This is a genomic window from Brasilonema angustatum, from assembly GCF_059505445.1.
The window spans coordinates 1-52,165 of sequence record NZ_JCACKO010000034.1 but is presented as its reverse complement, the minus strand read 5'-3'; the positions used below and the strand labels follow the sequence as shown (position 1 = coordinate 52,165).

General features: G+C 43.0%; 70 protein-coding genes. 38 read left to right on the top strand and 32 right to left on the bottom strand.

The window, feature by feature from the left end:
• Window positions 1-721: GNAT family N-acetyltransferase (locus AC5JM2_RS08725; protein ID WP_495834502.1), on the top strand; the 721-nt coding region annotated here is incomplete at its 5' end.
• 361 nt (window positions 722-1,082) lie between these two features.
• Here the strand turns inward: AC5JM2_RS08725 and AC5JM2_RS08720 are convergent.
• From AC5JM2_RS08720 to AC5JM2_RS08700, 5 genes are all read right to left on the bottom strand, one after another.
• Window positions 1,083-2,183, bottom strand: a complete 1,101-nt coding sequence (locus tag AC5JM2_RS08720; RefSeq protein ID WP_495834501.1) for a hypothetical protein — start codon at window positions 2,181-2,183, stop codon at window positions 1,083-1,085.
• Complete coding sequence (locus AC5JM2_RS08715) at window positions 2,120-2,767, bottom strand: HNH endonuclease (RefSeq protein ID WP_495834500.1); 648 nt, start codon at window positions 2,765-2,767, stop codon at window positions 2,120-2,122. The genes AC5JM2_RS08720 and AC5JM2_RS08715 overlap by 64 nt, the downstream gene beginning before the upstream one ends.
• A gap of 226 nt (window positions 2,768-2,993) precedes the next feature.
• A complete protein-coding gene (locus AC5JM2_RS08710; protein ID WP_495834499.1) occupies window positions 2,994-3,893 on the bottom strand; it encodes a Hint domain-containing protein in 900 nt (299 codons plus the stop codon).
• Window positions 3,874-4,395 (bottom strand): hypothetical protein, encoded by a 522-nt coding sequence (locus AC5JM2_RS08705; protein WP_495834498.1) that lies wholly within the window; start codon window positions 4,393-4,395, stop codon window positions 3,874-3,876. Before AC5JM2_RS08705 ends, AC5JM2_RS08710 begins: the two co-directional genes overlap by 20 nt.
• On the bottom strand, window positions 4,388-5,668 hold the full coding sequence (locus AC5JM2_RS08700) for a DNA modification methylase (RefSeq protein ID WP_495834497.1): 1,281 nt from the start codon (window positions 5,666-5,668) through the stop codon (window positions 4,388-4,390). The genes AC5JM2_RS08705 and AC5JM2_RS08700 overlap by 8 nt, the downstream gene beginning before the upstream one ends.
• 115 nt (window positions 5,669-5,783) lie before the next feature.
• On the opposite strand from AC5JM2_RS08700, the gene AC5JM2_RS08695 reads away from it, so the two are divergent.
• Entirely contained in the window at window positions 5,784-6,938 is a 1,155-nt protein-coding gene (locus tag AC5JM2_RS08695; protein WP_495834496.1) for a DUF932 domain-containing protein, read from the top strand.
• 91 nt (window positions 6,939-7,029) lie between these two features.
• On the opposite strand, the gene AC5JM2_RS08690 is transcribed toward AC5JM2_RS08695, so the two are convergent.
• From AC5JM2_RS08690 to AC5JM2_RS08670, 5 genes are all read right to left on the bottom strand, one after another.
• The gene (locus tag AC5JM2_RS08690; protein ID WP_495834495.1) at window positions 7,030-7,320 is read right to left on the bottom strand and encodes a hypothetical protein; all 291 of its coding nucleotides are present in this window, start codon (window positions 7,318-7,320) and stop codon (window positions 7,030-7,032) included.
• A 50-nt stretch (window positions 7,321-7,370) separates the two neighbouring features.
• The gene (locus AC5JM2_RS08685) at window positions 7,371-9,626 is read right to left on the bottom strand and encodes a ParB N-terminal domain-containing protein (protein WP_495834494.1); all 2,256 of its coding nucleotides are present in this window, start codon (window positions 9,624-9,626) and stop codon (window positions 7,371-7,373) included.
• Window positions 9,627-10,022: 396 nt separating this feature from the next.
• Entirely contained in the window at window positions 10,023-10,610 is a 588-nt protein-coding gene (locus AC5JM2_RS08680; protein ID WP_495834493.1) for a hypothetical protein, read from the bottom strand.
• A 69-nt stretch (window positions 10,611-10,679) separates the two neighbouring features.
• On the bottom strand, window positions 10,680-11,063 hold the full coding sequence (locus AC5JM2_RS08675; protein ID WP_495834492.1) for a hypothetical protein: 384 nt from the start codon (window positions 11,061-11,063) through the stop codon (window positions 10,680-10,682).
• A 186-nt stretch (window positions 11,064-11,249) separates the two neighbouring features.
• Window positions 11,250-11,723: a hypothetical protein gene (locus tag AC5JM2_RS08670; RefSeq protein ID WP_495834491.1), complete on the bottom strand. Its 474-nt coding sequence runs from the start codon at window positions 11,721-11,723 to the stop codon at window positions 11,250-11,252.
• 124 nt (window positions 11,724-11,847) lie between these two features.
• Between AC5JM2_RS08670 and AC5JM2_RS08665 the strand changes: the two genes are divergently transcribed.
• Window positions 11,848-12,024, top strand: a complete 177-nt coding sequence (locus AC5JM2_RS08665; protein WP_495834490.1) for a hypothetical protein — start codon at window positions 11,848-11,850, stop codon at window positions 12,022-12,024.
• Window positions 12,025-12,358: 334 nt separating this feature from the next.
• Here the strand turns inward: AC5JM2_RS08665 and AC5JM2_RS08660 are convergent, their stop codons facing one another.
• Both AC5JM2_RS08660 and AC5JM2_RS08655 read right to left on the bottom strand, forming a co-directional pair.
• A complete protein-coding gene (locus AC5JM2_RS08660) occupies window positions 12,359-13,630 on the bottom strand; it encodes a hypothetical protein (RefSeq protein WP_495834489.1) in 1,272 nt (423 codons plus the stop codon).
• A 111-nt stretch (window positions 13,631-13,741) separates the two neighbouring features.
• A complete protein-coding gene (locus tag AC5JM2_RS08655) occupies window positions 13,742-15,031 on the bottom strand; it encodes an RNA-guided endonuclease InsQ/TnpB family protein (protein WP_495834488.1) in 1,290 nt (429 codons plus the stop codon).
• On the opposite strand from AC5JM2_RS08655, the gene AC5JM2_RS08650 reads away from it, so the two are divergent.
• A complete protein-coding gene (locus AC5JM2_RS08650) occupies window positions 15,021-15,152 on the top strand; it encodes a ribbon-helix-helix protein, CopG family (protein WP_495834487.1) in 132 nt (43 codons plus the stop codon). The genes AC5JM2_RS08655 and AC5JM2_RS08650 overlap by 11 nt on opposite strands.
• A 319-nt stretch (window positions 15,153-15,471) precedes the next feature.
• Here the strand turns inward: AC5JM2_RS08650 and AC5JM2_RS08645 are convergent, their stop codons facing one another.
• Together AC5JM2_RS08645 and AC5JM2_RS08640 are read right to left on the bottom strand one after the other, a co-directional pair.
• Complete coding sequence (locus AC5JM2_RS08645; protein ID WP_495834486.1) at window positions 15,472-15,771, bottom strand: hypothetical protein; 300 nt, start codon at window positions 15,769-15,771, stop codon at window positions 15,472-15,474.
• Window positions 15,772-15,800: 29 nt separating this feature from the next.
• Complete coding sequence (locus AC5JM2_RS08640) at window positions 15,801-16,031, bottom strand: hypothetical protein (RefSeq protein WP_495834485.1); 231 nt, start codon at window positions 16,029-16,031, stop codon at window positions 15,801-15,803.
• 129 nt (window positions 16,032-16,160) lie between these two features.
• Here AC5JM2_RS08640 and AC5JM2_RS08635 point away from each other — a divergent pair, with 129 nt between their 5' ends.
• The 4 genes from AC5JM2_RS08635 (at window position 16,161) to AC5JM2_RS08620 (ending at window position 20,948) form a co-directional block, all read left to right on the top strand.
• Window positions 16,161-17,042: a hypothetical protein gene (locus tag AC5JM2_RS08635; RefSeq protein ID WP_495834484.1), complete on the top strand. Its 882-nt coding sequence runs from the start codon at window positions 16,161-16,163 to the stop codon at window positions 17,040-17,042.
• A gap of 427 nt (window positions 17,043-17,469) precedes the next feature.
• The gene (locus AC5JM2_RS08630) at window positions 17,470-20,190 is read left to right on the top strand and encodes a UvrD-helicase domain-containing protein (RefSeq protein WP_495834483.1); all 2,721 of its coding nucleotides are present in this window, start codon (window positions 17,470-17,472) and stop codon (window positions 20,188-20,190) included.
• A complete protein-coding gene (locus AC5JM2_RS08625; protein ID WP_495834482.1) occupies window positions 20,191-20,415 on the top strand; it encodes a hypothetical protein in 225 nt (74 codons plus the stop codon).
• Between the two features lie 353 nt (window positions 20,416-20,768).
• Window positions 20,769-20,948: a ribbon-helix-helix domain-containing protein gene (locus tag AC5JM2_RS08620; RefSeq protein ID WP_210612060.1), complete on the top strand. Its 180-nt coding sequence runs from the start codon at window positions 20,769-20,771 to the stop codon at window positions 20,946-20,948.
• Window positions 20,949-21,101: 153 nt separating this feature from the next.
• Here the strand turns inward: AC5JM2_RS08620 and AC5JM2_RS08615 are convergent, their stop codons facing one another.
• Window positions 21,102-21,488: a hypothetical protein gene (locus AC5JM2_RS08615; RefSeq protein WP_495834481.1), complete on the bottom strand. Its 387-nt coding sequence runs from the start codon at window positions 21,486-21,488 to the stop codon at window positions 21,102-21,104.
• Between the two features lie 247 nt (window positions 21,489-21,735).
• Between AC5JM2_RS08615 and AC5JM2_RS08610 the strand changes: the two genes are divergently transcribed.
• The 22 genes from AC5JM2_RS08610 (at window position 21,736) to AC5JM2_RS08505 (ending at window position 34,719) form a co-directional block, all read left to right on the top strand.
• The gene (locus AC5JM2_RS08610; protein WP_495834480.1) at window positions 21,736-22,122 is read left to right on the top strand and encodes a hypothetical protein; all 387 of its coding nucleotides are present in this window, start codon (window positions 21,736-21,738) and stop codon (window positions 22,120-22,122) included.
• A complete protein-coding gene (locus tag AC5JM2_RS08605; RefSeq protein WP_495834479.1) occupies window positions 22,119-22,685 on the top strand; it encodes a hypothetical protein in 567 nt (188 codons plus the stop codon). The genes AC5JM2_RS08610 and AC5JM2_RS08605 overlap by 4 nt, the downstream gene beginning before the upstream one ends.
• A 44-nt stretch (window positions 22,686-22,729) precedes the next feature.
• Window positions 22,730-22,972, top strand: coding sequence for a hypothetical protein (locus tag AC5JM2_RS08600; protein ID WP_495834478.1), 243 nt, complete (start codon window positions 22,730-22,732; stop codon window positions 22,970-22,972).
• 2 nt (window positions 22,973-22,974) lie between these two features.
• Window positions 22,975-23,172 carry a hypothetical protein gene (locus AC5JM2_RS08595; RefSeq protein WP_210612055.1) on the top strand — a complete coding sequence of 66 codons (198 nt, stop codon included), beginning with the start codon at window positions 22,975-22,977 and terminating at the stop codon, window positions 23,170-23,172.
• Window positions 23,169-23,435 carry a hypothetical protein gene (locus AC5JM2_RS08590; RefSeq protein WP_495834477.1) on the top strand — a complete coding sequence of 89 codons (267 nt, stop codon included), beginning with the start codon at window positions 23,169-23,171 and terminating at the stop codon, window positions 23,433-23,435. Before AC5JM2_RS08595 ends, AC5JM2_RS08590 begins: the two co-directional genes overlap by 4 nt.
• A gap of 29 nt (window positions 23,436-23,464) precedes the next feature.
• Complete coding sequence (locus tag AC5JM2_RS08585; protein ID WP_495834476.1) at window positions 23,465-23,677, top strand: hypothetical protein; 213 nt, start codon at window positions 23,465-23,467, stop codon at window positions 23,675-23,677.
• 3 nt (window positions 23,678-23,680) lie between these two features.
• Window positions 23,681-23,944 carry a hypothetical protein gene (locus AC5JM2_RS08580; RefSeq protein ID WP_495834475.1) on the top strand — a complete coding sequence of 88 codons (264 nt, stop codon included), beginning with the start codon at window positions 23,681-23,683 and terminating at the stop codon, window positions 23,942-23,944.
• Window positions 23,944-24,423, top strand: a complete 480-nt coding sequence (locus AC5JM2_RS08575) for a hypothetical protein (RefSeq protein ID WP_495834474.1) — start codon at window positions 23,944-23,946, stop codon at window positions 24,421-24,423. Before AC5JM2_RS08580 ends, AC5JM2_RS08575 begins: the two co-directional genes overlap by 1 nt.
• 49 nt (window positions 24,424-24,472) lie before the next feature.
• Window positions 24,473-24,715: a hypothetical protein gene (locus tag AC5JM2_RS08570; protein ID WP_495834473.1), complete on the top strand. Its 243-nt coding sequence runs from the start codon at window positions 24,473-24,475 to the stop codon at window positions 24,713-24,715.
• An 8-nt stretch (window positions 24,716-24,723) separates the two neighbouring features.
• On the top strand, window positions 24,724-26,529 hold the full coding sequence (locus AC5JM2_RS08565; RefSeq protein WP_495834472.1) for a hypothetical protein: 1,806 nt from the start codon (window positions 24,724-24,726) through the stop codon (window positions 26,527-26,529).
• Between the two features lie 221 nt (window positions 26,530-26,750).
• Window positions 26,751-27,161 carry a hypothetical protein gene (locus AC5JM2_RS08560; protein WP_495834471.1) on the top strand — a complete coding sequence of 137 codons (411 nt, stop codon included), beginning with the start codon at window positions 26,751-26,753 and terminating at the stop codon, window positions 27,159-27,161.
• Between the two features lie 120 nt (window positions 27,162-27,281).
• On the top strand, window positions 27,282-27,935 hold the full coding sequence (locus AC5JM2_RS08555; RefSeq protein ID WP_495834470.1) for a GIY-YIG nuclease family protein: 654 nt from the start codon (window positions 27,282-27,284) through the stop codon (window positions 27,933-27,935).
• Complete coding sequence (locus AC5JM2_RS08550) at window positions 27,925-28,209, top strand: hypothetical protein (RefSeq protein WP_495834469.1); 285 nt, start codon at window positions 27,925-27,927, stop codon at window positions 28,207-28,209. The genes AC5JM2_RS08555 and AC5JM2_RS08550 overlap by 11 nt, the downstream gene beginning before the upstream one ends.
• Before the next feature lie 181 nt (window positions 28,210-28,390).
• The gene (locus AC5JM2_RS08545; RefSeq protein ID WP_495834468.1) at window positions 28,391-29,323 is read left to right on the top strand and encodes an amidoligase family protein; all 933 of its coding nucleotides are present in this window, start codon (window positions 28,391-28,393) and stop codon (window positions 29,321-29,323) included.
• Window positions 29,323-29,568 (top strand): hypothetical protein, encoded by a 246-nt coding sequence (locus AC5JM2_RS08540; RefSeq protein WP_495834467.1) that lies wholly within the window; start codon window positions 29,323-29,325, stop codon window positions 29,566-29,568. Before AC5JM2_RS08545 ends, AC5JM2_RS08540 begins: the two co-directional genes overlap by 1 nt.
• A gap of 142 nt (window positions 29,569-29,710) precedes the next feature.
• Window positions 29,711-30,013 (top strand): hypothetical protein, encoded by a 303-nt coding sequence (locus tag AC5JM2_RS08535; RefSeq protein WP_495834466.1) that lies wholly within the window; start codon window positions 29,711-29,713, stop codon window positions 30,011-30,013.
• A 174-nt stretch (window positions 30,014-30,187) separates the two neighbouring features.
• A complete protein-coding gene (locus AC5JM2_RS08530; RefSeq protein ID WP_210612039.1) occupies window positions 30,188-30,412 on the top strand; it encodes a hypothetical protein in 225 nt (74 codons plus the stop codon).
• Between the two features lie 84 nt (window positions 30,413-30,496).
• Window positions 30,497-31,207 carry a hypothetical protein gene (locus AC5JM2_RS08525; RefSeq protein ID WP_495834465.1) on the top strand — a complete coding sequence of 237 codons (711 nt, stop codon included), beginning with the start codon at window positions 30,497-30,499 and terminating at the stop codon, window positions 31,205-31,207.
• Window positions 31,208-31,506: 299 nt separating this feature from the next.
• Complete coding sequence (locus tag AC5JM2_RS08520; RefSeq protein WP_495834464.1) at window positions 31,507-31,914, top strand: HNH endonuclease; 408 nt, start codon at window positions 31,507-31,509, stop codon at window positions 31,912-31,914.
• 1 nt (window position 31,915) lies between these two features.
• Window positions 31,916-32,878: an AcrVA2 family anti-CRISPR protein gene (locus AC5JM2_RS08515; RefSeq protein WP_495834463.1), complete on the top strand. Its 963-nt coding sequence runs from the start codon at window positions 31,916-31,918 to the stop codon at window positions 32,876-32,878.
• 416 nt (window positions 32,879-33,294) lie between these two features.
• Complete coding sequence (locus tag AC5JM2_RS08510; RefSeq protein ID WP_495834462.1) at window positions 33,295-33,942, top strand: AAA family ATPase; 648 nt, start codon at window positions 33,295-33,297, stop codon at window positions 33,940-33,942.
• A gap of 495 nt (window positions 33,943-34,437) precedes the next feature.
• Complete coding sequence (locus tag AC5JM2_RS08505; RefSeq protein ID WP_495834461.1) at window positions 34,438-34,719, top strand: ribbon-helix-helix domain-containing protein; 282 nt, start codon at window positions 34,438-34,440, stop codon at window positions 34,717-34,719.
• A 114-nt stretch (window positions 34,720-34,833) separates the two neighbouring features.
• Here the strand turns inward: AC5JM2_RS08505 and AC5JM2_RS08500 are convergent, their stop codons facing one another.
• Window positions 34,834-35,721, bottom strand: a complete 888-nt coding sequence (locus AC5JM2_RS08500; protein WP_495834460.1) for a tyrosine-type recombinase/integrase — start codon at window positions 35,719-35,721, stop codon at window positions 34,834-34,836.
• A 640-nt stretch (window positions 35,722-36,361) separates the two neighbouring features.
• On the opposite strand from AC5JM2_RS08500, the gene AC5JM2_RS08495 reads away from it, so the two are divergent.
• The 3 genes from AC5JM2_RS08495 to AC5JM2_RS08485 are packed head-to-tail and all read left to right on the top strand — an operon-like array spanning window position 36,362 to window position 37,340.
• The gene (locus AC5JM2_RS08495) at window positions 36,362-36,595 is read left to right on the top strand and encodes a DUF2281 domain-containing protein (protein ID WP_495834459.1); all 234 of its coding nucleotides are present in this window, start codon (window positions 36,362-36,364) and stop codon (window positions 36,593-36,595) included.
• A complete protein-coding gene (locus AC5JM2_RS08490) occupies window positions 36,595-37,014 on the top strand; it encodes a type II toxin-antitoxin system VapC family toxin (RefSeq protein WP_495834458.1) in 420 nt (139 codons plus the stop codon). The genes AC5JM2_RS08495 and AC5JM2_RS08490 overlap by 1 nt, the downstream gene beginning before the upstream one ends.
• 5 nt (window positions 37,015-37,019) lie before the next feature.
• Complete coding sequence (locus tag AC5JM2_RS08485; RefSeq protein WP_495834457.1) at window positions 37,020-37,340, top strand: hypothetical protein; 321 nt, start codon at window positions 37,020-37,022, stop codon at window positions 37,338-37,340.
• Here the strand turns inward: AC5JM2_RS08485 and AC5JM2_RS08480 are convergent.
• From AC5JM2_RS08480 to AC5JM2_RS08455, 6 genes are all read right to left on the bottom strand, one after another.
• Complete coding sequence (locus AC5JM2_RS08480; protein ID WP_495834456.1) at window positions 37,294-37,686, bottom strand: hypothetical protein; 393 nt, start codon at window positions 37,684-37,686, stop codon at window positions 37,294-37,296. The two genes, AC5JM2_RS08485 and AC5JM2_RS08480, sit on opposite strands and share 47 nt — an antisense overlap.
• Window positions 37,687-37,732: 46 nt before the next feature.
• Window positions 37,733-38,764 carry a phage late control D family protein gene (locus AC5JM2_RS08475; RefSeq protein WP_495834455.1) on the bottom strand — a complete coding sequence of 344 codons (1,032 nt, stop codon included), beginning with the start codon at window positions 38,762-38,764 and terminating at the stop codon, window positions 37,733-37,735.
• 1 nt (window position 38,765) lies between these two features.
• Window positions 38,766-41,117, bottom strand: coding sequence for a phage tail tape measure protein (locus tag AC5JM2_RS08470; RefSeq protein ID WP_495834454.1), 2,352 nt, complete (start codon window positions 41,115-41,117; stop codon window positions 38,766-38,768).
• 574 nt (window positions 41,118-41,691) lie between these two features.
• On the bottom strand, window positions 41,692-42,264 hold the full coding sequence (locus AC5JM2_RS08465) for a hypothetical protein (RefSeq protein WP_495834453.1): 573 nt from the start codon (window positions 42,262-42,264) through the stop codon (window positions 41,692-41,694).
• A gap of 199 nt (window positions 42,265-42,463) precedes the next feature.
• Window positions 42,464-42,997: a hypothetical protein gene (locus tag AC5JM2_RS08460; protein ID WP_495834452.1), complete on the bottom strand. Its 534-nt coding sequence runs from the start codon at window positions 42,995-42,997 to the stop codon at window positions 42,464-42,466.
• Between the two features lie 139 nt (window positions 42,998-43,136).
• Entirely contained in the window at window positions 43,137-43,706 is a 570-nt protein-coding gene (locus AC5JM2_RS08455; RefSeq protein ID WP_495834451.1) for a hypothetical protein, read from the bottom strand.
• Between the two features lie 35 nt (window positions 43,707-43,741).
• Between AC5JM2_RS08455 and AC5JM2_RS08450 the strand changes: the two genes are divergently transcribed.
• Window positions 43,742-44,071 (top strand): hypothetical protein, encoded by a 330-nt coding sequence (locus AC5JM2_RS08450; protein ID WP_495834450.1) that lies wholly within the window; start codon window positions 43,742-43,744, stop codon window positions 44,069-44,071.
• Window positions 44,072-44,134: 63 nt separating this feature from the next.
• On the opposite strand, the gene AC5JM2_RS08445 is transcribed toward AC5JM2_RS08450, so the two are convergent.
• The 10 genes from AC5JM2_RS08445 to AC5JM2_RS08400 form a co-directional block, all read right to left on the bottom strand.
• A complete protein-coding gene (locus AC5JM2_RS08445) occupies window positions 44,135-44,269 on the bottom strand; it encodes a hypothetical protein (protein WP_495834449.1) in 135 nt (44 codons plus the stop codon).
• Window positions 44,259-44,801, bottom strand: a complete 543-nt coding sequence (locus tag AC5JM2_RS08440; RefSeq protein WP_495834448.1) for a hypothetical protein — start codon at window positions 44,799-44,801, stop codon at window positions 44,259-44,261. The genes AC5JM2_RS08445 and AC5JM2_RS08440 overlap by 11 nt, the downstream gene beginning before the upstream one ends.
• The gene (locus AC5JM2_RS08435) at window positions 44,798-45,226 is read right to left on the bottom strand and encodes a phage virion morphogenesis family protein (protein ID WP_495834447.1); all 429 of its coding nucleotides are present in this window, start codon (window positions 45,224-45,226) and stop codon (window positions 44,798-44,800) included. The genes AC5JM2_RS08440 and AC5JM2_RS08435 overlap by 4 nt, the downstream gene beginning before the upstream one ends.
• Before the next feature lie 29 nt (window positions 45,227-45,255).
• Entirely contained in the window at window positions 45,256-45,654 is a 399-nt protein-coding gene (locus AC5JM2_RS08430; protein ID WP_495834446.1) for a hypothetical protein, read from the bottom strand.
• A complete protein-coding gene (locus tag AC5JM2_RS08425; RefSeq protein ID WP_210612020.1) occupies window positions 45,651-46,010 on the bottom strand; it encodes a hypothetical protein in 360 nt (119 codons plus the stop codon). The genes AC5JM2_RS08430 and AC5JM2_RS08425 overlap by 4 nt, the downstream gene beginning before the upstream one ends.
• A complete protein-coding gene (locus tag AC5JM2_RS08420; protein ID WP_495834445.1) occupies window positions 46,010-46,177 on the bottom strand; it encodes a hypothetical protein in 168 nt (55 codons plus the stop codon). The genes AC5JM2_RS08425 and AC5JM2_RS08420 overlap by 1 nt, the downstream gene beginning before the upstream one ends.
• Window positions 46,167-46,397: a hypothetical protein gene (locus tag AC5JM2_RS08415; RefSeq protein WP_495834444.1), complete on the bottom strand. Its 231-nt coding sequence runs from the start codon at window positions 46,395-46,397 to the stop codon at window positions 46,167-46,169. Before AC5JM2_RS08415 ends, AC5JM2_RS08420 begins: the two co-directional genes overlap by 11 nt.
• Before the next feature lie 50 nt (window positions 46,398-46,447).
• Complete coding sequence (locus AC5JM2_RS08410) at window positions 46,448-47,686, bottom strand: hypothetical protein (protein WP_495834443.1); 1,239 nt, start codon at window positions 47,684-47,686, stop codon at window positions 46,448-46,450.
• A 10-nt stretch (window positions 47,687-47,696) separates the two neighbouring features.
• Window positions 47,697-48,323: a hypothetical protein gene (locus AC5JM2_RS08405; RefSeq protein ID WP_495834442.1), complete on the bottom strand. Its 627-nt coding sequence runs from the start codon at window positions 48,321-48,323 to the stop codon at window positions 47,697-47,699.
• 320 nt (window positions 48,324-48,643) lie between these two features.
• Window positions 48,644-49,282 carry a hypothetical protein gene (locus AC5JM2_RS08400; protein WP_495834441.1) on the bottom strand — a complete coding sequence of 213 codons (639 nt, stop codon included), beginning with the start codon at window positions 49,280-49,282 and terminating at the stop codon, window positions 48,644-48,646.
• Between the two features lie 119 nt (window positions 49,283-49,401).
• Here AC5JM2_RS08400 and AC5JM2_RS08395 point away from each other — a divergent pair, with 119 nt between their 5' ends.
• From AC5JM2_RS08395 to AC5JM2_RS08380, 4 genes are read left to right on the top strand one after another with little or no spacing between them, the layout of a single operon-like run.
• Window positions 49,402-49,587, top strand: coding sequence for a hypothetical protein (locus AC5JM2_RS08395; RefSeq protein ID WP_495834440.1), 186 nt, complete (start codon window positions 49,402-49,404; stop codon window positions 49,585-49,587).
• A gap of 1 nt (window position 49,588) precedes the next feature.
• Entirely contained in the window at window positions 49,589-49,861 is a 273-nt protein-coding gene (locus tag AC5JM2_RS08390; RefSeq protein ID WP_495834439.1) for a hypothetical protein, read from the top strand.
• Window positions 49,862-49,873: 12 nt separating this feature from the next.
• Window positions 49,874-50,854, top strand: a complete 981-nt coding sequence (locus AC5JM2_RS08385) for a DNA cytosine methyltransferase (protein ID WP_495834438.1) — start codon at window positions 49,874-49,876, stop codon at window positions 50,852-50,854.
• Between the two features lie 46 nt (window positions 50,855-50,900).
• Window positions 50,901-51,812, top strand: a complete 912-nt coding sequence (locus tag AC5JM2_RS08380; RefSeq protein WP_495834437.1) for a minor capsid protein — start codon at window positions 50,901-50,903, stop codon at window positions 51,810-51,812.
• The last annotated feature ends 353 nt before the right edge of the window (window positions 51,813-52,165 follow it).

Below are 52,165 nucleotides of genomic sequence, written 5' to 3'. Positions count from 1 at the left end.
AGTCGAGGTTTTGGGATTGAGATATTTATCCTCTTTTTTTGGCGAAGGTATTGTAATGATGGAGATAATTTTTGTGAAAAATGTTAATGAAAAACACACAATAAAATATCGAATTATTCAAGCAGGCGACTTTCAACAAACTGTTGATCTCTGTTCTCAAATTTTTACGAAATATGAACCAATAACTAAGAGTTTGAATATAAATTATCAAGAATTTAGACAAATAGCTGAACCTTATTGTATAAAAGCCATTGAAGATAGACTTTCAATTGTTGCTACCGACTCTAATGGACAGATTGTTGGTTTTACTATATCAGAACATTTGATGAGCCAACCTCCTTATTTGAAAGATATTAGCTATAAATTTGAACCAATTCAAGCTTTATCATATGATTTAAAATATAGTTATTCTAGATCACAATATTATTTGAAGTTATTTCAGACATTGCATATTCTCATGGTGGGAGTTAAAGAAGAATACAAAAATCAAAAAATTGCTAAGACTCTAATTAAAGAAAATTTAAAATTAGCTAAAATTAACAATTTTTCTGTTGCAATTGCTGAAGCAACTGGACTCATATCTCAAAATATATTTCGTAGCTTAGGCTTTAAAGAAGAAGTTATATTCTTATATAATTCCTATATTTTTAGAGGGGAAGAAAAATTTTCATCTATTAAAGAATCAGTAGGTTGTGCCTTGATGTCATATTCGATTTTTTGAGATTTCATTGGGGAGCACCCATTTTTGTAGAAATACTGATTCATTCGTGTACAGGGCAAACGCAAGCCAAATGAGATTACGGATGAAAAGTACTTTCAAGTCAGTCTCAAAGCATACACAAGATTTCAAAAATGTGTAGTACACATATATCAATCAATTTACAAGAATGATAATCATGAATTAGGGTGAGAGAAACGAGCATTTATCGTTTCTCTCACTAGCCCTCTGTTATATTCTCATTCTCATTCAGACGTAAAGTGACAGAAGAGGGGTAATTTCTTGACAGGCACACTTCGGAGCTTCCATGCTCCCGCGTGAATCAGCGTATAAATTTTTTCGTCTTTAGATTTGCTTTTGATAATTACATGCCTTGCACAAAAGAACCAATAGGAACATGGCGATTTCGCCTAAACCTTTGTTGAGCATATATGACAATTTGAGAGGTGCAATCTACAAAATCATCAGTGTTATACACTCCAAACTTTATAAATTCAACTTTAAAATCTTCTGCCCAACCAACGCCTTCGCGAATATAAAAGTTCCCAGATTCTAGAATAGGAGCAACAATCTCTGCTCGTTGAGTTTTGTTCCCATGCGAATCAGGATTGAAAGCAGCAACACCAGGCACTTCATTTTGCAGATCCTCAATTACTGCACTGCCTGATGCTTTTTTTTCTATTAATTTGACACCAACTGTGCCCAAAACAGGTTCCCATCTATCAATCAAATCTAAAATGCCTTTTTTAGCTGCTTTAAACCCGCAGCGTTGATGAAAGACATCTACCAGGTAGAAATCTGGGTAAGCGATCGCAAACAAACCCACTGCTACATATGATGCTGTACTAGAAGTACTGCCAAAGGACAAGTCACCTGATATAAATAGCTGGTATTTTTGCGGCAATTCCTTAAATGTCTTCCAAACAGCGTGGCTGAATACACCACCTTCTAATGGCGCAGGTTCCTGGTCATGACGAGCGTTATAAGCATAAGCACCTAGCTCACGTCTTGCTTCTGCATCTTCTTCCTCTCCAAAACGATGAGGATGCAATAGGTCACCAGGATGACGCACAGCTAGTTCCTTGCCCGTTATGGGTGAAAGTATCGTTTCAAAGGTTTTTGCCCGTGTCGGTAGCTTAATAACATGAAATGCGTACGACTCTGATGAGTCCTTGTTAATGACATTGTAAATGTACCCGCTAACATCAGATTCGTGAGTGCGTTGTTGAACGACTATGCACTTGGTTCGTTTTGGATCGTTGGCGCGGGTAGTCAAGTATGCTCTGAATTTTTTAACCTTGCCTTCGCGATCAGCATCGCTCTCGCTGCGTTCTGGATCATTTGGATCGTCACAATTATGCACCAACACCCCAGAGGCAAAGTAGTTATGGTTAGCGGTCGCTATGTTGTAACTTTTGTCTGGTACAGCTTTGCGCTTAACAGACTTGACAGTTTTTCTCTGCATTGTTTTCTTTGCTCAAGTGAACCGTGCAACCCACCATGACAAGTATGGCAAAGTGCCACAAGGTTGAATGGGTCATTGTTTCGCTTATCATAGTCGATATGGTGCACGTCCAGCTTTTTACCGTTTTCAGGTGTTGAGCACAGGAAACATTTATGATCCTCTCGGCTTCGGATTTGCTCGCGCAATGTGCGATTAAACTCTCTAGGATATGGTGTCTGCCAGCTTCCATGCACATAGCGTCCGTTCCCCTCTCCTTTAATGCGATCGCTATGCGCTACATTAGCGCAATCCTGAGAGCAGAAAAAACGCTTCCCATATTTTGTGGCATAGTTGAGCTTAGCGTTTGATACAAAAAAGAATTCATGACAAATAAAGCACTTTGACTTAGAGTGTTTTTCCTCAAAAGTTTTGCGGGGATCGCTTTTCTTTCTCCTTTTTGGCGCGTTATACCGCACTCGCCGACCATGCTTGTAATGCGGATTGCGATCACCGCGCTCATACAAGCCGTAACACTTTTTGGAACAGAATCCACCGTTCCTAGCTTCATGTGCCGGAGTCAGGGGCGGTAATACTTCTCTCCGCATTGCCTACAGGTTAGCGTGTTCTTTTCCCTACTACTAGTCCAATAACACGTCAAGGAGCAGTATTCGCTATCTCTTGAGGAGCGAAACGTTCCACCACAATAACTGCAAGTGCGATCAGCAAGCGTACGCCTCGCGATATCCCTGCATTCCCTTGAGCAAAACTTAGCAGTTGCAACCTTGGATGGTTTAACAGGAAAGTCCTTCTTGCAATGAGCGCAGTTAATTGTCACAGGCATAGAACAATATCTCCAGGTGCTATGTCACTTGCAGCGACGTAGCCCTTACCTTCCACCCACACAGGATGTTCGTCAGTACACTCCAAGATAGTTCCATCATCCAGTTCAATTTCGATGATTTCTTTGCCTGGGTTTTGCTCGTACCTTAATATTGGTTGCCATTCAACCTCGCCTGTGGCATGGTTGTAAGTTGCTACATCAGCTTCTATTTCTTTCTCGACTATCTCGCCTATGGGTAACTCGCCCAGCGATGTCGTTATATGCTGATGTGACGGAAGGCAGATGATATAAGTTCCCCCGACTCCGGTCACCGAACCATCCAATCCTCGCGCATACATGATGCCGCCTGAGACGTTAGAAAATTCAGTAATTCGGTTGCGGTCATCAGATAAAGCACATGCCCCATCCGTAAGTGATTGATACCATGCTGACTCTATAATCTGGCGGCGCTTGTAACTGTGGTCATTTGCCAGAGGCGTTGAGTAGCTGAGGCAGAGAAACGACTCCCAAGGCGATCGCATCCACACCCAGCACGGGAAAAAGACAGAAACAATAAGAGATTTGAGTGAGCGCGGTGCAACATTCATTAGCAACCGTCTATGCTTGCCCTGCGCTATAAGAATTAATTCTTCAACCATAAGGTCATGCGACCAGTTCCAGTCTAGAAACGTATTTGGTTCTAAAACTGCCCACGCACCTGGGCGCATCTCATCATAGCCCAATATAAATAACTTTAAATTATCAGCTATAGCACGGCGCTCTTTGTCATTGCTGGAGGCGATCGGGACGCGGGTTGTTTTGATGGCGTTAATCAAAGCTGACTCGGCAATCCAGTTATTGACACCGTAATTTAGTATTTCACGTCGTCGTTTATCGCTGGTTCTTCTCATCGGCAAGCGTGTCCACTAAAGTGTCTATACCCAAAGATTCAGCCTGAAGTTTTGACCCCACGTCCACCGCCATGACACTTGCTCGCATTAGCCCTGCTAGCTCATTGGACTTTAGGACTTCAGGGGTCTGTAGCCGCGTGGCGAGCTCACGTTGAATGATTGCGATCGCCCGTGCGCCCATTGATACCATCGCCTTGGCTGTGCGCTCAGTTTCATCTCGGTATGCTTCAACTTTGCGTGCGTACTCGTCTCGCTTGACTTGCTCACGCTGAACGCGAGTTATACGGTCTATGTACTGGTCGTAATCACGACATCGCGCCACCCAGTTATATCGGCTTGACCATTCCTCCAATGTCCGTCTATAACCTATTGGGCGCTGTAATACCTCTTGCGCGGCTGTTATAGTGCGTTTGCCGCCCAAGTCCCTAAAAACTTGGAACGCCGCCCACGCCTTATTGGATTCGCCCGTTTGCCTTTCCCAAGACTGTAAATCCTCATCCATTTATCTCGCCTATCTTGTGGGCAACGTCGCCCGTGTACGTTTCGTAACGCTCAATAATGGCGCTGGCGAAACGCGGGTCTAATTCGACCAGCCGCGCTCGCCTATTGGTGTTCTGACAAGCTATCAAAGTGCTACCCGAACCTCCAAACGGGTCTAGTACCAAATCGCCGCCCTTACTTGAGTTGGCAATGCAAAACTCTATGAGCGAGGTTGGCTTTTGGGTGGGGTGAATATAACCGTCAGTATCACAGTTTTTCTTATCATAATGCGGTGGCGAGTATTCTAGTATCGTTGTCTTGGTGCGATCGCCATACCACCGATGTGCCGCCCCCTCCTTCCACCCATAAAGTATTGGCTCATGCTGCCAGTGATAGTCGGAGCGGCTAAGAGCAAAGTGGTTCTTAAGCCATATTAAACAGCTTTGTAGCTTCCACGGCTGTGCCACAAAGGCATTGCGAAAGTGATGGCCCATAGTGTCGGCGTGAGTTATATAAATCGGACACCCAGGTTCTAACACCTCATTCATGCGACTGTAAGCTTTGTCAAGAAAGGCGCGGAATTCTTCATCGCTCATCTTGTCATTTTGAATCTTGCCCAGTGGGTTGGTTTTGCGCTCCTCACTAAAATTACAATTCCTTTCCTCTGGATCGTAGTCCACATTGTATGGCGGGTCAGTCCATATCAATTGGATTTTTTCATCTCCGAGCAAAGTCCGAGTTATGACCGAGTCAGTGCTGTCGCCTACTATCAGCTTATGTTCGCCCAGTTCCCAAATATCACCGAGCTTACATCTAAGCTCTTTTGCTCCCGGCACCGCATCTGGATCGCCTGTACCTCCCTTGCCGTTGGGTTCCTCCTCCTCAGTGAACAAGTCGCTTAGCTCGTCTGAAGTAAAGAACGCACTCAAGTCAACATCTTTACTAATTTCTTTAAGTATCTCGGCATCCCATGTAAGACTAACCTCGCTTACCCTGTTATCGCAAATTGCCAACTGCTTTGCCTTAACATCCGTCGCCAAATCCAAATCACTGCGACGAACAATCACTAACTTACTCCCATCGGTCTCTATCTCTATCCCATCCAAAAACCCAGATTCCACAGCAGTTTCTAAAGTCTTGTTCCCTGCAATAACCACACCATTCCTGTCAACAACTATTGACCTCCCAGCCCCTAGCTGCTGCAAAGATTCCTCTAACATCCCACGTCCACGCTCACTGCCCTTATTAGCGTTCTTGGGGTCAAAGCTTAAATCCGTTAATTTAACCTCTTTCATGTCACCTGGTTATCGTAACGTTACAATAACCATAATATAAAAAAATAGCCAGAAAATCATTGACAATACATGCCCATATGGGCATACTAAAGAAGTAGTGAATGAGATTTCAGCTATGAGTTTTGAAGAACATGGCATTTCAGACGCTTCTTTAGATGGCGGCTTTAACTTAGAGTTTGATTTTAAGCCAGAAGCGCTTAAAAATGAGCAATACGAGCAAGGCTTTCACTTTGACAAAGACAAGGTGAAATTAGCGGCATCTGAGATTAAAGAGCGCTTTAAGCAAAATGGTTACAAAGGCATGATCAACGATGCTTATTACAAGGGAGTGGGCGTCGCAGTTGAGTCAGAGTGGAGCTTAGACGAGAAGCTTAAGCACGCAGGGCTTAATTGGGAAACTGAAACATCTTTGATGAAATACGGGAAAAACATGGAATTTCTCAATACGCAGCAGCAAGCAGTGTATAGGGGAGATACAGGGCTACTCTTTGGCGTTACTAACGACACTTGGCAGCCTTATCAAAATCGTGAGGTAGTGAATGCTTTTGATGAGTTTTGTGCGATCGCAGGAATTGAAATGGAACGCCTAGGCAGTCTGCGCGACGGTCGCCTAGTGTTTGCCAGCGCGGTTGTTAATGAATCATGGGCAGTCATGGGAACAGATGATGTCATTTGCGGTCGCCTGATACTCACAAACTCACACGAGTATGGCGCAGGGCTTACCGCTAAATTAAGCGCAGTCCGGCTTGTTTGCTGCAACGGTATCACTCGCAAGGTTAACGTTGGTACGCGCTCTATAGGGCATAATCAATCCTTTTCAAAAGCATCAGTAAACGCAATTCTGGAAAGTTCAAAGAACAATTTCGCAAACTTGGGTCAGTTGATTGATGAGTTGGCACAAACTCCAATCAGCAATCGGGAGGCTAAAGACTTCTTGATTGAAACGCTAGGCGACAAGGAAGAAAACAGCGATCGCCTCAAGTCTTTTTATGACCAAAGTAAACTGGTTCGGCAAGCTTATTATAACTATGCTAACCACACCAGCATTGGATCTCACTTAGAGGCTAGCAACAATAATGCGTGGGAACTTTTGAACTGTGTCACTGAACAACTTAACCACCATAGCCGTAGCACTGGAGAATCTCACATTCACAGCATGTGGCATGGCGGGAAAGCCCAGGTTGAAAACAGAGTTCTTAATGCACTTGAGCACAACTTTCTTAAACGCCAAAACAAAAACACTCAAGCGGTTACAGTAAAAGGATTTTAGCAAAGGCTGCTCTTAACAGCCTTCATACATAAAAAGAAAAAAACAAGGGAGGTTTAAAACCTTCCTTTTTTATATTACTGCTTGTTGTTTATTACTGTTGTTTAATAAACTTCATTACCACGCTAAGATCTAATTGCAACCAAACATCCGCCTCGGCAAAAGTCGTTTCATACGCGCCACTATGCGCTTTAATAATCAAATCATAAAAACCAAGCTTGACTAAATCCAAAATCAAAGCCTGCTCAGGATCAGATAAAGGACTTTTGCAGGAATGATAATAACCTGTTCTTGCTTTGTTAAGAACTTCATGATACAAAGAGAAATCTGACTTGAAAGCTTTTGCTTCTAAATCAGAAATTAAAATATTTGTTGATTCTTTCATAGAGCACCTCTAAAACTGGTTACCGTAACGTTACGATAACCAGATATTTTTTAGGCAGCACTCAGTTGATCTGCTGCGGTTGCGGCAATGGTTTTAGCTTGCGCTTTGCTTTCTAGGTTTTCAGAGATTTTTTGCCCATTAACTTCGGCATACCAAGATCCATCCATCGTTTCGATAATTGAAAGCCTCATGCCCTTGTATTGAGCGCTGGAACCGTTGGTGCTTTCTTGCCAATGCAATTCACTATCGTCAAAAGCAAGTGGCGTAATATTTGGTTCAAATGCCCAGCGTCTAATTCGGACATCAGCAAATGGTTCAAAGATGTTGGCGAACTTTTGCCAACTACCACCCAGGTAATACACCGTCATTTCTGCTTTTGCATAAAACTGATTTGCAACGGTAAGTTCTACAGGGAACAAGATTTCACCAGAAACAGCAGCAATTCCTTTAAGAGCGTTGCGTACACTAAGAGCAGGGTTGGCGACAAAAATAACAGCTTCTGCAATATTGCCTTTAACCCATTGCGCAGATAATGCTTGAATCCATTCAAGCAAATTATCAACATAAAGGCAACCAAATACTTTACAAGCACCTCGCTTACCAGGAATTTGCCAATCAGCTTTTAAAGCGTTTAATTTGTCAGATGCGCCAGTAAAATGATGTGTTGCATTTGAGGAAGCATTTGCACTAAGAATATCAATGTCAATTCTTCCCAGAGTATTTGCAACCAAGCGCATAAGATTAGGAGGCAAAACAGGGGAAGATGACTGGGTAGACTCTGCTCTATTAGGTGGAATAGTTCCACTAGGAGGAATGTGGACACCTTCTGGCGTTTCTCTTTTGGCAAATGGGGAGAGTTTGTTGTTTTTTGCGATCGCTTTAGGAACACTAGATGCATCCCCGTTCAAGATCATATCCGCAGCAGTTCTGGCATCAGCAGGAGCATGCTGGCTATACTTAATTAAATCCTCGCAGGTCTTTGTTTTCTTGTCCCCAGAGTTAAAAACTTCTCGGATTTTTGTTGCCATCTCTCTATCAGGAGAATGATCAATAAACTGAAGGATTCGAGATTGCGCAGCGGCTGTCGATGGGCTAATATCTGGCTCATTAGCAACTGTTCGCTCCCAAGCAGATCCTAAAGCAAGTGGGTTCTTTGTACCAGAAGGATCACGCAAACGCGCTAACTGTGCCTGCTTGGCTTCTTCGGAACAATACTTGAATCTAATGTCACGCTCACGTGCTTTAATTTCTGGTGTTTTTTCACGAGTCTTGTTCGCATCAAATAAGGCTTCAATGAATTCCACTCTCGTTTCAAATTGACGCACATCAATTGGAATTGTTTCCAGACCAGCGTTTATGGCTGCAAGCGTTCGCCTATATCCTGAGAAGGTTTCTCCATTGGTACTAACTCCAACGGCTTGCAGAATTGGCTTACCACTCATTAAGTCCTCTTGAATATCGGATACGTCTTCCTCGTCATCTGTAGGATGGTAAGCTTCCTGATTTTCAGAAGGAAATGCCAGTAACCAAGGATCAAAATTCAGTTTATCGCCTGCCTGCAATGGTTTTTTGTCTTGGTGATATTTCAAAACCAAAACTGAGCGCACCCAATGAAACCTTTTGCTTGGTTCGGTTTGAATGACAAGTTGGGATTCTTGCTTAGACAAAACCTCAAACAACTGCCCAATGAAATCATCTTGTTCTGTTTTTCCAATAATAAAACGGTAACTCCCAACAATTTTTTCAATTGGAGTATCCAAAAAAACAACTTTGGGAACGCCTTCTGGAAGCTGTGTTTGATTTTCTTCTTGTTGTGGCAGCACAGCGAACTCTTCTGGCACCGCAACATTACTAAGTGTCCAATCAGAAGATGGGATTAAGCCAGACTTACCTTCTACTTCTATTTGCCCTGGGTAAATCAACCGCACTAGCTTGCACTCCTCTCCAGACCTAAGAATCACCACTGAATCTATGGCGGGAGATTCACTAGTTGCTTTTTCGTCATACATTAAGTCGCTAAGGTTAGCTTTAAACACTTCGTCTTGAAAAGTTTCAAGCTCTACTTCGCCATTGTCAAAAACTTGGTAAATCTTGTGAACTTCTTCACCTATGCTTTTGGCAACATACAAGCTATCCAAAGATCCACCTTTTTCTACTAAATTGAAGAATGCACTTAAGTTTGCAAGCTTAATTTCGCCTTCTTCAATTTTTCGAGTGTTTGCTTTGCTTGTTCGTTTAGCTCTCAATTGCTCAATTTCTTCTTGAGTGCTTTTGATTGCTGACTGAATAATTTCTATCTTTGTCATATTTTACCTTAAATTACCTGTGCTTTTAGTATGCCATACTTGCCATACAATGACAAGTCCGTTATGGTAATTTTACGTTAACAACAAAAGAGCTACTGCGCAGTAGCTCTTTATAATTTGCCATTCAACCAAGCCTAAAGCTAAAGTTCCATTGGCAATGGAATGCCATAACTGGCAAAAAATGAGTCAGGATACGATTTACACCTGTACTGGGCAATAATAGAAATTAGTCCAATAACTGTCCAGTTCCCGTAACAATTGTTGTTGATGTAAAGCGCAAATATTGAGTCACAAACAGGCAAAATATTAATATTTTTGCCCTTAGACCTTAAGTAACATATATCGTGCTGAATTTCTTTCACAAGTTCATTCATCTCTCGTTACCGTAACGTTACGCTAACCATCAGAATCACTCAAAGTACCGAAGCTGGCAGAAAAAGCGCCTATGCGAGAACTCACATCAATAACAGGTTCAACACTTCTGGTATGGTTGAATTGCGCTTCTAACGGGTGAGGAATTGTGCTATTCTTAATGAGTTTCCAAGCCAAACAAAAATCTTCTTTCACAGATTTGTGCAAAGCAGCTTCTGGGCACATTCCAATCCCAGATAACCCACCAACTGTCTGCAAAGCACGACGAGCATGAGGAGATAAGCACTCAACCCTATCTCTTGCATCGTCAGCAGACATTCTTAATGCATCAAGAACAACGATCCATTCAGAAAGTGCATCCGCGCTTTCTGATTCTTTCACCAACTCACGGAACTGCTGCGGCGTTGGATGATAACTGTAGTGCTCGTAGACTTTTTCTATAGCAGATTGGCGTTCTTCCCGCGTTAAACCTTCAAAAATCTTTACCCAAACCATAATGGCTTCCTTGGGTAACTCTATTTCTACTATGTTCGTTTTTCCATGCAAGTAACTAAAATATTTGTTAAAATCAGAAAGCATTTTTGTTACTGCTTTGACAATCTCAACATTCATATTCCTTTGTCTCCATAATATTTTCCTTCAAATCCGTTGTGATCATTGTATGCCCAAGTGGGCATTGCGTCAATTAGCCAAGAAAAATTTATCCCAGCGGACAACCCACAGAATTTTATATGGGTTATCTTTACCGATGTCGCGGATAAAATCTTCGCGTGATTGCCAGAAACCTCCCTCCCGCACAAGGTCTGATTCAGGCATATCAATCAACATCTCCTGGTAAGGCTCACAAGATAGGTGAATCTGTCCCAAGTAACAAGCACCATGCACAAATGGCGCGTTAGACCAACAAGAGTGCAAATGTTTCCCTGAACGATAAGCATTTAACCACTTGTTTGCGTGAGCGTCTGACCAGTTGCGCCGAGACACTGTTTTCATGCCTGTTCTCAAAGGATCAGCAACTTTATGCTGTACAGCAAGCTTGCAAGTAATAGAAAAGCTTAAAATCATAAATTCTCCAAAAGCTTAAGGATACTTAAATGCCAGTAACGCTCATAATCCATTTCTACGGCGTAGCCTTCCCCCAGGCGAGATAGGTGATACTTTGAACGCGAACTTGCTACAAGGAAACCAAGCTCAATCAATTTGTCTCGAACGGTTTTGAATGAAAACGCAAAGCAGATATCAAATTCTTGGTTAAATGACCTGGAAATTAGGCAAAACAACTGTGTGTTTAGCGGCTGTAACCGCGCCAATAAGTTGACGTTTTGCTCTGTCATAAGTTAGCCACCAAATATCCCAATAGCTGGGTGGCTTGTCAATCAGGCGACAATACTGATAGCTCAAAACATCGCAGGTCAGTGGTGTAGCTGCGAACCAAGTAGTTACAGCCATCACGTCGCGTTCAATGCCTTCAAAGTCACCCAAAGTGTAAACTGGCTCAACAAGTGGTTCATCCTCAGCTTCAGCTTCAGTTTCAACTGGAAGATTAGCAAGGTAGTTCTCAAGTAACAGGCTAATGTCAGCAAGCGTGTCCGCACCAAACACAGGGTTAAGTTGCACGTCAACTACAACATACTTATACAGATTTTTTTGTTTTTTGTTGACGTTCATTTCTAAACCTGCTTCTTTGACCTGCGCACTAATTCCTTCTATCGTTAAACGTGTCATGTCTTTCTTTTTGGTGGTTGATATTTATTATGCCCAATCGGGCATAATAAATCAAGCGGTTCTAAAAATATTTTTCTGCCTGGTTAGCGTAACGTTACGATAACCGTAAAAGTTGAGGAAGATTATGAAAAACTACAGGCTGAAAGAAACCTTGCATTTAACCACTCAGCAGATGGAATTAGCGGTACAAGAGCATAATGCCGCTGAGTATGCGATCGCTGCAAAGATGATTCGTTTTGCAAATAGGAGATCACGGTTTATTACTGGGTATACCAGTCAATACTCTGGCAGGATGGTATAATAAGTAAGTACCTAGAATGTTGATGTGTTCTCTTTGGTGGTGAATCGCTTCAAGTTCTTGGGTAAGCGCTTAGAAATGTTTCTGGGCGCTTTGCATTTTGCGTGAGTCGAAGGGCGATCATTGATTTGGTTTAACTGGGCGCAAATTCACCCAATCAGGGAACCCATGAGAAACCAAGCCAGAGGATTCTTAACCCCAAAGTTCTGGTGTATCAGGGTTACTGAACAAAGTGTTGACAAGCCAGGACAGTTTGGCACTTATGAAATGGGAAAAAACAGCTTGTGAAGGATAGTGCTCACCTCGGTAAGTGGCTTCTGAAAAGTTTGCATAAACATCAAAAATCATCAATAAGTCCTGAGCGCTCCATCATCATAATAACTAACTCCTCATCCTTGTTAGCTGCTTCCCAGCACTCGGCGATATTTTGAATCTCAGCTTGTGTGAAATTGTTTCTAAGGACAATCCTTCTTAATTCATCTCCGCAACGGGTTAGAAAGCTTTCTAGAGGGGATTGAGAAGAAGTTACTACTGGGGTCAAGTTAGTGACAAATTCATTCCAAAAGTTAGCAAGGGTTTCCAATCTAGTTGCGTCGCTGTGGGCTTTTAAAAGATAGTTCCGCACACGATTTTTATTTTTTCGGAACCCATCTTTAGTAAAGGTGCTGCATTGTTTCAAGTGAGAAGTGTACAGCCATTCAGCAAAGTCCCATTTGTACAAGTCGTTGCGACTGTGCCCTGGGTTTTCCCAAGGAAGGATTAGCCGTTTGCTCCCAGGCATCAAAGGCAGGCTTTCAACACTTTCTATTAGCTGATAGTTCGGTTGTTCGCTTTTGTCGAATGATGCTGCTGCGGGCGCGGGAATTTTGTCCTCATGAGTGATCTCGTTTTCTATCAAAGTTTCTGGTGGCTCTTCCGGAGTAAAAGAGAGATCGTAATTTTGCTCCTCTGTGTTATTTAACAGCTTAATGCTGTCCCAGTCAATTTCATCCGACACTAACTCAGAGACTTCTTGAAAAAGTTCCATATGCTCTTCTGTGTATGTATTCTCTGGATAGTTATTCTCTGAAGTATTCTCTGTATATAGATGATCGGAGGATTCCTCAGCTACGTAACTGACAATTTTTAATTTACGTGAATCAGGATTCTTCATTTCCGTAGATTTCTTTTGCTTAGTTACGTAAATAGGCTCCCCATGAGTTAAAACTTCCACTTGTTCAGCAACCTTTTGATGATTGCGGAAGTAAAAGGTAAGTCCTTTGATTTTGTCGTGATAAGAGCAGTACATATACTTATTGTCCTCGCCAAACACTTCTCCCTTGGCAAGAGCTACAGAGTATTCACGTTTTGACTTATAACGAATGCCAATTCGGTCAAAGGCTGTGCGAAATTCTCCTACAGAAAAATTCAACTCTTCTTCCCAAGAGTCGCCTTCTCTGTAAGCTTTGTGCTGGCAAGGTTGCATAAATTTATAGAACCCATCGCCAGTCCCGTCAAAGCGGAATTCTAACTGCTGCATGAGGATAGCTGAAAGCACAGAACCCGTTATGTTGCGCAGTTCCTTGTGGTATGGGATTGGACGAGCAAAAACTGAAAGGGCGCGATTCATTATATAATCTATTCTATGTAATATTTAATGTGATTAATAGTCTGAATTGTTGATTTTGCAAACGAGCTTGCTCTTATCGTCAATTCAGTGACATACTCCCGACTCTGATGCTTACGCATACAGAGCGGGCTTCTCATCGACTCCAGCTATTGCTTCGGACGTTAGATGAGCTTTATTGACGGAATGCCCTACCGCCAAATACTTGATATTAATCGCTGCATTGTGGTCACGGTCAAGCGTCAGTCCGCATTGAGGACAAGCGTGAATTCTGTCCTTCAGTTCTTTCGGAACTTTTATACCGCATCCAGAGCAATTTTGAGAAGTGCCACCAGGAGGTACAGCAATTGCAAGCAATCCAGCTTTTTCAGCTTTGATTGAAAGAATTTGCAAGAATTGACCCCATCCAGCGTCGTTAACTGATTTTGCAAGTCGAGACTTGGCTAGACCTTTAATATTTAGTTTTTCATGAGCAACGTGTTTTCCTTGTTGTAAAAGCTTCTGAGCGGCTTTGTAATGAAAGTCTTTCCGTTTGTTGCTGACTTTTAAATGAGCTTTGGCAACTCGCTTAATCGCTTTCTTGCGACGATTAGACCCCTTCTTTTTGCGGGAAAGTGAACGCTGTACTCGCTTTAGATACTTTTCTGCTTTGCGATAATGCTGAGAAATTTCTATTTCTTCCCCTGAATCGTCTACCAGAAACGACTTTAATCCCACGTCGATGCCAATGGTGTTTTTCAGTGTTGGGGCATCAGGAGTAAGAACGGGAACAGACGACTCTTGAAGCGACAACGTGATGTAATATCCGTCTACTTTTTTGATAATTGCAGCCGTCTTCACCTTGAAGCCATCAGGTAAAGGACGGTGCTGAATCATTTTCAGCTTGCCAATTTTTGGAAGTTGAATAAACCGCCCGTTGATGTGTTCTGGTTTGACTGGATCTGGGAATGCAATTGAACGAAATCGTCCTTGTCCCTTGAATCGTGGCTTACCGCAACGAGAGCCGTTACTATCACCGCTTAACCATCGGTCAAAAGCTTTCTCTACCCGTGCAATAACATCTTGCAAGGTGTGAGACGGAAGGTCTTTGTATTCAGGAAACAGCTTTTTAGAGTTCACCAAGTCCCGTTTCTGAGCATAGAAATCGGGACGATCTTTCAACTCGCTTAAGTGGCAAATGAGGGGGCATGCATCAACATCACAGCGATTTTGTTCGTACCACTTGAACCGCTCTGCCAGCCGATAGTTGTATTGACGACGAGCAAGTTCAATCCATTGATCAATTGTGGATTGTTGCAACTTCGTCAGACGTAATCGGTACTGGTAGGCGGTTCGCATGGGAAAAATGAATGCTGTGATAGCATTGTAGTGCATATATCCATACATCGCAATTATGTTTAGCAAAGAAACAATCCAGATTCGACTCCCTAAGACCGAAAAAGATCGACTGGATTCCTATTGCCAAAAAACCGGAAGATCCATCACGGATGTTTTGCGGGAATTTATTCGTTCATTACCGGAGTGAGTTGCTCGTCTCGTCGGCGTGGGTCGCACTCGCGCGACTTTCTTTCGGCATTGCTTGACCCACCCTCCTCACCTTGCTCGCATTCTTCCCGACGCTCACCCTTCGGGTAGAGCGCGGGGCTGCTGCTACAAAAATTCAATATTAATCATAATTTTACTTCCTTTTTTTCAAGCGCAGTGCCATAAGTACTGCGCTTTGTCGTATCAACATATTCTACATCCAAAAAAAATCCCCCTTGTTACCGTAACGTTACTGCAACCAGGCGGAACTCTATGGTTAAATAGAAATTAACGACTTACACTTGAATGTTTAACGATTTTTAGCAGGTCGCGTTCGATAAGCGGATGCGATCTGTCAATTCTTCCAATATAGAAATACATTGGTTAACAGCAGTATCATCCGCATTATCTTGAACATTTAGCATGGTACGCATAATATAACGCATTGCGGCACCGCGATCCTTGTTATTTTGTTTGCACCAATCATCTAGCTGCGCTAATAGATCTTCATCTACATATGCAGCTATCCTTAGCTTTCTGGTTTGCTGTTCTGCGTAAGTTAATCCTTGTACTTTAGGTTTTAACGGGTTTGGTTCTTTTGTGGATTTACGTGTATTCATTTTAGTGCCTCCTTGTATAAATTATTAAATTAAGTGTTATTTTTTTTTGCTTTAGAAGACTCAGATAATAATGCCTCTAGCTCCTTTCTGACTTTGGTTATGCGATATTTTGAGCTTCTTCTGTAGCCTCCGTCGAAAAACCTACGTAGCAACTCAGACATTGCAGCCGATTCCGTGGGCTGTTCATTTAATATTCGCCAGTTTTCAAGGGCTTTGTATTCCGCTAAACTTGGGCGGACTGTAATTTGTTTTAATGCCATACTTTTTTTAGATACTGTCTATGACCACATTAACATAATTATTTCTCATCTTGGCGCACGTGTCAATATGCCCACATTGACACGTGAAGGCAGCAACGGTAATATGGAACCACTTAGCCAAGAAAACAGATGGAAGAACTTATAAAGCTTTTAAGCGAGCAGAATAAACTACTCAAGCAATTGGTAGAAAGCACCAGCAAGCGATCGCTGGGCTTCAATGATCGCCCTCCAGGTCTCAAAGAGTGGGTGTTTGTTGGTCGCAACGGAAATGATTGCCTTTACAAGCTGGACTCCAAAAATCAACAGGTGATTATGAAACAGAAGAGTTTTACCGGATATATCATCCACGTAGCGGTAGATAAAGTTATGAGGCGGAACAAAGAGACAGAAAAGTTAAATATCACTTTGCAAGCAGGAGATGACGCCTATGTATTGTCGTCCGGACTTGATACTTGCTTTTCTAAATCTTTACTTGGAAGCTTGCTGGCAATAGAAAATATTTCTGAACAATTGCTTACTCTTGCTTTTGTACCTGGGGACGATGAAAGCATTGTGTGGTGCAGAGTGTACGCGCCTAATTACATCAAAGCGCCACTCGTAGAAAGTGAGCAACTGCTACCGTGCGCTCAAATGATTTTAGAGAAATTTGATGCGTCAAAACCTAAGAATATCCTCCCTTTTGTGCAACCAAAGCAGGTCCTGTATCCACAGCACAATGCTTTTATTAAAAGACTTCGCGCAATCTCAGGACACGAACCAGCATGGATTGTGGCTCAGTGCCGTGCTTATGGAGGCGAGCAGCCTGGGCACTTAGCACCCGACAAACTCAGAAAGTTAGTTTATGACATGGCTGGCGACTTTGGATTCAGCCAAGGAATTTACTACACCAGACAGTTGGCAGCACAAAGTTACCAAGACAAGGTGACCAATTTTGAGGCTGCTGGGCAACGCTGGGGAGAAGGCGTGTTGGCTTGGTTTCATGAAGTTAAAAATACTGCATCTGCTGGTTAGCGTAATTTTACGATAACCAGAAAAGATGCATGTGACAGCCTATCAATATACTTTTTGTAGACTAATAGCCCCACACACACAATAGAAACACCGCAAAGAGAAAACGTCAATAGATGGTTGACATTCTTTATAAAAATGTGAAATTGTGGGCATACATTGCCCAAGAGAGCGAATGCAACGTACAAAATCAGCAAAAACTTAACAGTTAATCTTGATATGATCTGCTCCATTTGCCAGTTACCAGGCAATAAATGCGGCTCCTCTTATGAAGACCAAGATAAAACTTTTTTGCTTATTACTATGGCAAGTGGAAAAAAGTATCGTGCTGAGGTAGGAGCTGCATTTGCAAAGCACTTGATTGCTTTAATTCACGAATAATTAGACGTACTTTCTGGTTACCGTAACTTTACGGTAACCAAGGGGAAACATGAAAGATAGAAATTATTACCGTAATTTTGCCTGGTCAAAATATCAGCGCGATGTGTTTAGAGAGGTTGTTCAAGGCGATCGCAACATTGCAGTGCAAGCCTGCGCCGGGTCTGGGAAGTGTTTGGGAAGAGGAACCAAAGTGTTGATGTACAATGGTTTTTCTATTAATGTTGAAGACGTTAAAAACGGTTATGCACTTATGGGCGACGATGGCACATTGCGCCGCGTTCAAGGTGTAACATTTGGGGTTGATGAATTGTACAAAATTACCCCAGTTAAAGGTGACTCTTGGGTTTGTAATTCACAGCACATTCTGACTTTAGTTAATTCACGTCGATCTGCGATTACTGGTTACGGACGGAAAATAGGAGATAACGAGGTGTTTGATATCTCTTTACCAGAATATTTAGCTTCGGAGGAAAGATTTCGCAGATACTGGAAGCAAATTAGAGTTGGTGTTGATTTTGAAGACCCAGAAGAACTGCCTTTAGACCCTTATTTTTGTGGATTATGGCTAGGTGATGGGGACGTGGTCAAGCCTAATTCATCTGGTGCAATAGTGATAACAGATAATAATCAAGAGGTGATTAGATATTGTGATGCGATCGCTTTACGGTATGGGTTAGAGACAACTCATGTGCCACAAAAAGGTAATTGCATTCGAGTTAGATTCAAGTTTACTGAAGGCTATAAGCGCGGCAAGTACGAATCTAATTATTTGAAGCAAGTGTTGCATGATTTTGTTAGTGAAGATTTTCAAAAGCAGATACCTCATGAATATTTAGTCGCTAGCAGAGTTAATCGACTTAAATTGTTAGCTGGGTTATTAGACACAGATGGTTATTACCACAGTGGATACTACGAGATTGTCACCAAGTACGCTCAATTAAACAAAGATATCCTTTTTTTGGCTCGCTCCCTTGGGTTTGCTGCTTATAGTTCAATCAAATCGGTTAAGCTTGCAGGATGGAGTGAACCAAGGAACTATTACAGAATTACTATCAGTGGTGATGTTTCTCTGATTCCATCTTTGTACAGACAAGTGCCAAAGCGCAAACAATGCAAGGATGTTTTGCGTACAGGTATTACAGTAGAGCCAATTGGTAAGGGTGAATATTTTGGATTTACTCTTGATGGAAACGGGAGATTTTTGTTGTCTGATTTTACCGTTACTCATAATACTTCAACTCTCAAGGGAATAGTTCACTGGCTACCCAGCAACACAAAAATCAGAATCTTTTGTTTTAACAAATCGGTCGCTGACAAGCTAGAAAAGGAAGTGCCAAGTAGAGTAAAGGTAGGGACGGCACACGGCTATGGGTATGCAATGTGTATGAAAGCAACTCATAGCTTTGAAGGAGGTTTGTTAATTGATAACGATAAGTATTGGAAGCTAGCGCACTCTGCTATTCAAAACATGATCCGCGAAATATCACAAGGAACAGCAGATTATTCTTTCAATAATTCAGACGAAAAAGCGCTCAGAAGTTTAACAAAAGCAATCTACAGCGTATGCCACATTATTAGAATTGCTTTGCCAGTCTTTAAATTTCGAGAAATAGCAGAAGCGCTTAGAGAGTATGGAGTTGTTATTCCTGGGAATTTAAAATTCTTTGCAATTAAGTTAGCGATGGATTGCATAATCAAGGGCAACAAACAAGCCAGCGAAAAAGCAATTTTCGATTTTGACGACTTGTTGTACATACCTCATCAGTGGCAGCTATCCCCATTAGGCAAAGTCCAGATTTTGATGGTAGATGAAGCCCAAGATACCAATGCAGTTATGCAGTCTTTGTATAGGAAGTTTGTACAAGATGGCGCACGCATAATTGTTGTGGGTGATGAAAGACAATCTATTTTTAGCTTTGCTGGTGCGCTTGCGGATGCTTTTCCTATGCTTAGAAGTGAATTCAATTGCGTACAGTTACCTTTGCCTGTTTCTTATCGATGTCCAAGTTCACACATTGAACTGGCACGGCAAATTATACCATACATTCAGGCTAAGCCAGATGCGATCAAAGGAGTTATGCAGACGATTGACCACGCATTCTTTTATGAGAACGTGCGTGCCGACGATTTGATCCTTAGCCGAATGACCGCACCACTGGTACGAACCTGCATTGACTTGGTGTTGAGAGGCGTTAAAGCGCAAATTAGGGGCAAAGATATTGCAGAAGGTTTGTGTTCAACGGCGCAGGATGTTCTTGGGCATCACCCAATGGCACGATTTACTTATCATTTGCATGAGTGGCTTGAGTCTGCAATTGAAAATGCAGACGATGATTTGATGGCGGACACCATGACCGACACTGCTCATGCGTTGCAGTCTTGTTATGATTCTTTTGGCAATCAGTGTGCAACTATTCATCAGTTCTGCGATCGCATCCTGGAACTTTTTGTTGTGGATTCTACGTCTGAGTGTGTTATCCTTTCTACAATCCACAGAGCCAAAGGTGACGAAGCACAGACTGTCTGGCTGATTGCAAGTGATGAATTGCCGCCAGAGCGGGATGATTCTAACCAAGAAATACAAGAAGAGAATTTGGTATATGTTGCTATAACCAGGTCAAAAGAAAAGCTTTACTTTCTCCCGAATAGACCAGTTTATGACAATGTAGGTGGCATTGCCATATTAGAGGACATTGATTGGAGTAAGTTGCCTAATACCTCAGAAACGCTTTCTGTGCCAGTTATTTCTATGCAATTAGAGCTTTGTTAGATGGATTTACCAGTTAGTAACAAAAGAAAAGCAACTCTTAGAGAGTACAAGCGAGAGTTGCAAAATTTGGGAAGCATGATCGCTAGAGAGTTAAAAGCTATTAACGAAGATGGCGATTATTTTACGGTTGGTCAAGCCATGAGATCAGTGTCCAGCGAGGTTTCTAGACTTGCCGCTGAATTAAAAGTGCTTGAAGAATTAATTAATGCATGGGGAGCAAAATAACGATGCCTACGGATTTTGAGGTTCTTACATCTTGTGAACTACCTACACCTTATCTGTACTCAGATAGGTGTAGGCTTCCGGCGCATTTTTCAACACTGCCAGAACTTCCTTAGGTTTAGTCCTAGGTAAAGGTGACAGCGATGGCTTTAAATTGCTAACGCGAGAGTGCTTTTTTGTGGATTGCGATCGCATCGCATTCATCAACGCAGACGGCACAACTAGTGATAAACCCGTGCCAGGGTCTAGAATCTTCTATCTTGGTACTAATTACAGTGGTTTTTTTCAGCTATTTAAACAAAATGGCACAGTTCTCCGCGCAATACATAATATACACGAAATGGAGCAGGAAACACATGTCAAAGCAATGGGTTAGTAAACGACTCACAATCAATTTAGCAAAAATTGAGATGGAACTTCTTGCTGCTGTCAGCGAAAAAACTGGGCGCAGTATTACGGATCTTGTTCGTGAATCCATTCGGATCACTTATAAGGAATTTGCTCACTCAGAAAAAAATAGCCCTCGGTTACCGTAACGTTACCGTAACGAAGGACTGAACTTACGATAGTTGTTAATATCCACCAAATGTGCATTCTATGACAAAATGCACATCTTTTTTTTAAGTGTTAAAAAAGGACTGCTGATAAAAAAAAGGCAGTCCGCAATATCGTGCTGAAAATAAATTATTTTACAAGCCTAGCCGCTGTTTAAGAAAATCCGCAGTACTTATTCCTTCGGCAGCAGCAGCATCTCGAATCGCTTGGACTAGCTCCGCATTCATAACCAAGGTATCATTGGTGTTTTCATTTTCGGATAAGCGAAACATGCCAGATTCTAAAACCAATGCATTATAAGCCTCCAAAAAATTTTCACCAGTAATCTCCATTCGTGCTCGCACTATCTGTTCAATCTCAGCTTGGTTTGACGCAGCCTTAGAAGCGATGATATTCCACATAAAAGTGGCAATTGGATAATCATGTCCAGTTGACCAAACGGCAAGATTTTGACCAAAGATTCCGCGCCTAGGCGTAATCTTGATAATATTAGGGTGTAGTTGGTCTGGTCTAAATGACATAAAACATCCTGCTTGTTTTCATATCAACATTATTATCTTAGCCGCGACGCTTCTCGCGGCTAAATTTTTTGAGTATTTTTACTTTATACAAAAAAGTACTTTGAAAAGGACTTGACGGTACTTTTTAAAGTACGTTATATTAATTTTTGTAGGCAGTCAACTAAACAGACGAGCGACTGACCAACTGAACGCAACGATACTGTACAACTAACTGCCTGCAACAAACCTTGAAAATTGCATAGGAAATGTGGCAGCAACTAAGCTCAAGATTTTAACTTTAGGCGAGGAATTAGATGCTTTATCAATTTACTGTGATTACTCGCTGACTAAAAAAGAATTAGCAGCTTTGCTAAATTGCTCTCGGACTAGTGTTGTCGCTTGGTGCGATCTCGCATGGCGATCTAGTCCTAGTTTTAGAAACGACACACCTAGAGATGAAGAAGGTGCTTTTGATAGGCAAGCGCCATTAAGCCCTTATCAAATCTGGTTTGTCAGCAGGATACAAGAAACAATGAAGCGCGTGCGTTCTGCTGATAGAACCCGCGCTTACATTACCGGAGAATCCACCGCAAAGTGGTATTCAAAAGCAAGATTTGACGTACTTCACAATATTATTCAGGAAAAAACAGCATGAACTTTAATGTTAAAGACTTAGCAGGCTACGCAGGCGTTTCAGTCGCTGAAATGATTACTCTTCTGACCGACAAAGCGCCAGACGTGAACTGGAAAGCAAATACTCCAGTACCTGACGCTTTGGTTCAGCTTTTTATGACAAACGTCGATGAGTACAAAGCAGCAAGCACCATGCCAACTGGCGCTTTGATTTCCGCAGACGGCGATGGTGCAAGCATTGCTCAGATGATGATTAATTCAGAAGCAACCCAATATGCCTTGATAGAAGCGCTCGGAAACATTGACATGAAGGATGTGGTTACCACTGCGGTAATGCACAGTCTGGCACAGATTGAGACTTACGAAAGCACAAAGTCAAAAATCTGGGAAGGTTATCTTAAATCTCGGCTTACCGCAAGTAATGAGCGCACAAATCAAGCAAGCGACGCAATCAAAAAACAAGCTGCGGAACGGCAAGTTGGCATTAGTAACCGCATGCAAACAGCGACCGCCGCATCTACCACTGCTAAGGAAGCATTGGAGGATGCTAACGCTTTTTTGACACAGACACTCGCTTCCATCTAGCTGGTTTGTTGGCTGAGATTTTAGCACGGATGAAACCAAGTTCTATGACAGAAAGTCTTAGCCAGCGAATCATGGAACTAACAGAAAAAGAAATCATGGAAGCGATTAATTCCTTGCGCAATCTTCCAGACGGTAAAAAAGCTATCAGAGATATTGCAAAAACATTCACCAAAGAGGAAAAAGCTATGTTCACCAAAAGCGTTTATTTTGTTCTCAACACTTTTGTTTTTGCCCCATTAGACGCAGTTAATTGGGCTTTAGAAAAAACAATAGCAGCTATTTATTAATCATGAAAATGACTGTAGAGCAAGCAATGCAAGACTTGAAATTTAGTTCAATTAGTAGTGTTGCCGTTGTTTTGTTTGAGAAGTTCCCTCGCCGCAGGCAAAAACCTATCAAAAGAACAACCAAGCTTACGACTCAAGAACTAAATGCATTAAAGTTTCACCGTTATCGTAAAGTTACGGTAACCGGAGGGAAGCGATGACCAAGACTAGACGGACAGTTGATAGAACCGATGTCTATGTTACCAACCATTTTGTTAGCCAGGATGGAGATCGCTATAAGATAGTTCGTCATTACCGCGATGAAATTCCTTCATCAGGACTTAAGGAAGTCATTATCGCACTTTTGGGATTTAGTGGCGCAGGGTTGGTGATTTATTTGAGTTGGGCTGGGGCGATCGCTTTGACTAACCGTCCCAGCCCTCAAAACACCACTACTCAATACATTATCAGGAATGTGCCATGAGACATTATTGGTGCAATAGTTGCAGAAAAATGACCTACCACTGCTTTCATAGTGGAGATGGGTTACAAGCAAGAGACAGCACAGGAACATGCTATCACTGCGGAACACGTAGGGATATATCGCTTAAACCGTATGTACCTGTCCCCTTTTCTCCAAAAGTACAAAGTATTTACGATGCCCTTGGGACAGATGAGTATGGGTTTGAGCAGGTGATTGACAATCTATTTAAATTACTGGACTAAGGTATGGTGGCAAAAAAGACCGTGTTTCAAGAATTAACTACCGCAGAACTTCTTGAGGGAATAACAACTCAACTGAATGCTTTTGAACAGTATCTAGAAAACGAAGAAATTAACTACGCTGTAGGCGACGTAAATACCGATTTGTACGGTGAAGAAGATCAGTTTATAGACAATTTATTTGTAGGAGGTGGTGACGTAGAAATAGATGGAATTGTAAATGATGACGATTTTGAAATTTATGTTGATGATTTATTCAGGATAGTCTAATGGGAGCATTAGGAACTAACGGCACTGCCAAAAAAGCGGGTGCAAGTACAGCGACCGCCAGTGCCAAAGAATTTGATTCAGTAGACAGCTTTGTTGCAGGAACGCATATTCCGCGTTTCATGCCCAAAGAACTGCTAAATGTAGGGCTTTGTAAAAGCAAAGAAGACTTAGAAAAGTTCAGAACATCGCTTGGGGAGTTCCGCAAGGTTGTCCAGTGGACTCAGCAAAAATACAAGATGCAACAAACGGCTGCTGATTTAGCTTTAGAGCTAAGCAAAAGCCAAAATGAGCTAATTAGTTACTTTGCTAAAACAGTGCTCAAGCAGGCGAAATCTGACTCAGAATTAGCCGCAATGCTGGGAGCACTTCCAGGAATGTTGGGTGCTATTGAAGGCACAGTGGAAAAGAAAAAAGAAGAAAAGGTGAAAACCTTTACTGAACGCCTAGCTAAGGCGGGTAAAGGTGAAAGCACCACTTAAAACAAAATCTATAGCCAGGGTAACATCCTGGCTATAACAAGGAGAAAAAATGGATGATTTGTTACAACGTTCACGCAGATTGATTAGCTGGATGGCAGTAGGGACTTTTTGTTTCTTATTACTAGGGTATATAGCAAAAACGATTACTGCCTTAGTTACAGGAGTTGGGATTGCACTGCTTGCAATTAATGCTTTTGGTATCTACTTGTTCTTGTGTTATCCAGAACTACGCGAAGAAGTGATACTGGGTATTGCAACTCAAATCGTAGCAGCTCTGTTGCTGTTTTTGTGAGGTGTGCAATGAGTGTCGATAAGTTTCTAAATTCATTGGATATTTTTCAAACAGATGCGGACGAAGAATATGTTCACGTCAAAACAACGGCTGCAACGATTATTAGCTTAGGTTTACTGTTTTTTCCTCCTAGCGCACTGCGCTGGGATGGCTCAATCCGCAGTCCTTTTGATAAAACTTCGCTAAGCGAAACAGAGGAGGTGCGCTTATACCCTAATGCTGTACTCAATAGGTCTATTAGGATAATGTCAGCAGTACTAGGCTTGTCTTTAGCTGGGTACTCAGGCTTACTGGATCATAAGCATTTAAGTACTGCTTCAATTCGGCGCAAGAAAAAAGAAGCTAAAAGCATTATTGAAGACGAGCGCATGAATGCGCAGATTATTGAGTACATACCCGCAGAAAAGCAAATAGAAGCACCGCCATCAAAACAATTAACTCCTGCGGCACAGCAAGCAATAGCGTTACTTATGAGCGCGAAAAGGAAAGAACAGGCAGGAAGAGAAGAAGACCTGGAAGCGCTTGCAGCTTCTAAATTTAAAGTGACAGCTAAATCTGCAAACGTGGATGAAGGGATGAAAGCCAGAAACATTGCAGTTAATAAAGCAATTGAGATGGTGAATAACCCAGTAGAAGGTCAAGATAAATGGGTTAATTTTCGAGATATAGGGAGAAACATCCTTAACGGGATGCGAATCACTGAAAAATCTCTGTTGATCGCAAGTGGAACCGGAACAGGTAAAACAACGACCGAGTTAGACCTTTTAGAAGGGCTAATGAATAATTACCCAAACACCACCTTCTATGCTTTACTCCAAAAAAATGACCAGCTTACTGGGGTTAAAGAAGAAAATAGACAGGTGTTCAATAATCTTCTTCTGACCGACTACCTTAATCAAGGTGATTCTGACGAAGAAGAAGAACCAGGTATTGTTTTAGAGCACATTCTCAGACCGCTGTTTCAGGTTTACCGGGAATTTGCCCACAGAAAAGAACTGCCTCCCGAGGAACGCGATCGCCTTAAAGAAACCTCCCCTATCCGCCTAGTCCTCGGAGATTGGTTTGCTACTTTCCAAGAGTTGAAACGGTTAAACAAGAAGGATTTTGGTCACGTGATGAGCATGATCCGACAGATTATCACCGTTGGACGAGACTCTGGAGTTGCATTAATTGTAGATAGCCAATCGGCTGCGCTCGCTAGCTTAGGACTGGCAGAAGACGCCAGTATCCGTGAAAGTCTTGATATTTACTCACAAGGGTTTGTCCGTACAGTAGGAGGTAGAGAAAAAGGTGAAGTACGCACAATGTTGCAGGTCATTGGTAACAACAGCCTCGTAAGTAAGGAGGACAGACCAGGTATCATGGCAGCTTACTTACTTTTAACCAATGCGATCGGCGATAACAGCGTAACTTCCCCTATTATTTTCACAACTGTTGGGTCTGTTCCCAGTATTGGCATTGTTCCTGACCTTTCTAATAAGACAGTTAGAGAAGTAGGAAAAACACGTGGATCTTCGTTTAATAAGCAGGTAAATGAGCTTGCACAATCAATAGCGCAAGAACTAACAAAAGCGCCTGAAACTAACAAGGGAAGCAATAATGTCCTTGATGATTTAGATTTATCTGATAACGCAATCAAGATGATGGAAGCAATTGATAAGATGAGCCGAAAGATGGGAGGTGAACCGTTAAAACCTTGGGCAGTTGCAAGAATAGCTCATGTTTATGGTGCTGATAGAAACGATGCAATCCAAGAGTTGAAAGAGGCAAATCTAATTATTATTAATTCTGAAGGAAATCTCACGATGAATTGAAAATCCGCAAGATTCGCACAAGGCAGATTTTTTTATCGCCGCGATAAAAGTGGTTTGTGTGAACCACCTTGTGCAAACCTCAAACCTTGATTCTTCCGTTCAAATCGCGCCACCCCTCGCACCTCTCACGCAACGATTCACGCAACAAGAATAAGCAAAAGCGCGAACCATGCATCCCTCAAAACCCATCCTACAAACTCGTTAATTACTAACAGGAAATCATGCAAGAAGTAATGACCTCCACACAAAAATGCCGCAAGGTTTATGAAGACAATTACTTTAAAGTTACTGTTCGCATTGACCCTAGCTTTAAACCCAAGCTTGACCAATTAACTCGTCAATTTGGTTCTCAAAAAGCTGCCTTGGAATATGCTATCGTTCACGCAGGCGTTAGCAGTCGCTTTAACAAGAATAATGTTGAAAAGTTAGAGCATGAAAACCGAGAGATGAGCGCAACCATTGAGAACCTTAAAGAACAGATTCGGGAACTCAAAGCACAAAAGCAAGTCGAAGAATCTAACAATCAACTGTTAGATGAGGCGATCGCCGCCACTCAAAAACGCTCCGAACTCCCAGTTGACATCGAACAAGCTTTCTTAGACTTTCAAAGCGCTCAAGACAGTATTTATTAAAAGATTAGCGCGTAAATCCTAGACACATGCTTAAACACTCTGTGTACATCCGCCTAACTGTTCACTCGTTACCGTAACGTTACGGTAACGGGCACAAAGAATAAATACTTAGAGGAAACAATGTATATTTTTGACAACACCAAAAGTTACGATAAGCAACTCCACAATATCTACTTGAAGACAAAAAGGAATACATCTACCAGTGTTTCTTTTGAGATTGACAGATTAGCAAATGATGACAGCGAACTGGCTGCTGAATTACTAGAAACTTATACGGAGCGTTACGGATATCCTGCGGAAGTAGCTGCCAAGGATGGGCATGTGTACTTGATGAAAGCAATTGGCTTCTATGGAATTTTTTCTCCTATTGTGTGCCGATACAAGATCGGTAAGTCTAATAACCCTAAGCGCCGCCACATCGAGTTAAATGGACAGCAAGCCCCATGTCCAATTGATTGCATTAGATATATTGCAGTTGACGACATGGCGGCTATTGAAAGCAAACTCCATAATCGTTTCAAAGGGAATCGAGTGCACGGAGAATGGTTCGTTTTTTGGCGTTGGGAAATGCCGATGGTTCATCTCGCCTATCAATTTATTGGGGATAGTCTCAAAACCAACAAAAAAGCAAACTTCCCTAATAAAAGTACAGTAGGATTTATTATCTTGGTCTTATTGGCGTTACTGAGCGCTTCCGCAGTTATTTCATCTGCAATAGTTCACCAAACACAGGAAATGCAACCTATCGAGGAATTAAAAAACGATGGACAATAATCTTTTGAGAGTTCACGAACACCTAGGAGAAGCGATCGCCGCACTAACCCATGTTGGCGCAGACGGACTAAACTACTTTCAGTTGCATATTCGCCTAGCAATAGACTGGGCTTATAATTGGCAAATAACAGTCAAAGCAACACAAAACCAGGGGCTTGAAGCGCTTTGCAAATCAGTGATTGCGCTCACTAATACCCCAGTACAAGAAATTCCTGAAACCATTAAAGTTATACACAGCGAACTAGGTAAAGTGATCCCCTCCGTTGTGCGATAAGCTAATGCTAATATGAAAAATTGTGCAAAGAGGATGCATATTCTCTTTTTTTCTTGGTTGCCGTAACGTTACTATAACCAGCCGTTGTGCCTGCTTCGGTTGTGGCACAAGGATTACAGTAATTATGTGATTAATTGGGCATACTATCAATATAGAAAACAACCACCAAGGAGAAAGGCAAATGAGACGTTACGGAGTAGAAATTGAATTTGTAAGTGATTTAGGGTTAGATGAGATCGCCGACAAGTTGCGCCAAGCAGGAATCAACGCAGTAGCTGAAGGCTACAACCACAGCTTGCGCGGATATTGGAAAGTTATTACTGATTCTTCCTGCGGGTATGAGTTGGTTTCCCCTCCACTGTTAGGTGAAGAGGGGATCGCTGAAATCATCACAGCTTGCAATGTACTAGACCAAGTAGGCAAGGTTAACAAAAAATGTGGCGTACATGTACACATAGATGCCGCAGGTCTAACACTTAACCAAATCAAATCAGTAATCATCAACTACGCCGAGAACGAAGCGGTATTTGACCTGATTATGCCTGGTAGCCGTAGAGGCGATAACAATTACTACTGTCAAAGCATTGCCAGAATCAATCAACCCAAATTACGCAGATGCACATCTGTACAAGAAATATTAGAAGAAGTGTTTAACAACAGCCGATATTACAAAGTGAACATCGCATCTTACTTACGCCACGGCACAATCGAGTTTCGTCAACACAGCGGAAGCGTAGACGGGCAAAAAATTTCTAACTGGGTACGACTCATCCAAAGCTTTGTAATTCGCTCAATAGATGCTGAGATCGCAGCTAACTGTGATACCCTCCGCGCTCGCTTTGAAGCTTTGATCCCCGCAAACCAGCCAGTTGCAGCACCCACAAAATTAACCGACATCAAAAAAGAAGTTTACCGAGGTTTGGGACTCGCTGACAGCAAAAGTGTTAAGGCATGGGCAAAAGCAAACGGGATCAACGCTGATCTACGAGGCAAAGAAGGTTGGTTGAAAATCTTCAATGCCGTATTAACCTCCGCATCTACCGTAGATTTACGCTCTTACTACAGCCAACGTACAATTACATTAGGAACCAACGATTTGGTAGGAGTTGCATAATGAGGTACCAAGTTAAAGATGATCCCGATCATCGTGTTATAGAAGGACGATCCCCAGTTGAGGTTATTACCAGCCTCAAGGGTCAATGGGAAGAATGCGATCTTAAAACTTATATGCGGAACTTTCGTGACCGGACAGCGATCGCATATGGAGAAAACGTAGCCCAATCAATTTCTACCCAAAGCTGCAAAAAGTTTCTAGAATCTCTTGTAAATACTGGAATCCTTATGGTTGTAGAGGATTGACGGAAACGCACCCTTGATCCCGGTTACCGTAACGTTACCATAACCAATACCACTTTTCTAAAGTGGCACAATCTACATGATTTTTATATGCCCAATAAATCATACTATAAGTATAAAGATAAGAAACACCAAGGAGAACGAAATGTCAAACGCTTACAGAATTGAATTTAACCCAGTAAAAGTTATCGAAGCCCTAAATCGTAAACACCCTAAATTATGGGCTACCTTAAGCGCTAAAGGAAAACGTCAAGTAACAAACATTAAAATGCTACAAGTTTTAAGATCATACGAATTAAATGTAAGAACTGACTTACAAGATGCAGAAAAATCTATACAAAGCGGGGAACAATGCTGGGAAGAATTTCTTAAGAACGGCGAACGATGCAGCTTAAAAGGCGGCTACCAAGGCGAAATCACAAGAGTATATGTGAGATATTGGTCATAGATAATGACCTGGAGATCGCCCTATGGGCACGCTACGCAAACAAGATCCCCAGTTCCCTGGTTATCGTAACTTTACCATAACCAGAATATCACCGAAAACAACTGGCACAACCCTACTTGCTATAGTATGCCCAATAAATCATATTTTAAATATAAAGACACGGAGAGCAAAAAGATGGAGCGCAAATTACAGGAAATCAAAAACGCAGCTTTTAAGTTAGCCCAAAAAATGGGTATGTTTTGCACACAGACACAGCACTTTAAGAAGCGTGGGCTTACCGTAGGATTAGACTTAAGATCCAAGCGTGGTTGGCTTTTGCTAATAGATCGCATAGCAGCAATGGAAACTGGGGTATTGGTTCCTTTCTTGCGCCAAGCTGCGACCGCTATTGCAGCTTAGTTCTCGTTATCGTAAAGTTACGATAACCAACTTGACTTTTGATTTACTATATGACATTATTGGCATAGAGGCAAGGAGAAACAGATGACACGCTTGAAGTTTGCAGAAGTAGAAGAAATATTAACCAGCAAAGGTTACTTGGTAGAGAAGACAAGTTCCGGATATAAAAGCCAAGGGCATCGCTTCAAAAACCTTACAGAGCTTAAAGAGTGGGCATTAGGGTTGCCAAGTATTGTACAGGAGGATAAACAAGAAACTGAGCAGCCGCAAGTGCAACCAGAAGCTGAGCCGACGCGTTTTGATGGCTGGGACAGGCAAGGACTCTGGGGTTATCTGGGTGTTGCTGGCATTGACCGGGACGCGCTGTTTGAGACGAAAGATGGCTGGGTGTTCGATAGGGATAAGGCGATCGCTGCCTTAGTAGCCTACGAGTATAGCCAGGGGTGCGCTAACGAACCCTATCACGACAATAGCCAAGAGGAGTGCGAGGAAGATAAGGAAGGAGAGGTTGGCAGCTTGGAAGTAAGTCCAACCGTAAAGTTTGCTCATACTTGGGCTGAGGTTAAAATAGCGGTAAAAGCGATGCTCCAAAGGAGCCGCTACGCGAACGCATCTGCCTTAATGGGCAGAAATTTTGCTGAAGCTTTTACAATTCGAGATTTTTTCATACCTTGTGTTTTCCGCACATTAGCGCGAAGTTTCCTTAAGCGTCATTACTTAATAAAAATTCAAGCGAGGTGCCATAGCTTTGCGGAAATGGTCAAAGTTTCTAGGTTGATTGTTAAGTTAGCGTAGTAAACAAATAGGCTGGGAAAGCCCAGTCCCTAGGAGTACCATGATCTCTCAACTTCAGGAAACGCATCTATGCAAAGCAAATAAACGGAATCAACTGCTAAAAGCATGGAGTCAACTGGAACCACATAATTGCGAAGTAGATAAAAAAGGAAGATTTTATATTTACGTAGGGACTCCAGAGGCTGAATGCAAACGGTTGATAACACCAGGACTTTATGACCCATTCCAAAAGGGCATAAACCCTGGTTATTCAGCTTTAAACGCTTATGTGGGGTTTTTATGGAGCAAGGTTAAATAAAATGCCCATTAGTGCCAAAAACAAAAAACTATACCCGAAGGATTGGAAGCAGATTGCTGTCGCAATTAAAGATAAAGCTAATTGGACTTGCGAGGAGTGTAATCGCCCTTGCCGTCGCCCTAGCGAAACCTGGGATGATTTTAAGTATCGGCTAGCTCGCAAATCAAAAAAGTTATATTTGGAATGCTGCGAGAAACCTGTGCGATTTGTAGCGACTGTTTCTCATAGCGATCACACTCCTTTAAACTGTCACCCGAGCAATCTTCGTTGTTTATGTGCTCCTTGCCATCTACGCTATGATGCTCATCATCATGCGAAGAATGCAGCCAAAACGCGCAAATTGAAGCAGAAAGTTAAACCCAAAAAGTCATCTAAACCTCAGCGAAAATCCTCTTCCTCTCCAAAGTAGAATGAAAGTAGAAGAAGCTAACAAAATAAAAGATTGGATTATTAAAGAATGCAAAAAGTCTCCTGAGTACAAGAAATTAACCTCAAGAGCATTCTGCGATCACGCGGGTTATTCAAAATATAAGGAAGTTGCAACAGAGATCGCAACTCAATTAATCACCATCCCGCAAGCTGTGCAACTAAACAAAACATTAGACCCTACTTGGGGAGCTTGCACCTATGCTTTTTGGCAAGCGACACTATCACCAAATTTCCCTGTTTACGCGCTCACAAAAGAGTTGATGGAGGGATTTATCAACTCTCAACCTCCAAGCCAATTGTGGGGTTTAAGAATGCCATTTGACAGAGCATTGATCATGTTACCGCAGAATACTCTGATAAGTCCAGATGGGTATAGTCTTAATTGGCTTTTAATTAATTTCCTTGAACCATTTCATGAGGAGAAAAGAGATAACGCCTATCTTAAATACGTAGGCGCTAAATGCGGGTTCAATATAAAGCACAACATCGTTAACAGAAAAGGGATAGATTCTTTCAGACTTCGATGGGTAACGTCGCTAGATCTTAATTACATTTACTCTAGCACGACAGAATTGCCTAGCCCAGAAAATGAGCATCCTATTGCTGGTTTTAACTATTATGTCAACGGCAATGCGCAAACAGAAGCGCTTTTTATCAATCAGGTTAGTGGGCTGGTGTTTCAGATTTTGTTGTACATGATTTCTAGGAAACCGGAATCAGTTAATGCGATCACAAAGATCAGCAAACATCAACGCAGACCTGACCCAAAAGCAGAACGCAATTTTATCTGGGTTGGCAAAGAATATAAGCATCAACGCCAATCTCCCCAAGGTGGTACTCATAATAGCCCTGTGGGTCATTTTCGGCGCGGTCATTATCGCGTTCTTTCATGGCGAGAAGCAGATAAGCAGGAAATTTGGGTACGACCTACTTGGGTAAGCTAACCCCATGCCTAAAGACCTTCAGCATTCCACTTTTGAGCCATTTCGTGTAATGCTTTCTGTATACACTGCTTACAAATGTATACAGTTCAAGCCAATGGTGCCTAACACGGGTGCGCCTATCAGCCATCTCTATTGTAAGAAGCTTAGTGCCCTCTCCAAAAGAAGCTCACGAAGTCGCTGACATGATTATTGCTGGTGTGCTACAAGTGTACCCAAAGCTCTCGCAATGCTTACAAAAAGTGAGGTTAGCGCTTGTAAAACTAGAAATCGCTGAAGAAAGATTTCTCTGACGTATTGTCCACTCTTAATAGAGCCATTTATCTCACGGCTGGCATATAATCTACAAGTACACACTCTAACGTGTATACATATAAAAGTATCAACATGTATACAAGTTAAAATGTAGTATTCTCGACATGAAAACAGTTGCTATCATCTCTAGAAAAGGTGGTGCAGGCAAAACCACCCTGACTGTGCATTTAGCAGTTGCAGCCTGTATTGATGGCAAAGAAACAGCGATTATCGACCTAGATCCACAAGCTTCTGCGGCTGGCTGGGGAGACAGTCGAAAACAAGAAATCCCTGCTGTCGTCTCAGCACAAGCCGCCCGTTTGCCAAAAGTTCTGGAAGCAGCCGTCAATAATGGTGCAGACTTAGCCATTATTGATACGGCTCCCCATTCAGAAACTGCTGCCTTAGCTGCTATCCGTGCTGCTGACTTGATTTTGATTCCCTGCCGCCCAGCGATTCTTGATTTACGCGCAATTGGTGACACCATTGATTTGGTCAATCTGGCTTCTAAAACAGCAACCGTTGTCCTCAACGCTGTTCCCCCTCGCGGTTCATTGGCTGATGAAGCAGTAGAAGCGATACGCCTGAAGGCGTCTGCGCTCCGCGCAATCGCACCATTAGGCGTTTCTATCGCCCCTATTAGGATAGGTCAACGCGCTGCTTTCGTTCACTCGCTCACCGCAGGACAAACAGCACAGGAGTACGAGCCTCTGGGCAAAGCTGCCGAGGAAATCCAACAAGTTTACAAGTGGATGTGTGACGCATTGGGATAAAAAAATAAGCCGACGCATTTGGGCAAAGAGAATGGGCAGGCTTCATACAACGAGTACACAACTACGCCGACGAGTCAACAAAAACAAAGCCTGCCCATTCTCCCAGACGGAACCCCGCGACGCCCTAATAACAACACGATAAATCGTGTTAGCGGAGCGGAACGTAGTTTTGCTTCCGAATCAACCCAAGAGGGCGACGCACTTGGGCAAAGAAATGAGCCAGCCTTTAAAGAACGAGTACCCGTGAGCGCCGACGAATCAACAAAAACCAAGGCGTAGCGGGGTTCCAACTGGGAAAATGAGCCAGCCTTATTACAACGAATACCTGTGAGCACCGACGAATCAACCAACAAAGGCTGGCTCATTTTCTTCGCCCAAATGCGACGCTCATTTCCCAGTCAAAACCCCGCAACGGCTTATTTTTCCAGTCGGAACCCCGGTAAACAACTTATAATGTAAACATATAAACTTGTATACACGTCAACATGTATAGTCATGGCTAATAAACCAAACCTAGCGGCTGCTTTGCACAAAGCATCAGGAAAACCAGATTTTAGCGAACCCAAACAGGAAGAGTTGCAGCAGCAGTCATCGACTTTAAAACCCGAACTACCACCAAGCAGGCAGGGTAAGAAAGCAATCGCTGGTCACTTCGACCCAGCTGTATCTAAGCAACTGAAGCAACTGGCACTCTCGCAAGATAAAACTGTCCAAACACTGTTAGCTGAGGCATTGAATGACTTATTTGAAAAATATGGCTTTAAGCCAATAGCGTAGACATATTTCAACCAGTCTACAAAAGCCAATAAATTAAGAACATCTTCTCGCTCAAACCCTTGAGAGTACAACTGCCGAACTAAAGCCAGTCCCGTCTTCCTCTGGGTCAATATCCTACAAATACAAAGCGCTGCTATCATCAGGCAATGCGTGTAAGTATTTACTAGTAATCGCGATATTGCTGTGTCCCAAAGTCTTCTGAATCAAAGCAAGGTTCGTACCCTTTTGAATACTGTGCGTGGCATGAGCATGGCGCAACCAGTGGCACGAAGCTTTTTCATTCACCCCTGCACGCAATGCAGCAGCCTTAACAATCGGGTGAATGTTCTGTCTGTGCAAGTGTCCTTTGGTTTTGCGGCTAATAAACACCGGGGCATCAGGTGGGGCATTTCCTCTCAAGCTTAAAAGAAGCTGCCAAAGGTCTAATGGCAGTCGGATAGAACGCCGTTTATTCCCCTTCCCTAGTACCGTTATTTGTCCACCGTCGCCGCGTGGCATCAAATCTTTCCATGTAAGCCCACACAGTTCACTCACTCGCAATCCTCCTTTATAAAGTAAAGTTAAGATGATAAAATCACGAGTGTTTGTAGCCCCATTAATGAGCAGGTCCACCTCAACTTTCGTCAAATAGCGCTCAGTCAGATTGTCGTCAGATTTCTTAACTTTGAGAGCGCAGCCGACATTAAAGGGGATATACTCCATCTTGGCAGCGAAAGAAAACAGCGACTTGATAGCCGACAGGTGATTTTCTTGGGTGACTGGAGAATTTCCCTCTGCTTCCAATTGCATCCAGTAATCGTGTAAATCTTCAAGCGTGACTTCAAGTAAGGATTTTCCCACAAAGCCCAAAAACTTGGTGATAATGCGTTGGTAAGCTGACTGAGTTAAAGTCGCTTTGCCGTGCAGCCACATTTGAATGAGTTTTTGTTGAGCGTCAACAGGTGCTAGGTGTCGCAACTGCTTGCGCTCGCGTATGGAATGAACCAGGGCAAGAGGGGTCATTGTCAAGAAGTGAGTTAACAGACAAAACATTTCTTCTGTCTGATTATCCCCCAGGATCAATTTCTTTGATGAAAAAAAAGTAGCCGATATGTATGATTCTTGCTGACGAAGTTCAACAATCTCAAGGTCAATTTCACAGGCGATAAGCCTCTGGCTTGACGGCACGCTGCGTGATTGACAACTGGTTCCTTTTGCACGCTTCACCGTCATGTAAATCTTTCTCTAACGCGAACACAACATAGAGTTTGCAGCGTTGCATAGATATATTGTTGACTCTGATTTTGTGAACCTATGTATAGATACTTTCTCTACGAGGTGTAGAAAAGTGTTGTCAGGCTGTCTGTACTTTTTCTATACGATAGTCTGTGTTCAGTGCTGTATTAGGGGGAGAGGGTTCAAGTTTTTTCGTGTTCTTTCTCACTAGCTTCTACAAACATACTTCTACCTGTATTTGAGCTATTCTGTTGAACTGCTTAATCGCTTGAGAAAGATTTCTCTAACGTCAGCATGTTGTCTAGTTCTCCCATCAATTACTGTCTTACTGCTGTACTGTTATCAGTTTTGATATCAGGTGTACTATTACCGGCGCTGCTATATCATGCATGATAATTGATCTTAATGCTAGACGAAGATTTTCCCTATGCAACCCATTCAACAACAAGTCATTGAAACACTCCAAACACTGTCTCCTGCCGAGCAACAAGAGGTTCTGGACTTTGCAGAGTTTCTCAAAAGCAAGCGGCAAAGATTACCATCCGCGAACATAGAACCAGTTCAATCGTTCTTAGAAACAGCCCAAGCCTATATCGGTGCAGGCTCTGGTCCTGGAGATCTTTCTACTAATCCTGAGTACATGAAAGGATATGGTACCTGATGCGTCAGCAAGTTCTCCTTGATACTGGTTCCCTCATAGCCCTTATTGATCGCCGCGATCACCATCACTCCTGGGTAACGACAGAACTTGCTACAATCCAACCTCCACTACTCTCCTGTGAAGCAGTGCTTTCAGAAGCATGGTTCTTATTGCAGCGTGTGAATAATGGGCGAGAAACTTTAGTTGGATTACTAAAAAGTCAGCAAATTTTGGTAGCTTTTCAGTTTAACTTGGAAGTTGAGTCAATCACCGAGCTATTAACCCGGTATCGCTCCGTTCCCATCTCCTTCGCCGATGCAAGTTTAGTACGAATGGCAGAGCTGTATCCTAGCAGCGAAGTCTTGACCTTAGACAGTGACTTCCTCATCTATCGAAAGCACAAGAATCAACCCATTCCAGTCATTATGCCGGAGGTTTAAACCGAATGAAAGCAATCCAAGGCACGGGGAAGATTGATGCACAAGGTGAATATCAACAGCGTACTTTGATGTCACGGGGGTCTAACACGTACCAAAAATGGGGAGGGTTTTTGGGTGGATCTGTTTTACCCCATGATGAATCGTGGGGCTTGGAACCCTCCCCATTTTTGGAGGGGACAAGTGCGTCACCAAAACAATTGGAACAGGGATTAAAGCAAGCGTTGGTTGAGGCTGGCTATGATTCCAGGGAGAAAATTATTCATCTTATTACTGCCTCCCTTAAATTGGATTCGCTAGAAATTCTACCTGAGCAGTTACAACTATAGGTTTCATAGTCCCCGCCTGGGATATCACCTCCCAGTTGATAGATTTCACTAAGTAATTACCAAAGTTTTCGCCTGCTATCGTAAGCGCTTTAGGCGTGGTAGAACCTTTTTCAGCGCGGAGCAAGTCTAACCGAGCTTTAGCGCTTGTATTGTAGCCCACACCAGGCATAGAGCTAAATTTAAAGTCTACTTTTATCCTATCAAGCTCGTCAGATATCCAGTGAACACGAGAGAAGCCATTGATAATCGGAATTTCAACATATCCTGATGTTTGCTGCACCGCAATCTTTAAGACTTCCGGTACAGCAAAGGTGATAGTGCCAAAGCTGCCAGATTGAAGAGACATAGTTTTGCGCTCATTTTAATGGTTATCGTAACGTTACGGTAACCAGCTAAATGTTAAATACTCGCTGCAATTCTATCATGGTACGCCATGAATCAGATTGCCTAAGTGTGTGAACGCATCTGCGAAGAAAGTATTTATGATTTCCCTGATTAAACCCAGAAAGTTGGATGATCGCACCCAAGACATAAAGCCAGTTGCCTTCAGTCGTAGCAGTAAAAACCTGTTGTTCTTTGTTATTGTCTTTAGCAGCCCCATAGGCGAACCGCGCTGCGCTTTCTCCGTTATAAAGGATTCCTTTTGATTGCAAGTTAAGAATGCGATTGGTCACATTAGCGTACTGAATACTTAAGTCACTGGTGATAGGAGAGCCACCACTCATGTACTGAACACGCACTGCGCTATAAACTCCATCAGTAGAAAAGCGAACCTGCGCAGTTGAATCACTAGCAATACTGGTTGGTGAAAGCGTGAGTACTGGAGAAGCATTTTCAAAATCTAAAAAATCATAGAAGAAAATGGTTCCAGCTTTAACTCTAAGCAAAAATCCATATTGCTGGGCAAGGGATTCTAAGATTTCAGCGCGGGTTTTACCTGAGAATCTGTAAACGGTTTGACTGGATGAGTTTTGGGTTTGAAACCCTGCGATCGCACCCGAGATGTTGCTTAAATTATTGACAGTCAAACTAAGTTGTGTTGCTTGGGTATCTACAATTGCTCTGATACTAGCATTGTCATAGCTGTACCCAATTTCATTGAGTGCACCACCATTAAAATCAAATGCACTCATGCCAATGTTGTAAACCTTGCGGGCATGGTCATAAATAACGTCATTTACCTTATGGGTTCCTGTGGTGATGTTATTGGGGGCAGGATCAGAAGAATATTTCACTTGAATTTCTACCGCATCACCAATTTGAGGAATAAGCGTTGCGCTAGGGTCAAGGGTAAATTCACAATGTGAGCGACCAAAGCCAGGTTCTTCGGTATATGAAAAATCGCTGATATAGTTTCCAATGCTAGTAGTCCCAACACTAGAGTTGATAGACACATAGCTAATAATAGGACGCTTTACTGCCATGTTACCTCCGATTATTTCTGCTACGATTGCGATCTAAAAGATCCAAAATCTCACTCGACCATTTTTCCATTTGCGCAAGTAACTTTCTACCATCATCCTGATTTGCAGACCCTGAAAGGTTAACAGTTGGTTGAAAGTTAATGGTGATGCTGGATGAGGAATTATTTCCCATCAACATTGGCGCTCTTTGCTCACTAGGCATCGCAGCGCTTGCAACCGAAGAAGCAGCTTTAAGGACTGGAGCAACATTACTCATCATCGCGTCGGCGAATGTTTGCAAGAGTGCGCGACCAGATGCCGTTAAATCTGACAACGCACCTAGCTTAGCGTCGCTTCCTGGTAAATATGACCTTACCGCACTCATAGCGCCTTGTACCGCGTTTACTGGGGCACTGGCGGCACCTCTGATTCCATCAGCTAAGGTATTCATCATACTTGCGCCAGCGTTCTTGAGCGCGTTAACCATTGAAGATACTGCGTCCGTAATTGCTTTGATGATTTGCGCCATCGTATTGCGGACAACATTGTAGGCGCTGGACATGGAAGATTGGAAAGCAGCAGGTAGACCAGATAGCGCCTTGGTTGCAGTACTTACACCTTCTTGGACTTTAGCAACAATGCCCGTCCACGCTGCGCTCGTTGCATTTTGCACCTCTACCCACTTTTGTGAGATAGCCGTCCCTGCTGATTGCACCTGGGCTTGAATGCTAGCCCAGATTGTACCTGCGCTGGTTTGGAGTTCTGTCCACTTTGCTTGAATGTTAGCACCCGCTTGGTTTATGGTGTTTTGGATATTTGTCCATGCTGTGCTTGCTGCGGTTGTCAGTTCTGTCCACTTCTGCGAGAGCGCATCCTTTGCTTGCCCAATCTTAGCAACAACCGCGTCCCAGGCTGCTGCTGTGCCAGCTTTGATGGAATCCCAATGGGTAACGATTTGATAAACTCCGTATGCCACAGCTGCGACTGCCGCAGCAATCGCTACAGTAATCAACCCTGGTACTGAGACAACAGCAGCAACTGCACCACCAACAGCCGCTGTTACCCCAGCAAGTATTGGAGCAATTGTTCCCATTACCGCGCCTATACTACCAGCTGCGGTGATAAGTGAGCCAATGATGATGATAAGAGGTGCGATCGCAGCAACCAATCCCGCAACACCCACACCTATCTGCACCAATACCGGATTAGCTTCTGCAAATTTCCCAAATGCTTGAATGACTGGCAGCAAAATACTGAGTAAAGAATTTAGCGCAGGAAGGATGGCAGAACCAATAGTTATACCTACTTGAGCCAGGTTAGCATTAAAGACTTGAATTTGACCTGCAACTCCTTGGGTTTTCTTTTCCACCTCTGCTTGAAATTTGGCAAGGTTCCCGGCATCATCCCCCGCATACTTTAGTGCTTCTTTAAATTTATCTACGGCTAAAGCACTTGTCAAAACTTCGTCACCAAAGTCCGCACCAATTAGTTCTTTAACTGCACCCAGCGCTCGCTGTGGGTCAGTTGTGGCAATAGATTTAACTTTGTCAAGGAAGAATTGCACCCCGCCTGAACCAGACTCCTTCATCTTCGCCGCCATTTCGGTCGCACTAATACCTAAAGCGTTGAGTCCTTCAATTTGGTTTTTGGATAGCACTTGTGGTGCAGCTAGTGTGGTGATGAGCTTGCCCATAGTACGGTAAGCTACGCCGTTTTGAATGCCTAAGCTTTGCATCGCGCCACCGTACGCTGCCAGTTCCTTTGTGTTGATATTCACAAGCTTACCTGCGGCAGCAGTTTGGCGGACAAATTCTAAGATTTCAGGCGTGGAACCACCAATGGCATCATCTACCTTGTTAGCGGCAGCAACCAACTTCTCCATATCCTGCGCAGATGACCCAGTAATGGTTTGAAGCGCTGCAAGGTTTTTTGACATTTCAATGGCATCGGCACCTGTCGCCATCACACCTTTGCTAACCAACTGAGCAAACTCCACTACCTTATCGCCAGCTATACCTAGCTTTCCAGCTTCCGTGGCAATCTCCGCAAACTTAGTCGGCATTTGTCCTAATGCTGGCGCAGTTTCTAATATCTGCTTTTTGAAATTGTCCAGTTTAGCTCCTTGCAAATCCAATGCACGCCCAGCATCACCTATTTGGGTGTCAAAATCTAGCGCCGTCTTAGTTGCAGCCCCTAAAGCAGCGACGATTGGGACAGTGGTCACAGCACCAAGACTTTTTCCAAAGTCCGTCATTTTTCCACCAACGTCCTTTGCTTTTTTGGAGATGTCATCTAAAGCGCCGCCAACATTTTTCAACCCAGCGATGGCGTTACCAACATCCGCCAAAACCTGTAATATCAACTGTTTCGCCATTTTGCGCAACCCCTCATTTACGTAACGGAGGATTCCTCATTTACGTAAACAGGGAATCCTAATTCACGTAAATGAGGATTTCTAATTTACGGAAGTGTTGATTCCCCCGCTCTACTATATTCAAAGAAAACATTCAAAAAAAAACAAGCAGAAAATACACACATAAAAGCGCACGCGAAATTTTTTGAAAGATAGTCTGTTGAAAATTAAGAAAAATAAAAAAGAAAAACAAAAGAAAAAAACGTAAGCCACAATTATTAGCTACGTTCTAATTTAAAAAAGGGATATTTTAGAAAATCACAATCACTCTTAGAGACTATCTACCCTGCCAACGCCGCGAAAATCATTTTTAAAAGGTTTTAATATACATGATGGTATGATTCATCATTTTTAAAAAAATAGAGGGCTTAAAGGCGATTTTTAGTCTTGTTTATTTCTTGCTGCTCTCGCTTCATCTCTTTGATGATTTCAATAAGCCACTCATTCAAGTGATGCAAATCTTTAAAATATTGTAAATCCACTAGCGACCAGCCCATATACTTGCACACTCTCAAGATGGTTAACCGCTCAGGTATTAGTTCACTGCATACTTTACCCACTCAAAAAAGAGCTTGCCCTCCTGTATTCCTAAGATTTCAGGGTTGTTAAACATATCATCAGTGATGCGATCGCCATCACGGCGAATATATCCCTTAGCCATATTCTTATAAGCTTGAGCAACACTAACTCTAACATCCGCTAACCACTTATCCGCCGCTTCCCACGGAATTGGAAGCATCGTATACTCATGATCTTTAATCTTTACGTGTGTAGACTCTGCTAATGTATCCGCATCATCCAGTATATCAATTGTTACAGAAATGCTTGTTAAAGGAACCAGCAATCTGTTAGCTTCGCGCATTGTCAAACTAAGGATATTCAATTGTATTTCAGTAAGTGGTTCGCTATTTAGTGTGTAAGCTTCGCTAAACAACCATGCCTGCGCTAATCTAGAACCTATTGCTCTTGGATTGCCAGTTTCTCCGGGCATCTGTGATTTTTCAATAAACAGGAAATAAGCCCATGCACACAAAGGTTTAGCAGTAAAAATGAGCGAACCGTCTCTAAGAACAACGGAGTTTGTGGATGCGATCGCCTCAGTAGTCATGTCACTATATACAAACAGCTACAGTCATTATAAATTGATTTCTGGTTACCATAACGTTACGATAACGATGAAGCGATCACTACTTATAAAAGCTGGCTACAAAAAGGAATCGCGTTAAGCCATATTGCGGTCTGAAGACACGCAGTATAGCTTAAGGCGAGGCTTTTTCAATTCTGATGAATTGCAATCAACGCAATTTCTACATCCCCAAAGCTAACTTCCGGTTTGCCCATAAGTTTGTGCCATTCCATATCCATTCCATTTCATCAGGGTTATAGGTAAATGTTTTACCTTTAAATGTTTCTGTGAGATAGTTCACACCTAGTACTAACTCCGCCTCCCCTTTATCTGTACTGAACTTCCACCCAATAGGGTACTTAATCAGGATACCGCGCATAGATATGGAGTACGTACCGATATCGCATGCATCTCTTACATTTTGAAAAATAGCAGATGCATTTATTGTTGCATTTGAGCACACAGATTCCATCGCTGCGCTTCTAACTCCATCGGTGATGCTCATTAAACTAACCGTTGCAGTGATGGGGTTAAAGTCTCCGCCATAGCTTAGCGCACCTCCTGCCCCAGGACGTCTATCTTGGTCAATCTCACGCTCTAACCCTTCAATGGTGAGTTCTGAAGCTGTTCCCGTTGCTATAGCAGGTGTTCCGCTACCACCAATAATTGACCATGCCCACTGACCTCTTGTTTCATAAGTTGATGGTGATGCCATAATTAACCTCCTATGCTCACAGCGAGTTCCATAATTTCCACCATGTTGTTGGGTTGGAATTGTAAGATGTGTTTTAGCCGACCAGCAAGAATATTGCTGTTAGTGCTGTCCCATTGCGCCGAACCGCGCTGCAATCCTCTTACGATGCCATTTCAAAGAACATGGCATCGTAAGAGGATGTCGCCATGTTTGCTGTCATTAAGTTACTAGGTAAATCAATAAATTTCCGCGCACGAGATATTGCTTTCTGCATGACTGCATCTTCTGTGCGGATAGCGTGGATAAAGGAACGAACGTCTGAACTACTGGGGAATGTGGAGTTGCGATCACCCCAAGTTTCAAATCCACCAGGTATATTGTCATCGTTCATAACTGTAATCACCCCTGCTCCCAGTAACTTGCTAGTATCGGAGCTCTCATCAGTAACACTCATAGACAATGATACACTAGGCGTGGAGATACCGAGCAACGGTTGTGATGATACCGTTTTACCATAATCTCCATTTTTGGCTACAGTACCCGCTAAGTGCGTGGACAGAGGTTCATGGATAGTTGGAGTGACTGCGTTATTTAAGTAGGGGTAAGTAACTATCAAGCGTTCTTTATCCTGCCCGATGCCTGTATTCCCAGCGCGTGCTGTGACAATGTTGGCAATGCTATCCCCATCTGTCCGGTAATAGCTTGCCTCTCGCCATAATAGGCACAGCAACTAATGCTACGGTTCCTAACAACACAATCCAAAAAGTGACAAGCGCAGCCGACGCCACTGCTAAGTTTGGCGCACACGCGGCAGGGGATACTCTTCCCCGCAATTTAGACATACTCATACGTTACGGTAGCAATAACATCTACGCTATCAAGGTTGCTGATGCCGCCAGTATTGTGGGGTCTGACACAACAGGCGCTCGCACGGGCATCTACCTCATCAAAGATATCCCATCTCTCTATAAGGATATCCCCAATTTTATCTTAGCCCCAGGACAAAACACTGATGCGGTGGTTACTGCGGCGACCGCTGTGGCGGATGCAATTCGCTCGATTGCTGTCATTGACCCTACAGTATCGGCGTTGTAGTGCCTGGGTAAATGATGACTCCTTTTGTTAGCGCCATTATTCTTCCTCCTTAACTTCAACAGCTCATCCTCTAGTAAGCGCATCCTGGAAATACTCAGAATCTTTTGGGACTTCGTACTCCTCGTCAAATAATAGTTGAGTCATCTCACCATTAATTTCAACTGTTGCATATGTCTCTACTTTCCATTTAATTCGCACTGGTTACAACCTCCGTGTAAGATACTCCTTGAATCCTTAACTCAGTAATTGTGGGTTCATCCTCCTCATCTGGAGAGGTGTCAAGTATGCAAACATCAAAAGGAAAGGTAGCTTCTATCACCCAATGTGCTTGATCGCGATTAAATCGCCAATCTGGTGCACCGATAGGTTGGAGAGCATAAGGAGGAGTAAAGCCGACTAAAAGATTTCTGGCTCGCTTAAAAACGTCGTAGACTCCTGCCTTGCTGTAACGGTTAGGAAGCATCACTACCAAGGTGATTTGCCAAGTCTCAGAAAGCAATACTCTGGTGCGCTCATCCCGGTTAGCTTCGCCTTGGGAAAGGACAAAGTAGATGTCGCCAGAATCGGTGCGATCGCTGAACCCTGCCGCCAAATCCGGCAAAGCGCGAACTAAAACGTTTTCCCCTTCTACATACTCTCTTAGTGGCTCCAACCTTTCGGCAAGCGCTTTGTCAATATCCGCATATTCGTTTCTATCCGGTGATGGATCTCCACCTATGCACTGCGTCATCTCACAAGATCTCCTATATAGATCTCAAAAAGTGACATCACTTTTGCTTCTCTAGTATTATTAAATCCCAGGATTGGACGCGCTGCCATTTTCTCTGTTCCTTCGCTGAAGTAAAGCGCATACTCAACGCTTAAACCAATTTCTCCTTGCAGATCTCCCGTTAACCTGGTAAAGATAGAGTTGATCATCGCACCCGTTTCTCTCCCAATAGCTCCGCTTTTCTTCCTCGCCAAAGTGCTGGGTTTTAAACTTGCCCACGCACGACCATCTGGGTCAGTTTCGGATACAAACTGTTTCTTGGTTTCCGCTTCCAGATAAGCAAGAGCATTTTGCATGGGCTTGCGCATATTCCTTATCTGATCCGGCAACCCTCGGAAATTTCCCAGGCTTTTTTCGTTTATTTTGACGGTAAAAGTTGCAGCCATTGGTTATGGTAACGTTACGGTAACGGGAGTTAGGTTTGACGAGCTATAGCACCAGCACCAACGGATAAGTTAATGCGATCGCATTTGATTATCTTCCATGAAATCTGAGAAGACGGTAACAAGCGACAATTATTAATCTCTCCATCTGGAAATTCAATCCGACCAATAATGCCTGGGACTAAGCCTGATGGCATTTTAGTTGGTTGTACCAAATGCCCACTCATCAAGCGCTCACTGGTAGCGTAAGCTTCAGTATCTCCTTGCTTGCCAGTGCTGGTGCCACTGCGATCTATCTGCGCCACCAAGGTTATTGTGGTTTTCTTTTGAGCAAAGTTACCACGCTCGTCCAAATCACATGTGGGTTCGATTATCCCAAAGGTGATGGTGGCGTGCTCGAAAACTTTTCTAGACCCCAGTATTTTTCTCATGGCTCAGCGAATTTGCGTACACTAGTTGTTATAAATGGTGTCACGCGAAAAGCGGTTTTTGTAAAGAGATTGTTGTCTTCCTGAGCTTGTAAAGCGTCAAAAGATTTTAATAGCGCATCAATATTGCCAATCTTGGTTCCATCATGAACTTCTACAAATCTAAGTTCAGGATGCGTACCTAGGTAAGCTTTGGCAGCAGCATAGATGCGATATCCTACTCCTCCTTGCTTTAAGGTGCCTGCTGTAGAAACGAGAATATTTTCTACATGAGCGAGGTCTGAATCTTCGTAAAGCTGGGCAACAGCGGGGATTTTGACAAAAGCATCAATTGCAGTAGCGATGGTTGTTAATGGCATCACTTTTTGGTAGTTGATGATTGGGTTTTGGTGGGAGTGTCAGAAGTGGGAGGTTTAATAAGACCTAATGCGATCGCTACCTCCTCCGGAACCTCCGCTTTCCCTTGCTCGTCAGGATAAAACGTTTTCCCGTTGTACAGCACTGGGCGTTCTAAATCAATCTGCATTTGTCCAGTTCTCCGTGGCTTGTGGGTCTAAGTATGCATCTGGGCATGATTGCATCACCCCAATACCTAAGGTGAGGATGCCCATCACTTCATCAATTCTAGTCCGAATTGTACTTGTTACTTTTGTCTCGTAAGTATCATCGCCATTTACCAACTTGTACTCGATAAAAGAAACAATGATATTTGTAACTTTGACAACTTCAGCACCTTCATGAATCATAAAAACCTCGCGGGAGCTTAGGAACTCAGTGGCTTTTAGCCCTGGAAGTGTTAAGCCGCTGATGGACGGTACACGTTAAGAACAAAGAAAGATTCGGGTGATTGTAAAACTGGCAAGCCTTCCTGGATTAACTCGCAGGTAAAGCTAGGCGGATGCAAACTATCTTCCAGTAAGCGATTCATTATTCTACCTGGCGCAGGATGACCTACACAGCGACCAATAGCATAGTAGCCCAGAACGTTGGTTAGGTTGACTTGCCCTATAGGATTAGGTAAGGGGACAACTATGTTGCGGTTGGTGCGGCAAACAAATAAGATGGGGTCATATTCTTTACCGTTAGTTGGGTTGGTGCGATCAAAGTAGCGTTTTTGCTCCAGCAGCCCTGTCGTTGGGTTCCGTTGGTTGTAAGTTTTGTCGTAGGTTTCCCATCGCGGCAAGCGATATCCGCGCAAAAGTACATCTACAGCATCCTCATCAATAATCGCAGGGAGACTGCCTACAGCTATGCCATCATTTTGCTGAGTTGGTCGCAGTGTTACCCCAAAGAAATGGGATCTCACCACGTCGTTCCGCATGAATTTTATCTTCACATCATAGTTAGAAATCATGCGGACAATTTCCAAGCCCTTTTGGCGTGCTGCCGCTTGGATGTTGAGGACATCAGCAACGACATCATAACCGGATGTGTTATTCCATCCCGCTGGCGCACCAACTGTTCCACCAGGAACATCTATTCTTTGTCCTGGCGCAGTTGGGTAGATGACATCCTCCGAATAACCATTCGCTCCACGCCTCCTGACTCTACCATCAAGAATTGCCTGCGAACGATAGACCTCATTTAAGTCCATCATTGGCTTGGTAATGTTATTTTCTGTCCAATTCAATAGGCGCTCAGCAGCTTCTTGCAATCCTGGGGAGTTTGCTGAATCACCAGATAGTTGCAAGATATCGTGAATAGTCTCATAGGATGCAACATCAAGTACATCCTTTTGATTAGTAAATCCAAGCTTGACATCAAGCATAGCCACGCGGTTTCCACCTTTGTTGATGTCGGTTGGCGAGTAACTGCTACCTGCTTTTGCTAATGAAGAGATGTACTCTATTGCACCTTCTGTGTATTGATTTTTGGGCTTTAATTGCTCTGGCAGCAAGGTTTGAAGTAGATAAGGCTGATCATCAGTCCCGAATTGTAAGATTGGGCTGATTGTCAGCTTATCGAAATCAGAAAACCCGTCCCGTCCTGGCTTGGAGAGGAGAGTTATAACGTCTTGAAGTGTACTAAAAGCCATTTTTTCTCTCTTAAGCCGCTAAATACATTTGATAAGAATTGCGCAGTTTTGTTTGTAACCCGGCTGCGTACGTTGAAAAGTTTGGTAAGTAGTTTTCTCTAATTCTTGTACCATGCCGAATCAGATCTATATCGTTATCATGTATTACATCTGGTTTCGGGAAAGCAACAAGGTAAATCTCATCATCGTTAGCGTCCGCCAACCCAAACATTGCACCAGCATCGCGCTCAGCAAATGTTCTGCCTACAGCAATACCATCTCTGATTGGTCGTGCTCCATACCCTGGAAATGCATAAGTCGCTGCATCTGCAATTGTCCCTGACGATGGGAATATCAATATTTCTTTGCTGGCTGGAGATGTCCACTCGCTAGTGATGACTGATGTAGAACCGAACGTCAGCGTCATCCCAGATTGAATGCCCAGCGAATTGTTTAGCGGCTGAGTCAATATAATTTTGGTGGCATTTGCGGCGATCGCACCCGATACTGTTAAAGTCACCTTATCTATTGGATCTATCCCTACCGGATTGATCTGGGCACCATGCGGCATCATTGTGTTGTAGTTTGCCGCCTCCCCAAGCCATGCTTGATACGCGGTAACTATTACCGGAAAACTTCTCATTCCTGCGCTTGACATCGCTTTATCCAAAAGCTTTACATCGGCTCGCGCTACCCATCTGTAACATTCTTTGCTGCTTCGCCATTTCAGCAATATACCTGGTTTTTAGGCTTACCCAGATCGCCACGTTGCGCCCATCTGCGCTTCAATTCAGGTTTTAGCTATTTGCCACCCATCTGTGGCGTTCTTTACTGCCGCGCTAGACCTGCTAACTGCCAAGACAGTAATATACCTGGTTTTTAGGCTTACCCAGATCGCCCATTGACATTACATTAGCTTACTGCTAGTTCTTAGTCAAGAGCGATCTCCTCTCGTTACTGTAACGTTACGATAACGAGTCATTTTTTGCCAAAGCGTGCTGGGTTATAACGGCTATTGATGTAAGCATCCCCTAAGTAGCCACCTTCCCTGGCTTGGTTTCCGCTTGGTGGCGCACCCGGTAATTTGTTGTTTTGGCTCTCTTGCTGGTTAGAAAATAGTGCAGCTTTCTTCCACGCAGGCTGTGCTTGCAAATACTCGTCCAGACTCAAAGATTTTTCCCCTTCTTTCACCGTTACGGTTTCGCCCACAAGTTCTACAGGCAAATCGCTAAATAATTGATTAAAAGCTTCGTAATCTGCGCCTGCTTTCTCAGCAAGCGATTTCATCTTAGTTTCTTTCTCTCGCTGTACTTTTTCAGCCCTGAATTTCTCTAATTCTTTTGTATCGGCTTCTGTTGTAGTTTTTAATTTATCACGCTCTGTGGTCAATTCCTTGACCTGTCTTTGCAAATCAGATAATTTATTTTCTAACTCCTCTTCGGTGCCGCCAGCCACTTCACTTAATCGCTTAAGCTTTGCGGTCGCATCTCTTAATTTAGTTTGCTTATCTTTACTTTCCTCCAGTACAACTCTTACATAAGCTAGCACTGCTTCTTTGTGCTCAGCACCACCTTCCTGCTTCCCTAAAAACTCTAAAGCATTACTGTAATCGTTCATATTTTTATCCCTACCTCTTGCACTATGATATCTCCCGGTTACCGTAACTTTACTATAACCAGAACTTGACGTTTTATGCCCATTATGTCATATTAAAGGCATAAAGTGATGGGAAGGAAATGAAAAAGTATTTTGTATTTGTGCCAAAAGTAGAGTTATATGCGGCATTCATTTCTAATAATCATGCGATTAAGGAAGATGATCGCATATTTGTTGTGTGTGATGATTTGACCCAAAAAACTGCGAAAGAGCGAGCTGCAAGAATTTGGAAAGGTCAAGAAATTGTTGAAATTAAATCCAGATAAAATGAGCAAATTAACAGTTTATAAGCTTTATCACTGGTGGGAAGGCGACCATGTGAGCAGCCCAGGATGGGTGCGGACAGCGACAGATGGAGAATTGCGATCGCTGGAAGAAGTGACGGAAGTAATTATGATGATGCGTAGGCAGGGCTGGACTGATTTCAAGATTTTTAAACACACTATAGAGCCAATTAATCCTAATACTCTTTGCCCACCTAAGCCAGTAGAGATACCAACTGCGCCCACAAAAACACGAACTAAAAAATCAGTAAAATAACAGAGGACAGTTATGAGCAAAATTGCTGTATTATTCAGCGGTGGTGGTGTCCTAGACACCGCTATTCATGAAATGGGTTTAAAGACAGATCTAGCGGTAGAGTATGACCCAGGCAGAGTTGAGCTATCAACTGCGATCGCCGACTGCTACGCAAAAAACTATCCAAGTACAGAACTCTTAAGAACCCCAGTAGAATCAGTGAACTGGATTCCTTACATGGGAGATGACTGGATGCTTTTGCACGCCAGCCCATCATGCAAAAACTTTTCGGCAGCTAATTCTGAGGGGAAAGAAACAGAGCAAGACTTAAAAGCGGCAATTGGTATAGTGAATGCGATAACCGCGCTACGACCATACTATTTCACTTTAGAGCAGGTTAGGGGTTACTTTGCCACAGAATCTATAAAACTAATTATGTGCGCACTCAGCAACCTAGGCTACAGCATAACTTATGACGTGCTTAATGCAAACTTTTATGGCGTCCCACAGCGCAGGGAGCGTCTTTTTTTGACGTGTTGCCGCAATGGAACACCTGTGGGTTTACCTCCGATGCAGCGTCCTGTTAGTTGGGGAGAGGTTTTAGGCGATCGCATTGAATCCATGAAAGAAATCTGTCCATCGCCAGCACAAATCAATGCATTAAATGCAGTACGCACATGCTACCCTGATTCTTACACTTTCCTGATACAAAAGCGAAGCTATCACGGCAAGAATTTAGCAGTCAAACATTTTTGGGAATCCGCACCAGTTATAACCTGCGCTTTGTTTTCAGATTCACATGGCAGCAATCGTCGCTCATTCTTTGATGTTTGGTATAAAGGCGACTGGTTAACGTTGTCAATCAAAGACATGGCGATGCTACAAACCATGCCGCATTGGTATATCTTGCCAGAAGAAACACGAGTAGCTGGTTCTATAATTGGGAATGGCGTCCCGACTAAGTTGTATGAGGCAATACTTAAGCAACTATTCAGGCACTATCAAAGACGTTAATTTCCCGTTACCGTAACTTTACGTTAACGGGATGTGGAGATTAAAAATGTCGCAAGAAGTACTAACAATTGCTGCTAGATACGATGAGCAAATCAAAGGCATGGAAGATAAAGCAATAGCTCGCTTAAACCGTGCCCTAGAAACTGCTTATGGAGCATTAGAGAAAGATTTAGTCAAAAGTTATAGCAATATCTCTAGCAATGCCACTTTGTTGCAATCCCAGCGCCGCGCTTTGATATTTAGAGAGTTAGGCGGACTTCTGCAAATAGTAAACCCCGACAAAGCCGACAGTTACAAGGCGATATTTGGCGAGATTCTCAGAGACACGACCAACGCAGGGTTTGATGTCGCTGGGCTTTTTGCTCAAGCGCTAGGTAACGAGAAACTTAAACCTTTGTCTGATATCGCCATTGAAGCGGTCGCAGCCAGTGCTAAGAGTACTTATCAAAGGTTGCTTAGATATGGCGACAATTTTGCCGACACAGCTACCAACATCATCTCGCAGGGCATTGTACAGGGATGGGGAATTCAGCGCGTTTTACAGCCGTTGCAGCAGCAGCTAGGAGTGACAAAATCTAGGGCTGAGTCCATAGCCAGATATGAAGCGATCGCAGCTTACAATGATGCGGCTGTACAACGTTACTCTCAAGCCGATATTGAGTGGGTAACCTGGGTGGCAATATCAGACAAAATCATCTGCGGTTACTGTTTGGCAAGACATTTGCAAACTTACAGATTGTCTGACGGTATCCGCCCACCCATCCACCCACGTTGCAGATGTACGCAGATGCCCCTCAAAAAAGCTTGGGTTGACGCGGGAATCGTAGAAGCTGAGTTCTATAGGGTTGAAAGGCAAAAAGCTCTTGCAAACGCTGAAATAACCCCAATCTATCAACCCGCATCTTTTGAAAAGCAAGCGGGTATCAAGCGACTACCTGAGCCAGCATGGAAACCTTAACGCCGGGATGGTATTAAGCCGAGAACTTACACATGGTACACTTCAGTTATAGTCGTCTTACGTCGCCGTCAAGCATTATATGACAAAACCAATGGGGTGATTGCACCAGATGAGGGGTGGGCGATCGCTAATGATGATTACTCGCAAACTTTTAGTTTTTTGCCTAATAGGTTGTGATTGTTTGATAATTAAACCACTCTGCTTAACTTATCACGAATGGCGGAAGGGGACAATGCAATGACACAATACAATAGTAAAAAGCCCTTCCAGCACGAAGAGCTTTCCATCTGTAGAACTAGAAACTGGCGACTCCCAAAGTTAGCCAGTTTTTAACTTTAAACCGACTGACGTTT

Coding starts and splice junctions, on each gene's coding strand:
- AC5JM2_RS08720 (WP_495834501.1), bottom strand. CDS start 2,183: ATGCAGAGAAAAACTGTCAAGTCTGTTAAGCGCAAAGCTGTACCAGAC.
- AC5JM2_RS08715 (WP_495834500.1), bottom strand. CDS start 2,767: ATGCGGAGAGAAGTATTACCGCCCCTGACTCCGGCACATGAAGCTAGG.
- AC5JM2_RS08710 (WP_495834499.1), bottom strand. CDS start 3,893: ATGAGAAGAACCAGCGATAAACGACGACGTGAAATACTAAATTACGGT.
- AC5JM2_RS08705 (WP_495834498.1), bottom strand. CDS start 4,395: ATGGATGAGGATTTACAGTCTTGGGAAAGGCAAACGGGCGAATCCAAT.
- AC5JM2_RS08700 (WP_495834497.1), bottom strand. CDS start 5,668: ATGAAAGAGGTTAAATTAACGGATTTAAGCTTTGACCCCAAGAACGCT.
- AC5JM2_RS08695 (WP_495834496.1), top strand. CDS start 5,784: ATGAGTTTTGAAGAACATGGCATTTCAGACGCTTCTTTAGATGGCGGC.
- AC5JM2_RS08690 (WP_495834495.1), bottom strand. CDS start 7,320: ATGAAAGAATCAACAAATATTTTAATTTCTGATTTAGAAGCAAAAGCT.
- AC5JM2_RS08685 (WP_495834494.1), bottom strand. CDS start 9,626: ATGACAAAGATAGAAATTATTCAGTCAGCAATCAAAAGCACTCAAGAA.
- AC5JM2_RS08680 (WP_495834493.1), bottom strand. CDS start 10,610: ATGAATGTTGAGATTGTCAAAGCAGTAACAAAAATGCTTTCTGATTTT.
- AC5JM2_RS08675 (WP_495834492.1), bottom strand. CDS start 11,063: ATGATTTTAAGCTTTTCTATTACTTGCAAGCTTGCTGTACAGCATAAA.
- AC5JM2_RS08670 (WP_495834491.1), bottom strand. CDS start 11,723: ATGACACGTTTAACGATAGAAGGAATTAGTGCGCAGGTCAAAGAAGCA.
- AC5JM2_RS08665 (WP_495834490.1), top strand. CDS start 11,848: ATGAAAAACTACAGGCTGAAAGAAACCTTGCATTTAACCACTCAGCAG.
- AC5JM2_RS08660 (WP_495834489.1), bottom strand. CDS start 13,630: ATGAATCGCGCCCTTTCAGTTTTTGCTCGTCCAATCCCATACCACAAG.
- AC5JM2_RS08650 (WP_495834487.1), top strand. CDS start 15,021: ATGTTTAGCAAAGAAACAATCCAGATTCGACTCCCTAAGACCGAAAAA.
- AC5JM2_RS08645 (WP_495834486.1), bottom strand. CDS start 15,771: ATGAATACACGTAAATCCACAAAAGAACCAAACCCGTTAAAACCTAAA.
- AC5JM2_RS08640 (WP_495834485.1), bottom strand. CDS start 16,031: ATGGCATTAAAACAAATTACAGTCCGCCCAAGTTTAGCGGAATACAAA.
- AC5JM2_RS08635 (WP_495834484.1), top strand. CDS start 16,161: ATGGAAGAACTTATAAAGCTTTTAAGCGAGCAGAATAAACTACTCAAG.
- AC5JM2_RS08630 (WP_495834483.1), top strand. CDS start 17,470: ATGAAAGATAGAAATTATTACCGTAATTTTGCCTGGTCAAAATATCAG.
- AC5JM2_RS08625 (WP_495834482.1), top strand. CDS start 20,191: ATGGATTTACCAGTTAGTAACAAAAGAAAAGCAACTCTTAGAGAGTAC.
- AC5JM2_RS08620 (WP_210612060.1), top strand. CDS start 20,769: ATGTCAAAGCAATGGGTTAGTAAACGACTCACAATCAATTTAGCAAAA.
- AC5JM2_RS08615 (WP_495834481.1), bottom strand. CDS start 21,488: ATGTCATTTAGACCAGACCAACTACACCCTAATATTATCAAGATTACG.
- AC5JM2_RS08605 (WP_495834479.1), top strand. CDS start 22,119: ATGAACTTTAATGTTAAAGACTTAGCAGGCTACGCAGGCGTTTCAGTC.
- AC5JM2_RS08600 (WP_495834478.1), top strand. CDS start 22,730: ATGACAGAAAGTCTTAGCCAGCGAATCATGGAACTAACAGAAAAAGAA.
- AC5JM2_RS08595 (WP_210612055.1), top strand. CDS start 22,975: ATGAAAATGACTGTAGAGCAAGCAATGCAAGACTTGAAATTTAGTTCA.
- AC5JM2_RS08590 (WP_495834477.1), top strand. CDS start 23,169: ATGACCAAGACTAGACGGACAGTTGATAGAACCGATGTCTATGTTACC.
- AC5JM2_RS08585 (WP_495834476.1), top strand. CDS start 23,465: ATGACCTACCACTGCTTTCATAGTGGAGATGGGTTACAAGCAAGAGAC.
- AC5JM2_RS08580 (WP_495834475.1), top strand. CDS start 23,681: ATGGTGGCAAAAAAGACCGTGTTTCAAGAATTAACTACCGCAGAACTT.
- AC5JM2_RS08575 (WP_495834474.1), top strand. CDS start 23,944: ATGGGAGCATTAGGAACTAACGGCACTGCCAAAAAAGCGGGTGCAAGT.
- AC5JM2_RS08570 (WP_495834473.1), top strand. CDS start 24,473: ATGGATGATTTGTTACAACGTTCACGCAGATTGATTAGCTGGATGGCA.
- AC5JM2_RS08565 (WP_495834472.1), top strand. CDS start 24,724: ATGAGTGTCGATAAGTTTCTAAATTCATTGGATATTTTTCAAACAGAT.
- AC5JM2_RS08560 (WP_495834471.1), top strand. CDS start 26,751: ATGCAAGAAGTAATGACCTCCACACAAAAATGCCGCAAGGTTTATGAA.
- AC5JM2_RS08555 (WP_495834470.1), top strand. CDS start 27,282: ATGTATATTTTTGACAACACCAAAAGTTACGATAAGCAACTCCACAAT.
- AC5JM2_RS08550 (WP_495834469.1), top strand. CDS start 27,925: ATGGACAATAATCTTTTGAGAGTTCACGAACACCTAGGAGAAGCGATC.
- AC5JM2_RS08545 (WP_495834468.1), top strand. CDS start 28,391: ATGAGACGTTACGGAGTAGAAATTGAATTTGTAAGTGATTTAGGGTTA.
- AC5JM2_RS08540 (WP_495834467.1), top strand. CDS start 29,323: ATGAGGTACCAAGTTAAAGATGATCCCGATCATCGTGTTATAGAAGGA.
- AC5JM2_RS08535 (WP_495834466.1), top strand. CDS start 29,711: ATGTCAAACGCTTACAGAATTGAATTTAACCCAGTAAAAGTTATCGAA.
- AC5JM2_RS08530 (WP_210612039.1), top strand. CDS start 30,188: ATGGAGCGCAAATTACAGGAAATCAAAAACGCAGCTTTTAAGTTAGCC.
- AC5JM2_RS08525 (WP_495834465.1), top strand. CDS start 30,497: ATGACACGCTTGAAGTTTGCAGAAGTAGAAGAAATATTAACCAGCAAA.
- AC5JM2_RS08520 (WP_495834464.1), top strand. CDS start 31,507: ATGCCCATTAGTGCCAAAAACAAAAAACTATACCCGAAGGATTGGAAG.
- AC5JM2_RS08515 (WP_495834463.1), top strand. CDS start 31,916: ATGAAAGTAGAAGAAGCTAACAAAATAAAAGATTGGATTATTAAAGAA.
- AC5JM2_RS08510 (WP_495834462.1), top strand. CDS start 33,295: ATGAAAACAGTTGCTATCATCTCTAGAAAAGGTGGTGCAGGCAAAACC.
- AC5JM2_RS08505 (WP_495834461.1), top strand. CDS start 34,438: ATGGCTAATAAACCAAACCTAGCGGCTGCTTTGCACAAAGCATCAGGA.
- AC5JM2_RS08500 (WP_495834460.1), bottom strand. CDS start 35,721: ATGACCCCTCTTGCCCTGGTTCATTCCATACGCGAGCGCAAGCAGTTG.
- AC5JM2_RS08495 (WP_495834459.1), top strand. CDS start 36,362: ATGCAACCCATTCAACAACAAGTCATTGAAACACTCCAAACACTGTCT.
- AC5JM2_RS08490 (WP_495834458.1), top strand. CDS start 36,595: ATGCGTCAGCAAGTTCTCCTTGATACTGGTTCCCTCATAGCCCTTATT.
- AC5JM2_RS08485 (WP_495834457.1), top strand. CDS start 37,020: ATGAAAGCAATCCAAGGCACGGGGAAGATTGATGCACAAGGTGAATAT.
- AC5JM2_RS08480 (WP_495834456.1), bottom strand. CDS start 37,686: ATGTCTCTTCAATCTGGCAGCTTTGGCACTATCACCTTTGCTGTACCG.
- AC5JM2_RS08475 (WP_495834455.1), bottom strand. CDS start 38,764: ATGGCAGTAAAGCGTCCTATTATTAGCTATGTGTCTATCAACTCTAGT.
- AC5JM2_RS08470 (WP_495834454.1), bottom strand. CDS start 41,117: ATGGCGAAACAGTTGATATTACAGGTTTTGGCGGATGTTGGTAACGCC.
- AC5JM2_RS08465 (WP_495834453.1), bottom strand. CDS start 42,264: ATGACTACTGAGGCGATCGCATCCACAAACTCCGTTGTTCTTAGAGAC.
- AC5JM2_RS08460 (WP_495834452.1), bottom strand. CDS start 42,997: ATGGCATCACCATCAACTTATGAAACAAGAGGTCAGTGGGCATGGTCA.
- AC5JM2_RS08440 (WP_495834448.1), bottom strand. CDS start 44,801: ATGACGCAGTGCATAGGTGGAGATCCATCACCGGATAGAAACGAATAT.
- AC5JM2_RS08435 (WP_495834447.1), bottom strand. CDS start 45,226: ATGGCTGCAACTTTTACCGTCAAAATAAACGAAAAAAGCCTGGGAAAT.
- AC5JM2_RS08430 (WP_495834446.1), bottom strand. CDS start 45,654: ATGAGAAAAATACTGGGGTCTAGAAAAGTTTTCGAGCACGCCACCATC.
- AC5JM2_RS08425 (WP_210612020.1), bottom strand. CDS start 46,010: ATGCCATTAACAACCATCGCTACTGCAATTGATGCTTTTGTCAAAATC.
- AC5JM2_RS08420 (WP_495834445.1), bottom strand. CDS start 46,177: ATGCAGATTGATTTAGAACGCCCAGTGCTGTACAACGGGAAAACGTTT.
- AC5JM2_RS08415 (WP_495834444.1), bottom strand. CDS start 46,397: ATGATTCATGAAGGTGCTGAAGTTGTCAAAGTTACAAATATCATTGTT.
- AC5JM2_RS08410 (WP_495834443.1), bottom strand. CDS start 47,686: ATGGCTTTTAGTACACTTCAAGACGTTATAACTCTCCTCTCCAAGCCA.
- AC5JM2_RS08405 (WP_495834442.1), bottom strand. CDS start 48,323: ATGTCAAGCGCAGGAATGAGAAGTTTTCCGGTAATAGTTACCGCGTAT.
- AC5JM2_RS08400 (WP_495834441.1), bottom strand. CDS start 49,282: ATGAACGATTACAGTAATGCTTTAGAGTTTTTAGGGAAGCAGGAAGGT.
- AC5JM2_RS08395 (WP_495834440.1), top strand. CDS start 49,402: ATGAAAAAGTATTTTGTATTTGTGCCAAAAGTAGAGTTATATGCGGCA.
- AC5JM2_RS08390 (WP_495834439.1), top strand. CDS start 49,589: ATGAGCAAATTAACAGTTTATAAGCTTTATCACTGGTGGGAAGGCGAC.
- AC5JM2_RS08385 (WP_495834438.1), top strand. CDS start 49,874: ATGAGCAAAATTGCTGTATTATTCAGCGGTGGTGGTGTCCTAGACACC.
- AC5JM2_RS08380 (WP_495834437.1), top strand. CDS start 50,901: ATGTCGCAAGAAGTACTAACAATTGCTGCTAGATACGATGAGCAAATC.